At 45.8% G+C, this 57671-nt stretch carries 50 protein-coding genes and 1 pseudogene (1 of these 51 running past the window's edge); 6 read left to right on the top strand and 45 right to left on the bottom strand.

All coding sequences use genetic code 11. From position 1 onward, the window contains the following. The 19 genes from ACZLMD_RS04845 to loaP form a co-directional block, all read right to left on the bottom strand. A protein-coding gene (locus ACZLMD_RS04845) for a sugar phosphate nucleotidyltransferase (protein ID WP_489495222.1) crosses the window boundary here: on the bottom strand, positions 1-201 show its beginning. Its footprint begins 702 nt before the window's first position; the window shows 201 of its 903 coding nt (coding positions 1-201); the start codon lies at positions 199-201; its stop codon lies off the left edge, out of view. Between the two features lie 17 nt (positions 202-218). After that, a complete protein-coding gene (gene glf / locus ACZLMD_RS04840) occupies positions 219-1331 on the bottom strand; it encodes a UDP-galactopyranose mutase (RefSeq protein ID WP_489495221.1) in 1113 nt (370 codons plus the stop codon). Between the two features lie 26 nt (positions 1332-1357). Continuing rightward, entirely contained in the window at positions 1358-2812 is a 1455-nt protein-coding gene (locus tag ACZLMD_RS04835; protein ID WP_227200322.1) for a flippase, read from the bottom strand. A 10-nt stretch (positions 2813-2822) separates the two neighbouring features. Further along, positions 2823-3740: a glycosyltransferase gene (locus tag ACZLMD_RS04830; RefSeq protein WP_489495220.1), complete on the bottom strand. Its 918-nt coding sequence runs from the start codon at positions 3738-3740 to the stop codon at positions 2823-2825. After that, positions 3721-4914 (bottom strand): hypothetical protein, encoded by a 1194-nt coding sequence (locus ACZLMD_RS04825; protein WP_227200320.1) that lies wholly within the window; start codon positions 4912-4914, stop codon positions 3721-3723. The genes ACZLMD_RS04830 and ACZLMD_RS04825 overlap by 20 nt, the downstream gene beginning before the upstream one ends. A 71-nt stretch (positions 4915-4985) precedes the next feature. Then, positions 4986-5882 (bottom strand): ATP-grasp fold amidoligase family protein, encoded by an 897-nt coding sequence (locus ACZLMD_RS04820; protein WP_227200318.1) that lies wholly within the window; start codon positions 5880-5882, stop codon positions 4986-4988. A gap of 1 nt (position 5883) precedes the next feature. Then, complete coding sequence (locus tag ACZLMD_RS04815) at positions 5884-6966, bottom strand: glycosyltransferase (protein ID WP_227200316.1); 1083 nt, start codon at positions 6964-6966, stop codon at positions 5884-5886. Between the two features lie 31 nt (positions 6967-6997). Further along, on the bottom strand, positions 6998-8071 hold the full coding sequence (locus tag ACZLMD_RS04810; RefSeq protein ID WP_118496561.1) for a glycosyltransferase family 4 protein: 1074 nt from the start codon (positions 8069-8071) through the stop codon (positions 6998-7000). A 1-nt stretch (position 8072) separates the two neighbouring features. Beyond that, complete coding sequence (locus ACZLMD_RS04805) at positions 8073-9182, bottom strand: glycosyltransferase family 1 protein (RefSeq protein WP_227200314.1); 1110 nt, start codon at positions 9180-9182, stop codon at positions 8073-8075. A 21-nt stretch (positions 9183-9203) separates the two neighbouring features. Beyond that, on the bottom strand, positions 9204-10361 hold the full coding sequence (locus ACZLMD_RS04800) for a Coenzyme F420 hydrogenase/dehydrogenase, beta subunit C-terminal domain (RefSeq protein WP_489495219.1): 1158 nt from the start codon (positions 10359-10361) through the stop codon (positions 9204-9206). Between the two features lies 1 nt (position 10362). Continuing rightward, complete coding sequence (locus ACZLMD_RS04795; protein ID WP_227200305.1) at positions 10363-11487, bottom strand: polysaccharide pyruvyl transferase family protein; 1125 nt, start codon at positions 11485-11487, stop codon at positions 10363-10365. Positions 11488-11497: 10 nt separating this feature from the next. Beyond that, complete coding sequence (locus ACZLMD_RS04790) at positions 11498-11992, bottom strand: glycosyltransferase (protein WP_227200303.1); 495 nt, start codon at positions 11990-11992, stop codon at positions 11498-11500. A gap of 15 nt (positions 11993-12007) precedes the next feature. Continuing rightward, the gene (pssD, locus tag ACZLMD_RS04785) at positions 12008-12475 is read right to left on the bottom strand and encodes a PssD/Cps14F family polysaccharide biosynthesis glycosyltransferase (RefSeq protein ID WP_264466022.1); all 468 of its coding nucleotides are present in this window, start codon (positions 12473-12475) and stop codon (positions 12008-12010) included. A 33-nt stretch (positions 12476-12508) separates the two neighbouring features. Then, complete coding sequence (locus tag ACZLMD_RS04780) at positions 12509-13750, bottom strand: nucleotide sugar dehydrogenase (protein ID WP_227200301.1); 1242 nt, start codon at positions 13748-13750, stop codon at positions 12509-12511. A gap of 366 nt (positions 13751-14116) precedes the next feature. Then, a complete protein-coding gene (locus tag ACZLMD_RS04775; protein ID WP_177296692.1) occupies positions 14117-14623 on the bottom strand; it encodes a serine acetyltransferase in 507 nt (168 codons plus the stop codon). A 23-nt stretch (positions 14624-14646) separates the two neighbouring features. Next, positions 14647-15696: an NAD-dependent epimerase/dehydratase family protein gene (locus ACZLMD_RS04770; RefSeq protein ID WP_024344867.1), complete on the bottom strand. Its 1050-nt coding sequence runs from the start codon at positions 15694-15696 to the stop codon at positions 14647-14649. A gap of 722 nt (positions 15697-16418) precedes the next feature. Beyond that, positions 16419-16748: a family 4 glycosyl hydrolase gene (locus ACZLMD_RS04765; protein WP_489495217.1), complete on the bottom strand. Its 330-nt coding sequence runs from the start codon at positions 16746-16748 to the stop codon at positions 16419-16421. Between the two features lie 24 nt (positions 16749-16772). After that, entirely contained in the window at positions 16773-17819 is a 1047-nt protein-coding gene (locus ACZLMD_RS04760; RefSeq protein WP_022306939.1) for an NAD-dependent epimerase/dehydratase family protein, read from the bottom strand. 170 nt (positions 17820-17989) lie between these two features. Continuing rightward, positions 17990-18718, bottom strand: coding sequence for an antiterminator LoaP (loaP, locus tag ACZLMD_RS04755; protein WP_484107415.1), 729 nt, complete (start codon positions 18716-18718; stop codon positions 17990-17992). Positions 18719-19456: 738 nt separating this feature from the next. Between loaP and ACZLMD_RS04750 the strand changes: the two genes are divergently transcribed. Beyond that, positions 19457-20299, top strand: a complete 843-nt coding sequence (locus tag ACZLMD_RS04750; protein ID WP_489495215.1) for a hypothetical protein — start codon at positions 19457-19459, stop codon at positions 20297-20299. Beyond that, the gene (locus ACZLMD_RS04745) at positions 20296-20544 is read left to right on the top strand and encodes a hypothetical protein (protein ID WP_489495213.1); all 249 of its coding nucleotides are present in this window, start codon (positions 20296-20298) and stop codon (positions 20542-20544) included. Before ACZLMD_RS04750 ends, ACZLMD_RS04745 begins: the two co-directional genes overlap by 4 nt. A gap of 651 nt (positions 20545-21195) precedes the next feature. Here ACZLMD_RS04745 and ACZLMD_RS04740 read toward each other — a convergent pair. Then, positions 21196-21630 (bottom strand): dUTP diphosphatase, encoded by a 435-nt coding sequence (locus tag ACZLMD_RS04740; protein ID WP_484107417.1) that lies wholly within the window; start codon positions 21628-21630, stop codon positions 21196-21198. A gap of 158 nt (positions 21631-21788) precedes the next feature. On the opposite strand from ACZLMD_RS04740, the gene ACZLMD_RS04735 reads away from it, so the two are divergent. Beyond that, a complete protein-coding gene (locus ACZLMD_RS04735) occupies positions 21789-22295 on the top strand; it encodes a carboxypeptidase-like regulatory domain-containing protein (RefSeq protein ID WP_484107418.1) in 507 nt (168 codons plus the stop codon). On the opposite strand, the gene ACZLMD_RS04730 is transcribed toward ACZLMD_RS04735, so the two are convergent. The 6 genes from ACZLMD_RS04730 to ACZLMD_RS04705 form a co-directional block, all read right to left on the bottom strand. Next, a complete protein-coding gene (locus ACZLMD_RS04730) occupies positions 22263-23111 on the bottom strand; it encodes a recombinase family protein (protein WP_489495210.1) in 849 nt (282 codons plus the stop codon). The genes ACZLMD_RS04735 and ACZLMD_RS04730 overlap by 33 nt on opposite strands. 156 nt (positions 23112-23267) lie before the next feature. Next, a complete protein-coding gene (locus ACZLMD_RS04725; protein WP_482523703.1) occupies positions 23268-24416 on the bottom strand; it encodes a recombinase family protein in 1149 nt (382 codons plus the stop codon). Continuing rightward, entirely contained in the window at positions 24413-24595 is a 183-nt protein-coding gene (locus tag ACZLMD_RS04720) for a hypothetical protein (RefSeq protein ID WP_482523702.1), read from the bottom strand. Before ACZLMD_RS04720 ends, ACZLMD_RS04725 begins: the two co-directional genes overlap by 4 nt. A 194-nt stretch (positions 24596-24789) precedes the next feature. Continuing rightward, on the bottom strand, positions 24790-25677 hold the full coding sequence (locus ACZLMD_RS04715) for an alpha/beta hydrolase (protein ID WP_482523701.1): 888 nt from the start codon (positions 25675-25677) through the stop codon (positions 24790-24792). Positions 25678-25692: 15 nt separating this feature from the next. Beyond that, entirely contained in the window at positions 25693-26376 is a 684-nt protein-coding gene (locus tag ACZLMD_RS04710) for a DUF6320 domain-containing protein (RefSeq protein ID WP_482523700.1), read from the bottom strand. Positions 26377-26392: 16 nt separating this feature from the next. Further along, positions 26393-27667: a hypothetical protein gene (locus ACZLMD_RS04705; protein WP_487601275.1), complete on the bottom strand. Its 1275-nt coding sequence runs from the start codon at positions 27665-27667 to the stop codon at positions 26393-26395. Positions 27668-27678: 11 nt separating this feature from the next. Here ACZLMD_RS04705 and ACZLMD_RS04700 point away from each other — a divergent pair. Then, a pseudogene (locus ACZLMD_RS04700) lies at positions 27679-28473 on the top strand (peptidoglycan-binding protein); the annotation flags it as partial. A gap of 90 nt (positions 28474-28563) precedes the next feature. On the opposite strand, the gene ACZLMD_RS04695 reads toward ACZLMD_RS04700, so the two are convergent. After that, positions 28564-29532: a diacylglycerol/lipid kinase family protein gene (locus tag ACZLMD_RS04695; protein WP_022305958.1), complete on the bottom strand. Its 969-nt coding sequence runs from the start codon at positions 29530-29532 to the stop codon at positions 28564-28566. A 26-nt stretch (positions 29533-29558) separates the two neighbouring features. Next, on the bottom strand, positions 29559-30584 hold the full coding sequence (gene queA / locus ACZLMD_RS04690; RefSeq protein WP_022305957.1) for a tRNA preQ1(34) S-adenosylmethionine ribosyltransferase-isomerase QueA: 1026 nt from the start codon (positions 30582-30584) through the stop codon (positions 29559-29561). A 249-nt stretch (positions 30585-30833) separates the two neighbouring features. Here queA and ACZLMD_RS04685 point away from each other — a divergent pair, with 249 nt between their 5' ends. Further along, a complete protein-coding gene (locus ACZLMD_RS04685) occupies positions 30834-32456 on the top strand; it encodes a Ppx/GppA phosphatase family protein (protein WP_486818347.1) in 1623 nt (540 codons plus the stop codon). Then, on the top strand, positions 32449-34656 hold the full coding sequence (locus ACZLMD_RS04680) for an RNA degradosome polyphosphate kinase (protein WP_489495206.1): 2208 nt from the start codon (positions 32449-32451) through the stop codon (positions 34654-34656). The genes ACZLMD_RS04685 and ACZLMD_RS04680 overlap by 8 nt, the downstream gene beginning before the upstream one ends. A 192-nt stretch (positions 34657-34848) precedes the next feature. Here ACZLMD_RS04680 and ACZLMD_RS04675 read toward each other — a convergent pair whose 3' ends face one another. The 17 genes from ACZLMD_RS04675 to ACZLMD_RS04595 all read right to left on the bottom strand — a co-directional run bounded on the left by ACZLMD_RS04675 (position 34849) and on the right by ACZLMD_RS04595 (position 57474). Then, positions 34849-39426 carry a PolC-type DNA polymerase III gene (locus ACZLMD_RS04675; RefSeq protein WP_489495204.1) on the bottom strand — a complete coding sequence of 1526 codons (4578 nt, stop codon included), beginning with the start codon at positions 39424-39426 and terminating at the stop codon, positions 34849-34851. Between the two features lie 21 nt (positions 39427-39447). After that, entirely contained in the window at positions 39448-40503 is a 1056-nt protein-coding gene (gene ispG, locus ACZLMD_RS04670) for a flavodoxin-dependent (E)-4-hydroxy-3-methylbut-2-enyl-diphosphate synthase (protein WP_489495203.1), read from the bottom strand. Between the two features lie 18 nt (positions 40504-40521). Next, positions 40522-41874, bottom strand: a complete 1353-nt coding sequence (gene rseP / locus ACZLMD_RS04665) for an RIP metalloprotease RseP (RefSeq protein WP_118559324.1) — start codon at positions 41872-41874, stop codon at positions 40522-40524. A gap of 18 nt (positions 41875-41892) precedes the next feature. Continuing rightward, on the bottom strand, positions 41893-43032 hold the full coding sequence (locus tag ACZLMD_RS04660; RefSeq protein ID WP_489495202.1) for a 1-deoxy-D-xylulose-5-phosphate reductoisomerase: 1140 nt from the start codon (positions 43030-43032) through the stop codon (positions 41893-41895). 55 nt (positions 43033-43087) lie between these two features. Beyond that, positions 43088-43876, bottom strand: a complete 789-nt coding sequence (locus ACZLMD_RS04655) for a phosphatidate cytidylyltransferase (RefSeq protein ID WP_022305948.1) — start codon at positions 43874-43876, stop codon at positions 43088-43090. A 20-nt stretch (positions 43877-43896) separates the two neighbouring features. Then, on the bottom strand, positions 43897-44610 hold the full coding sequence (uppS, locus tag ACZLMD_RS04650; protein ID WP_489495201.1) for an undecaprenyl pyrophosphate synthase: 714 nt from the start codon (positions 44608-44610) through the stop codon (positions 43897-43899). Positions 44611-44682: 72 nt separating this feature from the next. Further along, the gene (frr, locus tag ACZLMD_RS04645) at positions 44683-45237 is read right to left on the bottom strand and encodes a ribosome recycling factor (protein WP_022305946.1); all 555 of its coding nucleotides are present in this window, start codon (positions 45235-45237) and stop codon (positions 44683-44685) included. A gap of 18 nt (positions 45238-45255) precedes the next feature. Then, positions 45256-45960, bottom strand: a complete 705-nt coding sequence (gene pyrH / locus ACZLMD_RS04640; protein ID WP_486818345.1) for a UMP kinase — start codon at positions 45958-45960, stop codon at positions 45256-45258. A gap of 22 nt (positions 45961-45982) precedes the next feature. Further along, positions 45983-46768, bottom strand: coding sequence for a polymer-forming cytoskeletal protein (locus ACZLMD_RS04635; RefSeq protein WP_118559321.1), 786 nt, complete (start codon positions 46766-46768; stop codon positions 45983-45985). A 32-nt stretch (positions 46769-46800) separates the two neighbouring features. Then, positions 46801-47742 carry a polysaccharide deacetylase family protein gene (locus ACZLMD_RS04630; protein ID WP_484104737.1) on the bottom strand — a complete coding sequence of 314 codons (942 nt, stop codon included), beginning with the start codon at positions 47740-47742 and terminating at the stop codon, positions 46801-46803. Between the two features lie 91 nt (positions 47743-47833). Beyond that, positions 47834-49324 (bottom strand): ATP-binding protein, encoded by a 1491-nt coding sequence (locus ACZLMD_RS04625; RefSeq protein ID WP_489495200.1) that lies wholly within the window; start codon positions 49322-49324, stop codon positions 47834-47836. Next, positions 49314-50672: a vWA domain-containing protein gene (locus ACZLMD_RS04620; protein WP_489495199.1), complete on the bottom strand. Its 1359-nt coding sequence runs from the start codon at positions 50670-50672 to the stop codon at positions 49314-49316. The genes ACZLMD_RS04625 and ACZLMD_RS04620 overlap by 11 nt, the downstream gene beginning before the upstream one ends. Further along, the gene (locus tag ACZLMD_RS04615) at positions 50653-51642 is read right to left on the bottom strand and encodes a leucine-rich repeat protein (RefSeq protein WP_489495198.1); all 990 of its coding nucleotides are present in this window, start codon (positions 51640-51642) and stop codon (positions 50653-50655) included. The genes ACZLMD_RS04620 and ACZLMD_RS04615 overlap by 20 nt, the downstream gene beginning before the upstream one ends. Beyond that, positions 51639-52082, bottom strand: coding sequence for a MarR family winged helix-turn-helix transcriptional regulator (locus tag ACZLMD_RS04610; RefSeq protein ID WP_022305939.1), 444 nt, complete (start codon positions 52080-52082; stop codon positions 51639-51641). The genes ACZLMD_RS04615 and ACZLMD_RS04610 overlap by 4 nt, the downstream gene beginning before the upstream one ends. 28 nt (positions 52083-52110) lie before the next feature. Then, on the bottom strand, positions 52111-52302 hold the full coding sequence (locus tag ACZLMD_RS04605) for a hypothetical protein (protein ID WP_022305938.1): 192 nt from the start codon (positions 52300-52302) through the stop codon (positions 52111-52113). A 16-nt stretch (positions 52303-52318) separates the two neighbouring features. Next, complete coding sequence (locus ACZLMD_RS04600; RefSeq protein ID WP_489495197.1) at positions 52319-53311, bottom strand: VanZ family protein; 993 nt, start codon at positions 53309-53311, stop codon at positions 52319-52321. Positions 53312-53511: 200 nt separating this feature from the next. Beyond that, complete coding sequence (locus ACZLMD_RS04595; RefSeq protein WP_489495196.1) at positions 53512-57474, bottom strand: glycoside hydrolase family 2 TIM barrel-domain containing protein; 3963 nt, start codon at positions 57472-57474, stop codon at positions 53512-53514. Positions 57475-57671: the final 197 nt, after the last annotated feature.

Below are 57671 nucleotides of genomic sequence, written 5' to 3'. Positions count from 1 at the left end.
ATCACCGATGACCTCTTTGAATTCTTTCTCAATATCTTTGCGGATGATAAATACTACATGGTTGAAACCTGCCTCAATCGCATCATGGATTGAGTAGTCCATAATGATATGTCCAGCATCATCCACTGGCTCCAACTGCTTAATTCCTGTTCCGAAACGGCTGCCGATACCGGCTGCCATGATAAGTAATGTTGTGTTCATATTCTCTTTTCTCTCTGTTAAAATTCTTTTTCGCATCTATCCAATACAGCTGCAATTACCTGATCCATGTCATAATACTTATACTCTCCTAGGCGACCGCCGAAAATCACATTATTTTCTGCATCTGCCAACTTCTTGTATTCAGAATAAAGTAAACCATTCTTAGCATCATTAACCGGATAATATGGCTCATCTCCCGGCTTCCACTCACTGCTGTACTCACGGCCAATGATAGTCTTCGGCAGATCATTGCCGTTCTCATCCTTACCGAACTCAAACCATTTGTGCTCAATGATACGGGTCCACGGAGTTTCTCGGTCGGTATAGTTCACTGCGGCATTGCCCTGGAAATTTGGCTTATCCAAAGTTTCCGTCTCAAATCTAACAGAACGGTATTCCAGCGTACCCAGCTTATAATCAAAGTATGCATCAATCGGTCCAGTGTATACAACCTTATCAGCCAATGCATCCAGCTCCGCTTTGTTTTCCAGATAGTCTGTGCTCAAACGAACTTCAATTTCATCCAGCAGATTGGCAATCATCTTGGTATAGCCGCCAACAGGAATGCCCTGATAAAGTGCATTGAAGTAGTTGTTATCAAAAGTCAGCCGAACCGGAAGACGCTTGATAATAAAGGACGGCAACTCCTTGCAGTCACGTCCCCACTGCTTCTCTGTATAGCCCTTGATGAGTTTCTCGTAGATATCGCGACCGACAAGAGAGATGGCCTGCTCTTCAAGATTCTGTGGCTCACTAGTAATCTCTTTGCGCTGTTCTTCAATCTTTGCGGCAGCCTCCTCCGGCGTTACAACTCCCCACATCTTGTTAAAGGTGTACATGTTGAACGGAAGGGAGAATAATTCTCCTTTATAATTAGCCACCGGTGAGTTGGTGAAACGATTAAACTCTGCAAACTGCGTGATGTAATTCCAAACCTTTTTGTTATTAGTATGGAAAATGTGAGCACCATATTTATGAACATTGATACCCTCAATATTCTTGGTATAAATATTTCCTGCAATATTCGGGCGCTTGTCTACTACCAAAACAGACTTGCCATGTGCTTTAGCTTCATGTGCAAAAATCGCCCCATACAGACCAGAACCTACTACTAAATAATCATATTTCATACTCTTTCCTCCCATTCAGTCAGTTATTATTTTTTCTTGATAATTCGTCCAAGCAACTGATTTTCTATTTCTATGACAAGAGATTCCTTTGCAATTGTTAAAATCAAAAAATATACTCCAAAAAATACAATTGCAGAAGCACATAAAGTCATAAAACTTCCCCACTGCATTCTCTTTATTAAAACCGCGAGAACCCCTCCAGCTAAAACAGAACTGCCAATTGCAACATAATGAACCTGTCTATATGCTTCCTTAATAATTCCTCTAAGCGCAACGTACTGAACAATAAAAACAGCGATTTCTGCTGCCAAGGTTCCAATCGCTGCACCTGTAGATGCCATTTTAGGAATCAGAAGCGCATTTAAGATAATATCCACAATCATTCCAGCAATTTCCGAATAAAGAACTACTTTTTCTTTTCCAAGCGGCACTAACATTTGTATTCCCATTATGTTTGTCAGACCAATAAAAAGTAAAGTTGGCATTATAACTTGCATCGGAATAATTGCACCGGCATAAGCATCGCCCGATAAGAAGAAAACGCCCTCCTTTGCAAAAAGCATAAAATAAATCATCATCGGTGTTGCAATCAAAAACACGAAATTGATTGCCTTTTTTGTAATACGGTAAAATTCATCCATCATACTATGTTCGACATAGTATGATGCTCTCGGCAGCAAAACCACACCTAAAGATGTAACGATACTCACGAGAATCGTTTTTATCTTTACTGCCGCATTATAATATCCAACATCTGCGTCTGTACGAATAAATCCAAGCATTACAGTATCCAGATGCGTATATATTGTTGTGGCACAGGACATTGCAAAGAAAATCACAATCGCTTTTAAGTGTTTCTTAAAATTATAGTGACCAACAGGCTTAATGTTGATATAACGGTGTATATGAAAGAAGTTAAAAATATTTGAGGCAGATGATGCCAAAATGGAAATTCCACCATAAATGACATAATCGCTTTGTTCATGCACCATGAGAAACATCGCAACAATTGCAATAAACTTAAAAATAATCGAGCGAACCGTAATATAAGTATATTGTTCAAGTGCTTTATACAGCCATTCCATTCCTATGGCATTAAAAAAGATTGTCAGGCCAACAATCAAGAACAGGTCTTTATCCTGCCGAAATCTTGGGACATAGTATATTGCTGCAAAATAAACCACATATGCCAGTGCGCTCATCATAAGGTTGATAATGAACAGCTCTTGAACCATTTTCGAGAGTTCTTCCCGATTATCACGCACCTTTGCACATGCCCGAATGCCGTATGTTGGAATTCCCAACTGTGCAAAGAGTGTAAAGTAAGATACGATCGAAGTTGCAAATGATACTTTTCCGGTACCAATGGGCAATAGAATGCGTGAAACATACGGAAATGTAATCAGTGGAAAAACGAACTGCGACATCGTAAGAATCGCGTTCATTACAAAATTTAATTTAAGAGACTTTTGTTTTCCCATTTCCTTTCTGTTATTCTCCTTTTCTATGTGCATATTCAATCTTCGGATTAAAGAAAAATCCAGAGATCGTTCCTTTGCACGTCACCCAAACTCTTTTTGCTTTGTGATCCGGTGCTTTTCTGAGAATATTCTTGATTCGCCCACCAATCACACGCAGCCGACGGCCTACTTTTCCATTTTTTCGCGCGATGTACATTCCGTTTCTTGCTTGATAAAAGAAGCGTTCTATTCTTGTCTCATCTGCCGAAACCACATCTGCGCCTTTATTGGATGGTGCTTTATGTACAATAACACTATCGAAATCCAAATAAGCTGGAGCCAATTTTCTCAATCTTGCCGTATACTCCTGATCATCTCCATAAATAAAGAACTCAGAAATCGGCAATCCTGCTGTCTCAGCATATTTTAAATTGATAAAGCAGCCAACAAAAGAACAAGTATCAATCAACAACAGCTTGTTTTTTCTAATTCTGTCCAAATCCAGCCCTAATCTGGAGTTGTACTGGAAATCCGGAACATTCATATCAAACAGTTTCCCATCCGTCCAATACACTAATGAGGCCAGATAGGAAAACTCACCATCTAATGCCTGTCCCTTATCCACAAGGCTTTGCAATGCCTCTTTTTCCGGGATAGAGTCATCATCCATGATCCACGCATATAAATAGCCGAGCTCTATGGCTTTTCTCAAGCCAAAAGCAAATCCACCTGCACCACCAAGGTTCTTTCCGGTATTATAATATTTGATTCTCTTGTCCTGAATCTCTGCAACCATTTCCTTTGTGCCATCATTGCTGTTGTTGTCAACAATCAGGATATCATGGTCCTTAAATGTCTGATTCAAGAGTGCTTCTATGTTTTCTTTTAATAATTTCTTTCGATTATACGTTACTATTACTTCTGCATACTTATTCATATTCTTTCTCATTTCGGTTCCTTTCAAAAAATTCTTTTTTGCTCTTTATCATTCCAACGCAGGCAACAGAAATTATAATAAAAGGATTATATCTAAAAGATAATAATTGCGGGTCTGTTATGCAATGAATAAGGAACAAAGAACATCCCATGCATAGATAAATATTCTTTGTCACAACACTATAGCATTGTACCGCCATCATTGCCAAACATAAAACCACAAGCATTATCACACCGTATCTTACTAACACCTGCAAATATGAAGAATCAACATAAAAATAATCCATACCGGATACTTTTGTGCCATCGGTTCCTGTCAGCCATGTAATGGGTTGACCAAACAATGAAACACCATACGTTTCTAAAGCAATTTTTCCAAAATACGGCCTATTTGAAAAAGCTGCATTTATAGCCACGAATGCAGGCTCATTATAGTGAGCAATATAAAAGTACTGTGCTACTATCGTTGCAATTGCTGAAAAGAATGGAAATATTTCTAATATTCTCCTTGGAAAATCTCTGTCAAACAGAAACTGTTTTATCTTTTCAATATTCAACAAGTAATATAGGATAATGCTTGCATTAATAACAACAAATACAGCTAATGTATCCGTCATCTTATAAAACCAAACATTTATGACTTCAATCAAAATCCAACTTCTAAACTTTATTTTGTTTTTTCTACTGGCAATATACGCCAAAACTGTGTGCAAGAAGAGATTCGGACCAAATGTGGCAAAATAAAATCCCAAGTACTCTCGTCCTGCACTAGTTTGAGACGGGAGAATTCCTATAAGCCATGCAAAAATCACTATCGCAATTGCAATGCCAGCACTAATACAATAAGTCTTCAGAACAGATTCCGGCTCTGCCTTTGAACAATACAATATGAATATAACAATATAGATCAAGTCACTGTCTGCCTGATTGAAGAATATATTTCCTATTATCAGGAGAGCGATTAGTCCCCATAAAAGCAAATTACGAATGCTGAACTTTGAGTGGCGTAAAAGTACCAATACCGGAACAGTTGCCGCAACAATCTTTAATCCTTGACACAGCGTTGCAAGAATTGCAGATGACGAAAGAAGATATGACTGCCCAATGACAAACAGGAAAATACAGATTCCATAACAAATATTTGTAATATCTTTAACTTTAATCTTTGCGCCTTTTGTAGTAATCATTCATCCAATCCATCGTCAAGTGCTGATTGACCCTGCACCCCACAAAATCCTTTCTTTGAATTATTTTCATATTAGCTAATTTTTTCTGGAAGTACCAGCCAATCTCCAATTTTTTTATCCCACTCTTTTGTTTCAAACGGCACAATCGCGCCGAAATGATAAAATGTCATTTCTCCAAAGTAAACTCGACCATTTGCTTCATAAAAATCCACTCGAACATGTGGGAATCCTTCACTGAGTTTTTTGGCAAGCTCAATCATTTTTTCAAAATGTTCTGGTTTTTTGATGGCGGATACAGAGTTCGGATAGTGCTGTGCAATGTTCATGTGGTTAAACTGCATATCATAAAAGTCAAACTTTGTGTTTTTGACGCCTCTTTCCGTTGCCACAAACATCAGTTTCGGCTCTCCATTGAAACAGAAGAATTTATAATCACGGAGTTCTCCGGTTTCCTGATCTTCCATATATTTTTCAGCAATAATTCTCGGCTTGACTCCTTTATATGACCATTCCCTCGTCCAAAGATAATAATTGTTTGCCAGAGACTTTTCGATTTTTTCCTTAGCCTTTTTCAAATCAAGTTTGGATTTATCCTTGCAGACAACCAATCCACCTGAATCATGTGTGCATTTCAGCACAAACTGATTTGGAAGCTCATTGAAGTTGATATCCTCAAATTTATCCCATACACCAAGCGTCGGGATAACATACTGTTCACCAATTTTATCTGCAATATATTTTTTCACTTCGTATTTGTCAACCAATGTAATAAGATCCGGCCTTCTATAATACAGTTTGAGCCAGTTCAATTTTTCGTTGAATGTCTTCGGATTCTTAAAATCAATAAACTTTCCAAACTCTGCATAATAAAAAATTTGCAGATATGGCTTGTCCGGCATCCAATTAAGCAGTCTGTGGTTCACAAAATAGCCAGCCACACGCCGCAAACCATGTTTTTTTTCACCCATCTTACTCACACTCCTTCACATAATCCAAAAGTATCTGCATTTTTTTCAAGGCTTTTTCAGACGAATATTCCTCCAATAAACATCGCCTTGCTTGTTTTCCGCATTCTGCCATCTGTCCAGGATTTGCAATGGCCCATTCCATTTTATCCTTTAAATCTTCAACATTGTTCGTCTGAAACAGAAGACCAGTTTCAAACGATTTGATCAAGCTTCTAGGACCTGTTTTACAATCGCTGGATATACATGGAACACCGAAAGCCATTGCTTCCATTAGTGCATTTGGCATTCCCTCGTAATCAGATGTCATCACAAACATATCCGCTACTTGTAGCTGTTTCTCGATGCTCTGGCTTCTCCCCCGTAGAAAAACATGATTAGCAAGTCCATATTCATCGACTAAACCTTCAAGGTATTTCTTTTGATTTCCCTCACCGAAAATATCCAGTGTAATTTCAGATTTTATCTTTGTAATATCAACCATAGCTTTCAGAAGAAGTGGATAATTTTTTTGTTCGTGAAGTCTGCCTACTGCAATTATTTTAGAAATTTTCCTACTATAAATTTCTTTATGATTATCAATAAACTTTGATGAAAGAGGATTGGGAACAACAAAGCACTTTTTTCTTAAATCGGCTGAGAAATATTCCGATTGCTCTTCATTTTGAATCAGAATGGCACAAGATTTCTTAGCCAGGTAATCGCGAAAATTTCTTAACAATCTTTTTTCTGGCATTGTCCACGGATTATTTCTGATGGTCAAAACAAACGGAATTTTCATTCCTGTGATTGCAAGCCAAGACACATACAGAACGGTTCCAACAAACGGAATAATTACATCAGGATGAATTTCTTTGATAATTTTTCTCATATCAAAGATTCTCATTCCTTTTGTTATTGTACTATCCTTTCGTTGTGGCATTTCATGTATCTGTACCTTTTCTGAAATAGAATAGTCTCTCTCTGACGTTTTATATGTAATAATATGAACGTCTTCGCCAACATCAGCCAATAAGCCAGATAAAACCGAAACAACTCTTTCGGCTCCACCTCCTGTAAGGCTCCTAATTGTAAATAATATTTTCATTCTATCTCCTGTTCCGCTTTTTTGATTCGCTTTACATATTTCTTAAGAGTTCAACCCACTGGTTTATAATTGCGGCTGTATTGAAACGATCCAAATCCTTTTTTGTTTTTGACGCAAATTGCTTTAGCAACGTTTCATTTTTCATCAGTTTTATCGCACAATCTGCGAACTGCTGAACATTTCCTTCTTCTACTAGGTATCCATTGATACCATTATCAATCGTTTCTTCAGGTCCTTCCTTACAGCGAAAGCTAACAGCCGGGAGTCCTGTTGCCATTGCTTCCATCAGAACTAGCACAAACCCCTCATAACGCGAAGATAAAAAAAACAAGGACGATTCCATATATTCTTTATGAATATCATCAGAAAATCCTTTTAGTTCTATATTCCTGAGCCCCAGTCCGTCAATCTGCCCCTGAAGTTCTTTTTGAAGCGGTCCTTGTCCATAAATATCTAATTTCCAGTCCGGGACTTCCTTTTCTATCAAGGCCCAAGCCTCAACCAGCATATCAAAGCCCTTTTGTCTACTTAAACGTCCAACTGCAATCGCACGTTTTTGTGTCAACGGCGTACTTTCGCTTGTATCAACTGCAATTGGGTTATAAATATATGTCACATTTTTGCAATGTTTGTATTGTGTCAAGTAGTTATTTAAATCATTCTTGCCTAATACCACAACGCAATCAGCATGTTCTGCCGCCAGTTTTCTGGCATATTTGACCAGTTTATTAGGGCTTATATAATAGTTAAAATGTTCCCATGCGATACATTTACATATTTTCTTTATCTGCAAAGGAATCAAATAAAGATATAACGCTACATCGACTGCTATCATGACGTCAATCTGTTCTTCCTTTACATATTTAATCAATTGCTTTTCGACATAGATTTTTCTCAAAGCTGAATTCTCGCATTTTTCTCCATTTAGTGAGTAAAGTTTAATGTTTTTATCTATTTCAAATTTGCAAGAGTTTCCATGCTGACAACTGATAATCCTCACATCAAAATTTTTTTTTACTAACTCATTTGCAATGACAGATGTAACTCTCTCAGTACCTCCGCCGCTTTCAAAATTCATTATTAAGAAACCTACTTTTTTATTCATCTCAGGCAGTTCTCCATCGGTTCAAATAATAACTTTCCATATATTTTGCAGTTGCGTCCATATCAAATCCTGCATCAATCACATACTGCTGCATATTGGTATGTGCTTTCAGATTCTGTGCCATTTCAAGTGCTGTATTCGCCCACTTTTCTTCCCCATCACTCAACAGCAGTTTCCGGTAGATTGGTGTAATATCCGTTTCCGGCGGCAATCCTTCAGAGCAGACAATAGGAACACCCGCCGCCTGCGCTTCGATTGCAACAATACCCAGACCTTCAAACAAAGATGGAAAAACAAACACATCCATCGCTTGATAAATTCTGTTCATATCCTTTCTATTTCCAAGAAAATGCACACAATCCGAAAGTCCTTTTTCTGCCACTTTGCTTTTTACTTTCTCTTCTAATGGCCCGGTGCCAACAAGAATCAATTCAGCGTTAGGCTTTTTCTTCTTGATTTCTGCAAAAACATCAATCAGGAAATCATGGTTTTTCTGAGGATGCAGGCGACCAACATGGCCGACAACAAATTTATCCTTTAACCCCAGTTCTTTCCTGATTGCATTTCTGGTATCCACATCCGCAATAAAGTTCTGCGAATCAATCGCATTTTTCAGCACTTGAAACGGCTTGTCTTTGAACAGATATTTTCCAGCTTCCTCAGAGCAGGCGAAAAGATCTGTTGCGTTTTTGGTAAACATTCGTTGCATGAACAGCTTCGGTAAATATTTTATATCGTGTACTGTCTCATTATTATGTGAATGAGCAATTCTGACGGGGATACCTGCTTTCTTTGCAGCTTTCAGGCAGAAATATCCAATCGTGTAGGCGTGACAATGAACAATTTTATATTCGTGATGCTGAGCAAAGAAAACTGCCAAATCTTTTTGAAATTTAGGAAGGTTCAAATCCTCCCGGAAAGACAGTTTGTAAACATGTCCACCCATTTTTTCAATTTCATCATCGTAAAACTGTTTTTCCTTATAAACGACCAAAAAATCAAACTGTACTTTCGTTCTGTCAATTTTCCGGTATATATTCATCAACAAAGCCTGCGTACCGCCAGCTTCCATTCGCTGCAAGATATGCAAAACTCTTATAGGCTCTCCCATGTATTCTTCCTCCACAAAATCTCAAAGAGATTTAATTTTTTGAATCAGTTTATTCGGCAGCACAGATTTCAACCGTGCTTTTGGCTGAAAGCCAACCTTTATATTCCCTATAAAGCCTGGTTCATCGATGCTCTTATAGAAAGTATCTCTAGTCACAGGCCTGTTGCTCGGCTGTACCAAATTATGCTGCTTCACCATTCCCTCTTCCAGTGTCGCTTCTTCCACTTCTGCAAGAGGGCGCATCATTTCAAAGAGTTTTTGGCCTTTCTCGGTATTGACAAATACACTGGATACGCCTTTTGGAGAATTAAAATCAGGGTGGCTCTTGGCAATTCCCCAGAAATCACCTACGGTCAAATCTCCCACTCGGCTCGCATTTGCATAGGCACACTGATAACAGCTCTCTCTGTAACAGTCGCCATCCATAAAATGTTTTCCATAGCGATCAAGAGAGAGTGTCTTTGTCTTTGTCTTTGTCTTTGTCTTTGTCTTTAGCAGATATTGTGTTCCCCAGCCCCGTTTATCTTTGGAGCGGAAATTGAAGTAAATCACTTTACCTGCCGTTTGCTTGTTCTGGTATTCCAAATACTTTTTAAAAAACTTCGGAGACGGAACGCCGTGACAAATCAGGTCAACCGTATATAAATTTTCAGGATTGCCACCCAAGAAAGCATACAAGCCAGCAATTTGGCAGGGTGTTCCTGTAAAAAGCACCGTTTTTCCCTCAACGAGTCGCTGTTTGGCCTTTGCATAGCTGTCTTTCGGATCGGACTGAACATACTTAGAAGATTGGAGTTTTTCTCTTTCAGCATCGGTCGTTACTTCAATGTGACTTACTGCCAGCTGTTCATCATAAGCAGCACCATAGACCACACCACCCGTTTGCAAAACAGTCTTTGCCGCGCTGTCTGCCGCGCCACCGGATGCGGAACGCATAATGTCCGTATCATTTTTGTTGCGCCACGCCCAGACTTTTTGGGGGTTGTTCCGATGAAATTCTGTATTCTCCACCGGACATTTTTTTAGGCACAATTTGCACTCGATACAGCTTTTTTCATCAACGGACGGATACCAAAAGCCCTCGTTACTTTCCACCATAGAGATGCAGTGTTTCGGGCAGCTTTGCGCACAGCTTTTGCATCCCACACATTTCTCTTTTATCCTTGCTACGTTCTCCATCTTATCCCTCTAAATTACTTCGCAGATACTCCTTCGCCACTTCTCGATGTGCTTTCAACAGCTCATCAACTTTTGCGTAATCAATCGTTTCTTCATTGATATTTTCTGCATCTTCAACTTTCGCTGTCATTCTGTCTGCCAAATCCAACCGTTCCAGCAAATCACTCAACTTTTCTTCATTACCATAGCTGTTACCTACACTCTTGCGAATTAATGTTGTAAACGGCCGATGTGTGATCACCGAGAAGATGCTGCCGTGGAAGGTATCGGTAATAACTTCTTCTGCATTTCTGAAATAGGCCAGAACCTCAAAGGGTGAGCAGTCTACGAATCGGTCTGCACATTTTTGGATACCACCAATTGCATATACCTTCAAATTCTTCTTCTTTGCATAAGCAGCAATCCAGTCTGCTTCTTCATTGGAAATACGGCCTGCATACGCATACAGAATCAGATACTTCTCGTCAACCCGCAGCTGTGGAATTTTATCGCAGCAGTTCATGTAATCATAGGTCAGAACCGGGTCCAAGTTATAAACCGGCTTTTTTTCTGTAAGCTGCTCCACAATGGCTCCAGAATTCGCATCTCGTACAGAAATCGCATCAAATTTCTTCAACAATACTCCAACTTCATCAGCCTTTTTATACTTTTCCAGCTTTTCTAATGTTGTATTACCAAAAGATGCCGCATAAGTGAGAAGTCTCTTCGCATGATTATCTTTTCCAAACAATTCCAGCGAATAACCCACATTGGAATTTTTCTGAATGCAGTTGAAAACCTCATCGCTGCCAATCACAAGGCAATCCAATGTCGGGTTATAGTTCATTTCATCCGTAATTCCTAAAAGTGGCATATACTTTTTTGAAAAAGTCTGCTTATAACGAATGAACGACAACTTATGCGCAAATGGAGCCTGATATTGAAAAGTTTCCAGACCTTTTTCGACCTTACGGACAAACTTGTTTTTGCTGTCAGCATTTTCCGTAATTACGGGTGCGCCTACATGGTAGTCTACAAACTCTACTTTGCAGCTCAATTCTTCAATCAGCTGCTTTAATGCATATGCCTGCAAAAACGATCCGTAGTTTGCAATACGCTGCATCGACATGATTCCAACTTTTCTCATCCATTCATCCTCAATACAATTCGTTTACCAGTTTCTCAAGTCCTTCATTAAACTTGGCATTATTACTACTCATACCATGTCCCATGCCGGCAACAATCTGATCATAGTTCGTTATGATATCTCCCAGTGTATTAATGTCCTCCACCGGAATAATCGTTCCCATTCTCTGCGCCACATTCCTTGCGAACTCAACTTGATGGTCGTTCACATGCTCATTGAACTGATGCTGACGCGGCACAACAATAGGAGTCTTACCTATCTGTAGTGGCATGATAAAACTTGCCGGGCCACCGTGAGTGATTACAATACGGGCGTCGGCCACATTTTTCACCATCTGCTGATATGGAATCAGCTTACTCCACTGACAGTATTTCGGCTCGTATGTACTAAAACCAGTCTGGATAATTACATCTTCGTTTATAATGCCGTCTTTCTTTAATTCATCTATTTTCTGAATCAGCCGATTAAATGGCTGCTCATGTGTTCCTACCGTCACAAAAATCATTTTCTCGTCCCCTACTTAGAATATGCTTCCAAGGTTAACCGCCTTTGGATAAACCTTTTTCTGCTCTTCCCACTGCACAACAAACTTGTCCACAATGGGGTAAACCATCTTTCCTGTCATTGTCGGTTTATCAATTCGATCAAAAACCTCGATGTAGACCAACTTTGCGCCCATCATTTTACCAATATAAAAAAACGGGACCGCAACTGCTGCACCGCAGGAAATAATCAAGTCTGGCTTTTCCTTATGTAACACATTCCATGCAATCTTGGTATTCTTAATAAGAGCCTTTAGACTCCGGTTTGTCGGATAATAACAAGGATACATTTTTTCACCTTCGAGCAGGCTTCTTGCATCCTCCTTATCAAACGTAACCCAAAAATGATCCTTGTTTTTCCAAAATGGCTTTAACATATAAAGGTGGGTTAAATGACCGCCAGATGAACCCACCAAGCATACCTTTATATTTTCTTTATTTTTCATCTGACTCTCTCCTCTAATTTTCCTTGATCTTGCTTAATCTCTCTGGAAAATATCTCTGGTATAGACTTTCTCTTTCACATCATCCAAGCACTTGTCATAGCGGTTCGCAATGATGGCCTGACTCTGCTTCTTGAACTCATCCAGGTCATTAACTACTTTACTACCAAAGAAAGTATCCCCGTCTTTCAGGGTCGGCTCATAGATGATGACAGTTGCGCCTTTTGCCTTGATACGCTTCATGACACCTTGAATGGAACTCTGACGGAAGTTGTCGCTGTTACTCTTCATAGTCAGACGATAAACGCCTACAACAACTTCTTTCTCCTTGCTCTCATCCCAGCTGTCATTTGCTTCATAAGCACCAGCAATCTCCAAAACACGGTCGGCAATGAAGTCTTTACGAGTTCTGTTGCTCTCAACAATAGCCTCGATCAGGTTTTCCGGTACATCGGCGTAGTTCGCTAGCAGCTGCTTGGTGTCTTTCGGCAGACAGTATCCACCGTAGCCAAAGGACGGGTTGTTATAATGAGTACCAATACGAGGATCCAGGCAAACACCGTTGATGATCTGCTGAGTGTTCAGCCCTTTCATCTCAGCATAGGTATCCAGTTCGTTGAAGTAGCTGACACGCAGTGCCAGGTAGGTGTTGGCGAACAGCTTAACTGCCTCTGCCTCAGTAAAGCCCATGAACAGAGTGTCAATGTTCTCCTTAATTGCACCTTCCTGCAGGAGTTCTGCAAAAGTGTGTGCAGCCTTCACCAGACGGGCATTGTCAACATCAGTACCGACGATGATACGAGAAGGATAAAGGTTGTCATACAGAGCTTTGCTTTCTCTTAAGAATTCCGGGCTAAAGATGATATTGTCACAGTGGAACTTTTCACGAACATTTGCAGTATATCCAACTGGAATGGTGCTCTTGATAACCATGATAGCTTCCGGATTGTACTCGATAACCAGCTTGATTACAGCTTCGACTGCACTGGTGTCAAAAAAGTTCTTCTTGCTATCGTAGTTGGTAGGTGCAGCAATTACGACAAAATCTGCATCACTGTATGCTTCCTTTGCATCCAGAGTTGCGGTCAAATCCAACTCTTTTTCTGCCAGATACTTTTCAATATATTCGTCCTGAATCGGAGATTTCTTGTTGTTGATCATATCGACCTTAGCCTGCACAATATCGACTGCAACTACCTGATGATGCTGGCTCAGAAGCACTCCCAGCGAAAGTCCGACGTATCCCGTGCCGGCCACAGCGATTTTATAATTTTTCATAGTTCTGTTCTCCCTCACTAATTTTTCATTTGATAAAACAGCAAACAAGCCCACGGCGGATCACTCAATGGCAATCCACCGTAGGCTCGATTCGTTCTCCTTAATTTTTTACTTGCTGCTCATTTTGTGGGTCAAAACAGAGCTGCACCAAAGCCTCCCACTTATAACCTCTGGATTTCAGCTTCTCCGCAGCCTGTCAGCAAATAAATACTTTTGTTGAACGAGTCGAGCCGTCAAAACCATTTAGTTATCGTAGTTTTTCTTGGTTGACCCTATTATATCTCCAGCCCCAGTGCCAGCCACAGCAATCTTTAAATCCTTAAACTCTCTCATTTTTTAACCCTCTAATTTTCTTTATCATAGAATTTACACTGCATGATTTATATAATCCTTCGTTGCATCATCCGCATGTTTTACAATGCATGGATTCCCAAAAACAATAGAATGGTCCGGAATATCGCAGTTAATATAGGTATTTGGAGCTATAAGTACATCATTGCCAATTACAACATTACCAACAATTGTTGCATTTACTCCAATCCAAACATTATTTCCAATACAAGGTGTTCCTTTTCTTTTTCCACGATTTTCCTGACCAATCGTAACTCCCTTGTGAATATTAACATTGTTACCAATTATTGCTTTCGCATTAATTGTGATCCCATATGGATGTCCAACATAAAACCCATAGCCAATTTCATTATCAACAGAAAACTCAATTCCCTTTTTCTTGGTAGAAATCTCAAACAATTTCTTGTATATTTTATGAAGAAAGGGATTTTTACTCATTTGTGCTTTACGATAAAACTGCAAAAAACGTGGTACCCCCCCCCCAGAATATCTCTGCTTATCAAGTTCCAAGATATTTTCCATAAATTCTAACCCTCTATTTTTCCTTATTTATAAAACTCAGCGTACCACTCAGCGAAGTTACGCAGACCAGTTCTCAAACTTGTGCTCGGCTTATATCCAAAGTCCCGCTCCAACGCACTGGTATCTGCATAGGTCACAGGCACATCACCCGGCTGCATCGGAACAAGTTCCTTGTGTGCTTCAAAGTCATAATCTTCCGGCAGCACCTTTGCACGAACCAGCTCCTCACTCAGAATCTGCACGAAGTCCAGCAGATTCTCCGGGTTCTGATTGCCAATGTTGTAAACTGCATACGGCGGAATCGGCAAACCATCCTCGCCATTCTTCTTGTCAGGTGCTTTCTTCATCACACGGACAACACCCTCAACGATGTCATCCACATAAGTAAAATCACGCTTGCAGTTGCCATAGTTGAAGATTTTGATAGTTTCGCCCTTCACCAGCTTGTTGGTGAATCCGAAGTAGGCCATGTCCGGACGACCTGCAGGACCATACACGGTGAAGAAGCGCAGACCAGTGGACGGGATGTTATAGAGCTTAGAGTAGGCGTGTGCCATCAACTCATTAGACTTCTTGGTTGCTGCGTACAGTGAAACAGGATTATCTACCTTGTCATCCGTGCTGTACGGAACCTTCTTGTTGGAACCGTAGACGGAGGAAGAAGAAGCATACACCAGGTGCTCTAGACTCTCGCAATGACGGCAGGCTTCGAGGATATTAAAGAAGCCGACCAAGTTAGATTCCACATAAGCATCCGGGTTGGTGATGGAGTAGCGCACACCAGCCTGTGCTGCAAGGTTGACGACCACAGACGGCTTGTACTTCTCGAACAGCTCCGTGATCAGCTCCTTGTCGGCGATGTTGCCTTTGACAAAAGTAAATGTGGGATACTTAGCCAGCTCGTTCAGGCGGAACTCTTTGAGTGCCACGTCGTAGTAAGCATTCATGTTGTCGATGCCGATGACCGTAGCAGAAGGAGCCTCCTGATAAATTCGTTTCACAAGGTTGGAGCCTATGAAACCGGCCGCACCTGTGACTAAAATTGTTTTATTATCTAAAGTAACTGTGCTCATATGTATTCCTCCATTTTTGTTAACTTCCTAATCTATGTACACATCTGCTCTTCACAGATAGTATTTCTCTCTAATTTCCACTGTGTGATAACCACACTCGGCTAAGTGTTTTCTTATACTGTCGTATCCAATTACCCCAGCAATCATATTTCCCTTGTTTTCTACTCCATAAAACATCCGTTGAGTACACTCGTTTCTATTTCTCTATAGCCGAAGTGTTGATTTGTACGGTCGAACCCCGTATACCCTGCAATGACGTTTTTCTAAGTGTTGGATTGTTGAATCGAACCCTGTCGGCGCATGAGTTTTGTTAAAACTGTATATATCATCCAGTCCAATTCTCACCATTCATTGTTCGTTATGAACAAATCATTCACTTCAACCACTCAAAACATGTAATTATCATCACCATACATGCTCTACTCAACAGCTGTTTTATGAAGTAGGAATCATCTGTTTTTCTCTATTTTTCATGACTCAACAAACCGTTATGATGTAGGTGTCATTAGCGGGTCAGATAGTGTACTCAACAGCAGTTTCAGACGTTAATGATAAACTCATGGATTTTTGTTGTTTTCTCCTGTTTTCCGCCATTTCTATGATTCTTCTGAAAAAGATGTGCCAATTTTGTGCCGCATGGGCCAAAAGTTCAGCGTTTTGTATAAGCATCTAGCATTTACAGCTCATATAGTTGTAAAATATAGCCAATTTCAGCAACTCAATTAGTGTACAAAACAGGTTCTTTTTGGCAATGCTACGTCAATACGGTTTGTTGAGTAGACATTTGTCGGTGCAGCGATAACTACAAAATCAGCATCACTGTATGCTTCCTTGGCATCCAGAGTTGCAAGCAAATCCAGCTCTTTCTCTGCCAGATACTTTTCTATGTATTCGTCCTGAATCGGAGACTTCTTATTGTTAATCAGTTCCACTTTCTCCGGAATAATGTCTACAGCAGTCACCTTGTGATGCTGACTAAGAAGTGTAGCAATGGACAAACCAACATAACCTGTACCTGCAACAGCAATCTTCAAATCCTTAAAATCTCTCATTTTGTCTTATTCCTCTAATTTCTCTTATTTATAAAAATCAGCGTACCACTCTGCAAATTTCCGTAGACCGGTTCTCAGATCGGTACTCGGTTTGTATCCAAAGTCACGCTCCAGCGCACTGGTATCTGCGTAGGTCACCGGCACATCACCCGGCTGCATTGGAACCAGCTCTTGGTGAGCTCCAAAGTCATAATCTTCCGGCAACACCTTAGCTCGAACCAGTTCTTCAGAAAGAATTTGCACGAAATCTAACAGATTTTCCGGATTCTGATTACCGATGTTATAAACTGCATATGGCGGAACTGGTAAACCATCTTCACCATTCTTCTTATCTGGAGCTTTCTTCATAACTCGGACAACACCCTCAACAATGTCATCCACATAAGTAAAGTCACGCTTACAATTTCCATAGTTGAATATTTTAATGGATTCACCCTTCACAAGCTTATTAGTAAAACCAAAATATGCCATATCCGGACGTCCTGCGGGACCATATACAGTAAAGAATCGAAGACCAGTTGACGGAATATTATATAGTTTCGAATACGCGTGTGCCATCAACTCATTAGATTTCTTTGTTGCTGCATAAAGCGAAACTGGATTATCCACCTTATCACTGGTACTGTATGGAACCTTCTTATTGGAACCATACACAGAGGATGATGAGGCATATACTAGATGTTCAACCGGGTTATGCCGACAAGCTTCTAGGATATTAAAAAAACCAACTAGATTTGATTCCACATAAGCATCCGGATTCGTGATCGAGTAGCGTACACCCGCCTGCGCTGCAAGATTCACAACCACCGATGGTCTATATTTTTCAAACACATCCGTGATTAGCGCCTTATCAGCAATATTTCCTTTAACAAAAATAAATGAAGAATACTTGGTTAATTCTTCCAAACGAAACTCTTTCAATGCCACATCGTAATAAGTATTCATGTTATCAATACCAATAACAGTCGCCGAAGATGTCTCCTGATAGATTCTTTTCACAAGATTGGAACCAATAAAACCAGCCGCACCGGTCACTAAAATAGTTTTGTTTTCCAAATTTACTGTGCTCATTATATTCCTCCGTCAATCAAACTTCTCATTTCTATTGCAATCAAAAAGAGCGTGCTCCGCCACTCACCAACCGCCCTCCGGCAGCCCGCAATTCCGGCTTCGCTTACGCTCTTTCTATCCACCGCCCGATGCAGCGCGACACTCGTCACTCCACCGATTGGCTTCTTAAATTACAGTATCTCAATCTCTTCCCGTGGGCAGATTACCTTCGTTGCCACGTCAAAGAGCTCCAGTTCGATCGTCCACTCATCCCGTTCCGGTTCTGCTGAAAGCAGCTTGCCGGTCATTTCTTCAAAAGCACCTTTCAGTACCTTAACCTGACCAGGCTCCTTTGGGGCGGCGGTTTGATGTTTCCGGATATTTTGTTGTTTCATCTGGTGAAATTCTTCCTGACTGACTCGCTTCACGGCACCGAATCCCACTTCTACCGGGGTCATGCCGCCAAAGACGGGTATCATGAGTTTGGCGATCCTTCGATGTCTGTCTACCGTCTTGATGCAGCCCTGATAATGCTTGAGCGGACCGGACGTGATGCAGACCTTCTCGCCAATGAGAAATCCTTCGGAATATCGCACGATGTGATGTTCGTCCATCATATTGGACAGAAACTCCTGTTCTTCCTTTGTGATCGGAGATACCACATCAGCATCCTTCAGAACTCGGGTGTATTGATGCACTTTTGTAAGACCTTCCATAACGGCTTCGATCCGGTCAGTGTCCACAAACAGGTAACCTGGGAATAATGTTTTCTCTACATCATGCCATTCTTTTTTGAAATGTTTTTTTGAAATATAGTGTGGAACGAACATCTCAACATAGTCCGATGCGTCTACATATTGCATACACTGCTGCATGCATTTCTGCTCTGTCCCGGACATTGTATGAATTACATACCACATATTCCCACTCCCTATTGCTGTGCTTTCCTTGATCCAACGCCACCTGATGACCGCAAATGTCTGGAATGAACCAAATGGCTCGAGCCAAGCTTCTCCTGATCGAATAGTCGCACGACTATCTCTGCCTCCTCTTGTGCCCTTCTTTATAGGAAAGAACACCGGCACATCATCACACCTGAAGTCTTCTCCAGATGTCACTATCTCTCGTTTTTAACATAATGCATATTATGTTGATTATCAAGATTAACGATACTACGATAACACACATTGCTCGAATTTGCAACATTATTTCGATAACTTCTTATTGGATGCATGAAGTATACGCAAGCAATAGGGCATGTTTACATACAACTGCTATGGGCAGCTTCCCCTGCGAAGTACCGTGGGACCCCAATATTTACTTGCAAATATTAGGAACCACTGGTATTTACAGAATTGTGGAAATTGCACAATAATGCGCTTGTAACATTCTTCCAAATTTGTGTGAGCTTTTTCTCTGATTTGACGAAAAATAAATTTCACCCGGCTGTTTTCTTGAACGTTTCCGTTATTATTTTCTTTTCATTTTGTGTATTTTAACAATAGTTTTCGCTCTTTCACCGTGCTATAATCACTTTCAATTTCAGATACTTCTTATCTGTCAATTGTTCGAGATCTTATATTCTCAGCTCGCGCCTGTTTCAGGCAGATTCAGCACTTTTAATCATTGACACCAACTGTTCGAAAGGAGTAAAATCTATGAAAAGAAACACTAAGAAAACCCAGAAATCACACCGGAAGCAGACGCAGGCGATGAAGCACATCATGCAGCAGCCGTCCTTAACGCCTCCGGCAAACCGGCTGTACAAGGATCGGCTGTTTCATATGCTTTTTTCAGACAAAGTGGCATTGTTGTCCTTATATAACGCGCTCAATGGAACGGATTATGACAATCCGGACGATCTTACCATTACCACTCTGGAGAATGCGATCTACATGGGCATGCACAACGATGTGTCCTGTATCCTGTTCTCCGAGATCAATCTTTATGAGCAGCAGGCAAGCTTGTGTCCGAACATTGCATTTCGTAGTCTGCTTTACATTGCCGATACGTTAAGAGGTCTGACCGTGGATAATGATATTTACAGCAGTACGATCATCCCACTTCCTACGCCACATTTCGTTACCTTCTACAACGGGGTGGATCCCATGAAGGAAGATGAAATGATACTGAAGCTGTCGGATGCCTATGAGTTTCCAACTGATCAGCCCGAACTGGAGCTGACGGTTCGTGTACTTAACATCAATCCCGGTCACAACGAAGTGCTGTTGGAAAGCTGCTCTATTTTGAAGCAGTATATGCAGTTTGTCACGAAGGTTCGGGAACGCATTGACAGCCTTACAGCCAAAACATCCGACACTCCTCTTCCGTACATGGATCGGCTTCGCGTTGCCATATCGGAAGCAGTCGATTACTGTATTACACAAGGTATTCTGGGTGATTTTCTCAAAAAGCATCGAAGTGAGGTGATTGCAGTGACTCTCTATGAATATAGCGAAGAAGACACCGCCGCATACAGGAACGGGATAAGAGCGAATTGAAGGAACAGCTTGCCGCGTCTGAAACAAAACTCGCGGAAGCAGAAACTAATCTGAAGCAGTCAGAATTCAAGCTTGCAGAAACCGAAACTAATCTGAAACAGTCCGAGTCCAAGCTTACGCAGGCTATCCAAAATACAATTGCCATGCTGCAGTCTATGGACTATGATGATTCTTTCATCCGCTCGAAACTTTGTGAAATTTACCAGCTATCCGAGGCGGATGCAATGAATTATCTCAAGAAGTAACGAATTTGCAGTTTTATTTTTCATAGCAAAAGGCGTACCAACGAATCAATCCGCTGGTACGCCTCTTGTTATTTACTAAGACTTTCCATACCAAGGATGGTAATTCGCCCATAATATTTCTTATGTCCGGTTATTTAGAAATCATATTTTGCCTGCCAATATATTAAAAATCCGTGAGCTATGACTAAAAAATTGTCTTGTCACTTACGGATTTCGAAAAATCAAATTGCTTTGCTGCTTTGATCTTCGATCAACGCATCCTGCCGTACTCGCCCCGAGGTGGGAATCAGATGTTTCGAAAGGCACTTGCACCCGCCGGTACTTACGCCCCGGATTTTGCAAATGATATAGATACTCCATCGAACATCCGGGGCGTTATGTACCGCTGCGTGGTGCAGTAGTAGCGGGAGCGTGCCGTCCGAAATAGCTGAGCCCACCTAGGGGGCTCAGTCGTGCGGATGCGTATTTATCAAAGCATTGCAAAGCAAAGATTTTTCGGAAATCCTACTGATCTGCGTCAATTTTTTAGTCATATTTCACGGATCAACTGATTTCTCAGGCAAAATTCATAATTTATTTTCCGGACATGAGAAATATTATGGGCATACATCAATTTGAGGTATGGGAAGTCTTAGTTATTTACATATTGTTTTACTGCTTTCCTGTACTTCCAAAGCCTCCTCTGTCCTTTCCGTTCAGCTTGTCCACCTCGTTAAATTGAATCTGAGGCTGATTTTTCATAATACGGAACTGACAGATCCTGTCATTTACATGAATCTCGGTGTCCCGCATAGCGATCACTGGCATTCTCCACATATCATTGTCACCGCAGTAAGAGCCATCGACAATGCCGCAGTGATTTGCCTGAATGACTCCGAAGTTCTTGTATGTGCTGCTGCGCGGTACGATATGTGCCTCGTATCCTTGCGGAAGCTCCATTGCCACTCCCAGAGGGATCAGAGCAAAATCTCCCGCCTTCAGTATCACGTCCTCCGACGCGCGCAGATCGATCCAGTCAGACTTTCCATCAATATACTCCAATTTGTCGATCTTGTCCGTAAAATATTTAATCTTTATTGTTTCCATTGGTATCAATTTTCCTTTCTCGCAACCTGCAAAATGATTACAGGCTTTCTTTTCTGCTATTTTAACCCGAACTTCGTGATATGTCAAAATCCCTCATTCACCTCTCTTTCTTTTCGCCATACTATAAAGAGTAGATTCTTTTTATATGGAGGAGTAGTATGTCTAAATTATATGCCATGCAGCAGGACCGCCCGGATACCGGAAGGCTGCTTGTAAATGTCAGTTCGATGATCAGCTCACGCGCCGTGTCGGGAGCCACGGTACAGATCACGGACAGCAATGAACCGGAGGATGTGATTGATGAGCTTTCCACGGATTCCAATGGTCAGACCGATACCATTGATCTGCCGGCACCGCCGCTCGAATACAGCCTTGAGCCGGAAGCCGCACAGCCTTATTCTGTATTTAACTTAAAGATTACCGCTCCCGGCTTTGAACCGACGGTGATTTCCGGAGCGGAAATCTTGTCAGGGCAAACGGCACTGCAGAATATTTCCCTGATTCCGCAGTTTGAGACGCCGAATGATAACAGCGTACTTTATGTGATTCCACCACACACCTTGTACGGCGATTACCCGCCGAAGATTCCGGAGAGTGAGGTCAAGGATGTCAGCGAAACGGGTGAGATCGTATTAAGTCGTGTGGTAATCCCCTCTGGTGTGTGATAAAAGAATACGGCGTACCCCGGATGCCTCCCAGGTCTGTCGCTGTTTCTCACCATATTCAAACCGATACACCTCACCGGTCCTCCGGTAATGTTCCGGTGTATTGACCCCGTTTTGCTCCAGCCACCCCGCGATCTGCCGATAACTCATCCCCTGCTGCCGCCTTTCTGCCATCTGCTTGATCACCTCATACGCCGCCGGATCCTTTTCAAGTCCCCTTCTTCCATCGCAGTAAATAATCTGCCAGCCATAAGGCGCTCTGCTCCCCAGATAACATCCCCGCTCTCTCTGCTGTTGTTTAACAAGACGTACCCTTCTTCCGATATCCTTTGCATACCATTCGTTCATAAGATTTTTCAGGTTACCGGCGAGGCTTCCCGGCATCTCACGCCCGCTGTCGTATCCATCGCTGACACAGATTACGCGCACTCCCATCAGCGGGAAAATTTTCTCAAGATATTCACCGGTTCGCAGATAATCTCTGCCAATCCGGGAAGCATCCTTACACACAATACAGTTGATCTTCCCCTCCTGTGCATCTTCAAGCATCCGCTGAAACTGCGGGCGGCGAAATGTGGTTCCACTGCAGCCGCTGTCCACATAAATATCCTGAAGTCTGCAACGATCCGCTACGCAAATTTCTTCTTCCTTTTGTTTTTCACTCAAGCTTTCGCACCGTATTTTTTTCTGAGCCAGCTTGGCGTTCTGCTCTTCCAGCCATTGCTTCGCCAGTCGGATCTGATTCTGTATGCTGTTGTCCTTGGCATTGCCATGCTCTACGGACAAGCGGGCGTAAATTCCAACCAGATACTCCATTCTCTCCCCACCTTTCTTATCACTCCGGATCTATTTGTTATTCTATCCTCAGCCCGTTCCGTCTGTCGGATCACATTTATTATTCTTTCATTTCCGATTAGTTCCATCTGTCAGATTGCACTTATTATTCTTTCATGTCCACCTGCTGGGTTGCATTTACTTTCCTTGCCTCTCCAGCCCTCCCCCCTGCCGAACCACATGAATTTCCTCTACAAGCAAAGCCACCCACAACCGTTTCAACCATGGCTCATGATAGGCAATTCCACCGGGAAACTGTGTCATCTTTTGCTGCAGCCATTTCTGTGCCGTTTCCTGCTCCTTTGCATTCAGACCATATCCGGCGAAGGAGGTACAGAACACATTCCCTTTCTGACAACGGATCCGTTTCGTCTGAAGCTTACGGATCCTCTCATAGACCCACTTCGGAATGATTACCGGGAGCACACCATCTACACAGATCCACTTCTCCTTCGGAAGTGCAACGCGTTTTTGAAGCTTGTAGCTGAGCTTCTGATCTTTTCCCTGAATCATTACACCTGTATACATAGAATTGGAAAGGATCCGGCGCACAGTCTGCGGTGTCCAGAGTTTTTCCTGCTGTCCGTTGTTTTCCGGAACAAACCCGGAGTGATAATGACTTCCCTGCATTTTTTTATATTCATATGGGCTTTTGATCTGTCCCATATTCAGGACACCGGCAATATTTTCTGCCGCCATACCGCCAAGCCGCAGCAGATAAATGATGCGGACAATTTCCGCCGCCTCCGGATCAATGACGAGCACATGCGCATCCTCGCTGCTTTTCTGATATCCATAGCAGGCAAATGCACCGATATATTCCCCCATCATCCGTTTTGTCCGCTGCTGCCACCGTACCTTTCTGGAAATATCTCTGCAATACGCATCATTCATCAGACTCATGACCGGCATCAACAGGGAATCCTCCATAAAACCGGCATCGTCACTGTCATAATGATCTGCCACGGCGATCAGGCGGATCCCCAGCCGTGGCAGGATCTCCCGCAGCAAATAGCCTGTCTGAATATATTCTCTTCCAAGACGCGACAAGTCCTTGCACAGGATACAGTCAAATTCTCTTCTCTGTGCAGCGCCCATCATTGCCTGAAAGCCGGGACGCTCGTAGTGGCTGCCGCTGATACCGTCATCGATCCACTCACCGACACACTCCATCTGTTCCTGCTCTTTCATATACTGTAATAACAGCATGCGCTGGCTCTGAATGCTGTTACTCTCTCCTTCGCCATCCTCTCTGGACAGGCGCAGGTATAAGGCGCACCGGATCATTCTTTCCCCTCCTGTGCCATCTGTGCAAGACTGCGATACAAAATGCTGTTGCATGCCTCCTGATACAACGCATAGGCTTCCTCCATATCGAGTCCGTCTGTGGCATAAGAGACATAGACGTCGTATCCCTCGAAATTGCCCTCAAAGACAGCATCCTTATATTGATTCTCTTCTTTCATTCCAATCCGATATCCTTTTACCAATATCATTATATTGTATCCATCAAAGATCAGGTGTAGAACCTAAGGGCAAAACCAGCGTTTTGCCCTTGGGTTCCACCACGTTACGAGCATTTTCCTACACCTGAACAAAGGTATGTCCCAAAATCAGGACATACCTCTTGATTGAAATTTCATATTATATATTTCTGTCATCATTTACCAAGGAATGCTGCCACCTCATCCCACGCCGCTCTCGACTCCGCCAGCTTATCCATGCTGAGCTGGAATACATGAAACATGTCCTGATACACAGTCAGTGTCACATCACAGCCTGCCTCCTTCGCCTTCTGCGCCGCAAGAACAGAATCGCTCAGAAGCATTTCCAGACTTCCCACCTGGAACAGCATTGGCGGAAGCCCGCGAAAATCTCCGAACAACGGAGAGATATACGGAAGCTTCGGATCCTGTTTGCCGGCGTATTCGCCGTTGTAGATCATGCTCTCCCTTGTATTGCCAAAAAGAGGATCATTCTCATAATTCTCCTGATAGGAAGGACCCGATGCGGTCAAATCCGTCCACGGCGACATCATCACAAGCTTCTTGGGAAGCGGCATGCTCTGATCGCGCAGATACATGGCAAGTGCCAATACGAGTCCGCCGCCCGCCGAATCTCCGGCAAGAATGATGCGATCCCCGCTAAAGCCTGAGTACAAAAGCCAGCGGTATGCCTCGATGGCATCCTGAAATGCCGCCGGATACGGATGCTGCGGTGCCACGCGGTAATCGACCGACAACACGCGGTACTGATCGATCTTACTGTAGCGGACAGCGAAATCCCGGTACGCATTCCGGATCTTTGCAATATAACCGCCGCCGTGAAGCTGCAGCACAACCTCTCCATTGTCGGCAGCCTTCGGCGTGAGAAGCTCCATTTCAAACTGTCGCATATGAATAGGCAGATTCAGGTACTCGTCCGGGCAGTGCCATGGCGGCTCGACCAGATTTTTGCGAAGTGTTCCGTCCTGAATCTTTGGTCCCAGCATTTTCTGGGAAGTAAAGAAACGAATCATATCAGTGACAATCTTTCCTTTTACGCTCATGCATCCTCCTTTGTATTATAAATGAAATTTGCGGCGGACCTCATTTTCCGCTTTCCGCCCGCCTAAGATCATCGTCATCACCCACAGTGTCAGATACGTTCCAAACACGATCCACGCAAGGATCCGGTTGCCGCCTCTGCCTACAACCGAATAGATCAGATATCCAAGACTGAAAAGCACCATAAATATCTGCATCGTCAGATAATTCTGCCAGTTGGCGAAATTCACGATCATGCAGACCAGAATGATCACAGCAAGCGCAAGCAGCACGCAGGGGAGTCCGTATCTGATCGACCAGCCCTGAAAGCCCAGAGAATAATCAATACCCGCCAGCAGAACAAATACAGCAGCAGCCTGAAAATAAATCTTTACAATATGTCCCTTGCGGCGGCTTAACATCTGCCACAGACTTGATAAAATATATGCGGCTGCCACTCCGGTGATCAAAGACCAGCGCACGCCCGGTGAAAAGAGCCGGTTCAGGAACAAAAACAATGCTTCCAGAATGACACAGACATATGTGGCGATCCAGAAAATCTGACGGCGCACTCTGTGCTTTGCCGCAATATCCGGAAAGCTGTCCTCCTCTGTATCACGCTCCCTGTTCTCAGGCTCTTCCCGATGAAGAACACTGTTACACAGAGGGCACACCTCCCGATTCCCCAGAACTTCAATGCCACATCGTTTACAACACTTCACAGTCTCACCCCTTTTCTTACAGATTGCTCTCTACTGCAGGCTGTATGCCATCCTCTGCCAATGTCCGGAAAAACCGTTTCTGTACAGAGACGTCTTTTAAAATTGAACTGAAAGTAATGACCATCTCTCCCCCGTAAGAGCAGATCGTCATCTTTGTATTCTGTCCCTGCGAAACGGACAGGATCGCCGAGAAATGCCGGATATACGGCTGATATTCCTCATCCACCTTCAGCACGCCCAGATTGGTCAGTGTCGTTGTCGTTGCTCTGGCGCTGACCTGATAAACCCACTGCATCACGATTTTTTTCAGAATAAGTGGTACGGCACGCAGCATGAGATTCTTCTGATTGGACACATTATATGAAAACAGCTTTTCCAGATTCTCCTTGTTGATCTGCGCCCGCAATGACTCCACAATTATATGCTCGATCTCATCTCTCGAATAGTCCTCATGATCCGGCTCGAAGGCTGCACCAACCATTCCGAAAAAGTTTCTCGTCGTGATCGATTCAAAATACGGTCTTAGATTTACCGGAACACACAGCACCAGCGGCTTGTCTGACACCGCGCCGTGAAGGCATTCCCTGTAGATACTGTAGGCATACACGCCTGCGAGATACTCGTTGATACTCACACTGCGCTCATGGGCTGCTCTTTTGACCTGATCAAGAGGAAGATATCCCTGGATCACCCCAAACGCTCCGTCCTTAAGCTTCTCACCATTCATATGAAATGCCGGCTTGGACTTGTAACCCTTTGGCTGCCCTTTCCGGAAGTTCTTCAGATAACTGTCCTCCGTGTTAAGCGATGTCTGCTCCGACAAATGATCGCCAACCCGGCTGCAAAGCTCCGGATGCGCCAGACGCAGATACTGACAGGCTAATTCCTTCAAAAATGTCACGCCGCCCATGCCATCTGCCAGCACATGAAACACCTCAAGATTGATACGTCTTTTATAGTAGCTGACACGGAACAGATACTGGTTATTTAACTGCGGCTCCATCTTGCGGCAGGGATACTCAGTTTCCTTTTCCACGCGCGGCGCCGGCTTGCGGTTCGTCTCAAAATAATACCAGAATGCCCCGGTTCGAAGCCGGACATTCATCAGATCAAACAGAGGCAGGATCTTGTCCAGTGCCTGCTGTAAAATCACCGGATCAACTTTCTCCTCCAAGGTCAGAGACAGACGATAGACATTGGTCATCCGCTCCGTTGCGATCACCGGAAACAGATTTGCCGTATTGTCAAGTCTCGACCATTTTAATTCCCTGCGGGATGATTGTTCCTTCATAATATTCCCCCGTTCTCTATCGCACTCCATCCCCCGAATATGTAATCGTGCATGACGGTCCGCCAAGCGACTCCGGAGCGCAGAACTATTATGTAAAATATAAGGATTACATCAAAAATGTTGCATCCAGCGAAATCTATGCCACCTGGCCGGAAGCAACGCTGCTTGCCAATATTCTGGCAATACAGTCCATAACATTAAACCGTGTTTATACGGAATGGTACCGCAATCGTGGATACGATTTCACGATCACCAGCTCAACCGCCTATGACCAGAAGTTTATACCCGGCCGCAATATCTTTGAAAGCATCTCTCAGGCTGTTGATACGATATTTTCCAATTATATATCGAGACCAAATATTACGCAACCTCTTTTCACGCAATATTGCGACGGAAAACGCGTTTCCTGTCCGCGCTGGATGCGCCAGTGGGAATCCAAAACACTGGGAGATCAGGGTTATTCGGCGATCGAGATCCTGCGGCGCTTCTATGGAGATTCGGTCTTTATCAATTCGTCCGAGGAAATTTCCGGAATTCCTGCCTCATGGCCGGGCTACGATCTGACGATCGGCTCAACCGGTGAGAAGGTGCGCCAGCTCCAGAATCAGTTAAACACCATTTCCAAAGGCTATCCGCTGATCCCGAAGATCGCTGCGGACGGTGTTTACGGCGAGGATACCGCCAATGCCGTAAAAGCCTTCCAGAAGGTCTTTCATCTGCCACAGACCGGTGTTGTCGACTATCCGACCTGGTACCGCATCAGCGATATCTATGTCGGTGTCTCCCGGATTGCGGAGCTGTCCTAGCCGGATAATTCCTGATATCATAATATATAAATTAACCCGGAGCTTCCTCCGGGTTATCTTATGTCGATCTCATATCCAATTTACACGCTGTTATACCGGTTCCTCTCCCATCTGGGAAGAAATATCCTCCAGTGCCTCATCTCCGCAGATGATCGGAAGTACCTGCTGGTGATTAAACAGATCTACCTCATCCCAGCTTCCGCCATCCTCGCCGTCAAGCGTCCACTGTACCTCATCATCACTGACAATGTGAAGATGCCGGCTGCTGCATCGAAACATCTTTGTCGCATCCAGATGCTTGGTAAGAAGGGCATTGAGCACCTCCTGCAGCTCCAGTGCATTTTTCAGATCGCGGATGAAAAGCACCTCAAACAGACCGTCATCCATCTTGATGTCTTCCTTCTGATATGCCTTGTATCCTGCCACGGACACGGAATTACTGACAAGTCCCAGCACAAAATCATCCTCCACCACACCGTCATCGTAAGTGATCCGCATATGATGTGGCTTGATCTCTGCCAGATGCTTCAGTCCCTCTATGAAATAAGCGGTTTTTCCAAGCATGTTCTTCCATTCCTGCGGCGTTGTGTAGGACACCTCTGTAAATGCGCCAAAGCCTGCCACATAAGTGAAAAACTTGTCATTAAAGGAACCCAGATCACAGCGGAATACCTTTCCCTGTGTCACCAGCTCTGCCGCATGACGCATGATCTTCGGTATCCTTAAGCTGGAGGCAAAATCATTGACCGTGCCTGCCGGAATATAACCGCAGATCGGCTTCTCATGAAGACGCATCATGCCATTTGCCACCTCATTCATTGTGCCGTCTCCCCCGGAACAGACAACATAATCATATCTGGAACCGTACTCGATCACTGCGTTTTTCGCATCATTCTGCCGGTTTGTTGCCATCAGTGTCACAATGAAATCTGCCTCACAGAACACCTGGATGATATCTGCCAGCTTATTCCTGATCTGCTCCTTACCTGCCATGGGATTGTAAATGAATAACAATGTTTTGCGCAGTCTTGGCTGCTCGCCATCATAATGCTTGTCCATATACTCACCATATCCTTTCTGTATCATTACTTTATGAACATGGCATCTCCAAAGGAAAAGAAGCGATATCTCATCTCTACGGCTTCCCTGTAAGCTGCCATTATATTTTCCTTGCCTGCCAGTGCGGAAACCAGCATCAGAAGCGTTGACTCCGGCAGATGAAAGTTCGTGATCAGACAGTCCAATACCTTAAACTGATATCCCGGATAAATGAAAATATCCGTATCCCCCTCTGTGGCATGCACGATTCCCTGATCATCCGCAGCTGACTCAATCGTACGGCAGCTTGTCGTGCCGACACAGATCACTCTGCCACCCTGCTTCTTCGTCTCATTAATGATGTCCGCCGCTTCCTCAGACACATGATAAAACTCCGTGTGCATATGATGCTCTGTCACATCCTCCACCTTGACCGGACGGAAAGTTCCAAGTCCCACATGAAGCGTGACTCTGGCAATCTTAACCCCCTTCGCCTGAATCTGCTCCAGCAGCTCCTCCGTAAAATGAAGTCCTGCCGTCGGTGCTGCCGCCGATCCCTCATACTTGGCATATACCGTCTGATAACGGTTCTTATCCTTGAGCTGATGCGTGATATACGGAGGCAGCGGCATCTGTCCGAGCTGATCGAGGATTTCCTCAAAAATGCCCTCATACTCAAACCGGATCAGGCGGTTGCCCTCGTCCACAACCTCCTGCACCTCGGCGTGCAAAAGTCCGCCGCCGAAGGATAAACGCATCCCCGGTCTTGCCTTCTTACCGGGCTTTACCAGTGTCTCCCAGACGTTGTCCGATCTGCGCTTCAAAAGCAGAACCTCGACCTTGCCGCCGGTCCCCTCACGCTCTCCGATCAGACGAGCCGGGATGACCTTAGTATTGTTGATCACAAGGCAGTCTCCCTCGTGAAGATAATCGATAATATCATGAAAGATCTTGTGTGTCCTCTCCCCGGTCTCCTTATCGAGGATCAGAAGTCTGGAGGAATCTCTCTGCTCCAGTGGATCCTGCGCGATCAGCTCCTGAGGGAGGTCATAATCAAAATCTGCTGTCTTCATATCTGTACTTCCTTTCCACCATCGTATATCTATAGATAATACTATTTCTGTCTCAAAAAATCCAGCCTTTTGTAAACATTGGGTAAATTCTTTTGAAGGTACTGTAAAATGTCGAATTATCCGCCAAAAACGCTAGTTATTTTCCCGAAAATAACGTACAATAATAACAGGTGGCATTTTACCCCGAATCTGCTTTTCAGGGACAATTCCATCATTATTACATTACGACCGGCAAGGAGGATTTCAGATATGGCAGTCACTACCTTTGCAGCGATCGACGTGGGTTCCCACGAGACATCCCTGCGTATCTATGAAGTATCCAAAAAGTTCGGGATCCGCGAACTGGACTATGTCCATCATACCGCCCGTCTTGGATATGAAACCTACTCAACGAAACATATCAGCTATCATTCCATTGATAAGCTTTGTACCATATTAAACGGCTTTAAGGAGAAGATGAAAGAATACGGCATCTCCGATTACATGATCGCCAGCACCAGTGCCCTTCGTGAGGCAGACAACAATCTGATCGTGCTGGATCAGGTGCGGCAGCGCACGGGCTTTCGGATCAAGATCCTAAGCAACTCCGAGCAGCGTTATCTTTGCTACAAATCCATCGCCTTTAAGGAGAATTCCTTTCATCGTCTGATCCAGAAGGGTACTCTTTTGGTCGATGTCGGCGGCGGCAGTATGCAGCTTTCCCTCTTTGACAAGAATAATCTGATCTGCACACAGAATATCCTGCTTGGCTCCCTTCGTATTCAGGAGTTTTTACAGGATATGCAGAAGCACACCGACAACTATCAGAATCTGGTGTACGAATATATTTCCAATGATCTTCATACATTTTCCGAGCTGTATCTGAAGGATCACAAGATCAAGAATATCATTGCGGTCGGCAATCAGCTCAGAACCTTTGTGAAATATCTCACTGTCCATAATTTCGGACACCTGCAGCCGACAGACAGCAAGGGCAAGAAGAAAGATTCTGTCAGCCGTCAGGAATATGATGAATTTTACGAAGCGATCTCGTCCCAGCACCCGGAGGATCTGGCAAAGGAATTAAATACCTCTGTCGATCAGGCATCTCTCCTTCTTCCGACAGCAATGATCTATCATAATATTTTTGAGGAGACCGGTGCGGAGCAGATGTGGCTGTCCGGTATCACTCTCTGTGAAGGCATGGCTGCCGACTTTGCGGAGCGTAAGGAACGTATCACTCCGGCACACAGCTTTCTGGAGGATATCATTCATACGGCACGAAGCACGGCAGCACGCTATGATTACAGCCGGAATCACTGCGAATATGTGGAAAATGCGGCACTGAAGATTTTCGATGCAGTCAAGCGCCAGCAGAACATGACAAAGCATGACCGTCTGCTTCTGCAGATTGCTGTCATCCTGCACAACTGCGGCAGCTTTATCAATCTGAACGAGGTCGGCGAAAACTCCTACAAGATCATTATGTCGACCGAGCTGATCGGCATTTCCCACAAGGAGCGTATGATCGTTGCCACGGCTGTCCGGTATCTGCGGGATTATTTTCCGGAATACAGCGAGCTGCAGGATGGCTTTGATAAGGAGGATTATGTGCGTATTGCGAAGCTCAACGCGATCCTGCGTCTTGCAGATGCCATGGATCGGAGCCACAAGCAGAAGTTTACAGCGATCACAACGTCCCTTCGCCGCCAGACACTAACGATTACCGGCTCGACCTTATATGACATCACACTGGAACAGGGAATTTTCCTGAATCACTCCGACTTTTTCGAGGAGGTATTCGGTATCCAGCCGATCCTCAAGCAGAAAAAGACAATGACACCGAAGCATACGGATTCCACCAAAGCAAAGAACGGAGGCAACCATGAATAAATCGATTTATTTAAAACCACAATATTTCTACAATAGAGAATTAAGCTGGCTCTCCTTTGATTATCGTATTCTGGGAGAGGCGCAGGATAAGACGATTCCTCTTCTGGACCGTTTGAAATTCTTGAGCATTACCGCATCCAATCTGGATGAATTTTATATGGTGCGTGTGGCATCCTTAAAAGATATGGTACACGCCGAGTACGACAAAAAGGACATTGCCGGTATGACTCCTTCCAAACAGTTAGAGGAGATCAGCAAGGTTACGCATGAATTTATGAGGGATCAGTATCGTACCTACAATAACAGTCTGATCCCAGCCCTCAAAAAAGAGGGCATTACCATCCTCTCCCATCATGAGGATCTGAGCCGCAAGCAGGCAAAATTCGTGGATGATTATTTTAAATCCGAGGTTTATCCGGTGCTGACGCCGATGGCAGTGGATTCTTCAAGACCTTTCCCTCTGATCCGCAACCGTTCCTTAAATATCGGTGCGATCCTTAAAATGAAAACAACAGATAGCGATCACTCCGGAAACGGTCATTTCCGGGAGCTTTACATCACCCACAACAACTCCAAAAAGGACGGCACTGCCGATACGGATTTTGCGACGGTTCAGGTTCCTTCCGGTCTGCCACGCGTGGTTGAGATCCCATCCGAGGAGGGCTTTGACCGCACTTATATCATGCTGGAACAGATCATTGAGCGCAATATCCACCGCCTTTTTATGAATTACGAGGTATTGTGCGCATTTCCATACCGTGTCATGAGAAATGCCGATCTGACGATCGAGGAGGATGAGGCTGCCGATCTCTTAATGGAGATTGAGAAACAGATCAAGCGCCGCCAGTGGGGCGAGGCGATCCGTCTGCAGGTTGAGGAAGGCATGGACAAAAAGCTGTTAAAGGTTCTCAAAAAGGAGCTCCATATTAAGGAAGACGATATCTTCCATATCAACGGACCACTCGACCTTACCTTCCTGATGAAGCTTTCCGGCATGGAGGGCTACGATGAGCTTAAAGTACCGAAATACACACCACAGCAGCCAAAATGGCTGAACAATGAGGAGAACCTTTTCACTCAGATCCGCAATCACGATGTGCTTTTGCATCACCCATATGAGAGCTTTGATCCGGTAGTCAATTTCGTCCGGGAAGCTGCGAAGGATCCGGATGTACTGGCGATCAAACAGACACTGTACCGTGTCAGCAGCCACTCTCCGATCATCGCTTCGCTTGCTGCAGCTGCCGAGAACGGCAAGCAGGTTACGGTTCTTGTCGAGTTGAAGGCACGTTTCGATGAGGAAAATAATATTATCTGGGCGAGAAAGCTGGAGCAGGCAGGCTGCCATGTTATCTATGGTCTTGTCGGCTTAAAGACACACAGCAAGATCACACTTGTTGTACGACGCGAGGAGGACGGTATCCGCCGTTATGTTCATCTCGGAACCGGAAACTATAACGATAGTACTGCAAAGCTTTATACCGATATGGGTCTTCTCACCTGCAACAAGGCGATCGGCGAGGATGCAACGGCTGTCTTTAACATGCTCTCCGGTTACTCTGAGCCTGCTGTCTGGAACAAGCTTGCCGTTGCACCGCTGTGGCTGCGCGACCGCTTCACAGAGATGATCGAACGTGAGACAGAGTTTGCCAAAGCCGGTAAGAAGGCATTTATCAAAGCGAAAATGAACTCCCTGTGTGATGCAAAGATCATCGCTTCTCTCTATGAGGCTTCCGCCGCCGGTGTTCAGATTGATCTGGTTGTCCGCGGTATCTGCTGTTTAAAGACCGGAATCCCTGGTGTCAGCGAGAATATCCATGTCCGCTCGATCGTCGGTGATTTTCTGGAGCACAGCCGTATCTTCTATTTCCATAATAACGGACATGAGGAGGTCTATATGGGAAGTGCCGACTGGATGCCTCGAAATCTGGATAAGCGTGTGGAGATCTTGTTCCCTGTGGAGGACGAGACACTGAAGGCTGAGGTGATCCATATCCTTACTATCCAGCTTCAGGATACATTGAAAGCACATATCATGCAGCCGGACGGCACCTACCGCAAGCAGGATCTGCGCGGCAAGAAAAAGCTCTGTGCGCAGGATTATTTCCGTCAGGAAGCCATGAAAAATGCAAGCCAGAGGAAGAAGGAACAGAATGCCCGCCGCACATTTGAACCGATGACGGCGGAAAGCGAAGAATAATTTATTATAGAAACATGGGACACTATGTACGGGGGACTCCCAACAGACCACAGACCGCCGCACAATCCGCGGACTTTCGTCTGAGGTTGTTGGAAGCCCCAGCCTATACGGCTGAGCCAATAAAAAAGAACGGATTTACAAGCAAGCTTGCATCCGCTCTTTTTTTATTGACTCCCGTACATAATTTCTTTACTACATGAAGTCGAGGAGTGACATCTGATTGGTGTGTGGCATATCGCCGAGCAGACCAAGCTCTGCCATGGCATCGACCGTGGTTGCACTGACTTTGCAGCGGTTTTTGAAGTCCTCCCTGGAGAGGAATTTTCCTTTCTGCGCTTCTGCTTCGATCATCTCCGCCGCCACGGTGCCAAGACCGTCGATGGAGGAGAAGGACGGCATAAGCTTATTATCGATGATCTGAAAACGGGTTGCCTTTGACTGATAGAGATCGATCTTGACAAACTGAAAGCCTCTCGCATACATCTCCTGCACGATCTTCATATCTTCCAAGGTGGACTTTTCTTTATCGGTCAGGCTGTCAGACCGTTTGTTGTAATCAGCCATGTAGTATTCCAGCCGCTCCTTACCAAGACACATTAACTCATAGTTAAAGGCGGTCGCGCGGATACTGAAATATGCCGCATAATAGGCAAGCGGGCGGTGTACCTTAAACCACGCCACGCGCATCGCCATCATAATATACGCAGCCGCATGTGCCTTCGGGAACATGTACTTAATACGCTGACAGGATTCAATATACCAGTCCGGCACATCGCACGCCTTCATATCGGCAATCATACTGTCGTCGAGACCCTTTCCCTTACGCACGCTCTCCATGATCTTGAAGGAACGCTCATTCTCGACACCCATACGGATCAGATATGTCATAATATCATCACGGGTACAGATTGCCGTAGACAGTGTACAATAGCCCTGCGAAATGAAATATTCCGCATTATCCTGCCATACATTCGTTCCATGCGACAGACCGGAAATACGCACCAGATCAGAGAAGCTCTTCGGCTTCGTCTGCTCAAGCATGTTCATTACGAAATGGGTGCCAAGCTCCGGAAGTCCGAGACTTCCCAGCTTACAGCCTCCAATGTCCTCCGGCGTAATGCCGAGAGCCCGCGGTGACTCAAACAGTGACAGCACATCCTGATCATCCATACGGATCGCTGCCGCATCCACATCGGTCAGATCCTCCAGCATTCGGATCATTGTCGGATCCTGATGTCCCAGAATATCAAGTTTCAAAAGGTTCGAATCAATCTTATGATAATCGAAATGGGTCGTGATGGTTCTTGTCTTCATATCATTGGCAGGATGCTGCACCGGCGTGAAGGTGTAAATCTCCTCTCCTACCGGCAGAACAACGATTCCACCCGGATGCTGTCCGGTCGAACGTCTGACACCGACACAGCCGCTGGCGATACGCTCGATCTCCGCTGTTCTCTTTGACTCTCCGTGCTCCTCGTAATACTTCTTGACATAGCCAAATGCAGTCTTCTCCGCCATCGTTCCGACGGTTCCGGCACGGAAGGTCTGACCGGCACCGAAAATAACCTCGGTATAATCATGTGCGTTACTCTGATACTCACTGGAGAAGTTCAGATCGATATCCGGCTCCTTATTGCCTTTAAATCCAAGGAAGGTCTCAAACGGAATGTCGTGTCCATCCTTGATCAGCATCTCCCCGCAGACCGGACATTTCTTATCCGGCATATCACAGGCGGAAGAACCGGCATATGCCCGCACCTCCTCGGAATCAAAATCATAATAATGACATTTGCCGCAGTAATAATGTGCCGGCAGCGGGTTGATCTCACTGATTCCCGCCATGGTCGCAACAAAGGAGGATCCAACGGAGCCTCGGGAACCTACCAGATATCCGTCCTCCACCGACTTCCACACAAGCTTCTGCGCAATAATATACATAACGGCGTATCCATTGCTGATAATGGAATTAAGCTCTCTTTCCAGACGCTCTGTTACGATCTCCGGCAGATCCTCTCCATACATGGAATGTGCCTTATTGTAACAGATATCACGCAGATCCTGATCGGAATTTTCGATCTCCGGCGGACATTTTCTCGGACTGCACGGATGAATATAATCGATCATGTCTGCGATCAGATTTGTGTTGGTGATCACAACCTCCTCTGCCTTTGCTGCGCCAAGATACTGAAATTCAGACAACATCTCCTCCGTTGTGCGGTAAAAGAGCGGGGCCTGCTGATCCGCATCGGAAAAGCCCTTTCCTGCCATAATGATGCGGCGGTATACCTCATCCTCCGGATTCAGAAAATGGACATCACAGGTTGCAACAACCGGCTTATGATACTCCTCTCCCAGAGCAACAATACGGCGGTTGATCTCCATCAGATCATTCTCATCCTGGATCTGTGGATATTTGTCGTTATCGCGCAGCATAAACTCATCATTGCCAAGCGGCTGGATCTCCAGATAATCATAGAAGCGCACCAGACGGTCGATCTCTTCGTCGGTCTTTCCCTCGAGAATACCACGGTACAGCTCTCCCGCCTCACAGGCAGAGCCCATGATAAGTCCTTCCTTATACTTCAAATACAGGCTCTTCGGAAGCTTTGGACGCCGGTTGAAATACTTCAGATGTGACTCTGACACAAGACGGTACAGGTTCACTCTGCCGATCTCATTTTTGGCAAGAATGATCGCATGATACGATGGCAGCTTACGGATGACCTCCTCGGTCGGTCTGCCAAACTCATTTAACTGAGTCAGCGTCGTGATCTGCTTCTCCTCCAGACGCTTGCAGAGGCGCAGGAATATCTCTGCCGTTGCCTCCGCGTCCTCGACTGCCCTGTGGTGGTTTTCCAGTGACACACCAAGCTCCTTTGCGACATGATCAAGGGTGTGCTTGCCAAGGTGCGGCAGCAGTGCTCTTGACATGGAAACGGTATCGACAACCGTAAAGTCCGTCTGAAGCCCCTGATCCTTCGCCTTCTGATGAATAAATCCCATATCAAAGGAGGCATTGTGTGCCACCATGACACAGCCCTCACAAAATGCAAGAAACTCCGGCAAAATCTCTGTGATCAGTTTTGCCCCCTTGACCATGCTGTCATTGATGCCGGTCAGCTGCTCGATCTTATAAGGAATCGGTCGCTGCGGATCAACAAAAACGCTGTAGCGGTCCACGATCGTCTGATCGACAACCTTCACGGCACCGATCTCGATGATCTCATTATTCTTTGCCCCGATACCGGTTGTCTCCAGATCGAATACAACGAAAGGATCACTGAGGCTTTGTCCTCTGTCATTGGATACTGTCTCGATCAGGTCATCGACCAGATATGCCTCCACACCATAGATCACCTTCAGATCATCATCCGGCTTTAAGGCATGATCTGCATCCGGGAAGGACTGAACCACACCGTGATCGGTGATCGCGATTGCCTTATGTCCCCATTTGAGTGCCGTCTTGACATATGCCTTAATGTCCATAACAGAGTCCATCTCACTCATCTGCGTATGCGCATGAAGCTCTACACGCTTCCTGCCCTCATAATTATCCATACGGTATACTCTCGTATCATGACCCGGCTTGATACCGCGCACGGAGCCGATGCTGATCTCATGGCTGAACTTATCGCGAAGCGGCATTCCCTTCACAATAACAAATTCATTCTTTTTAATCTTGCCGCTGTCCTCAATCTCCGCATACTGCTCCGGCTGCATAAAGATCTTGACAGAGATCGTATCGGTGAAGTCAGTGATATTAAACATCAAAAGAATCTTGCCGCTGCGAAGCTCCTTCTCCTCCACACCGGTGATCATACCCTCGATCACGACCTCATCCATCTCATCCTGGATATCCGTGATCTGTACATGATCTCCTTCACAGTTACGGCCATAGAAGCATTCTTCATCAATATTGCCTCTGGAAAAGCCTTTCTTTTTCCAGCCGCCGGATCTGCCGCCATAGCCACCGTTTCCGTAACCGCCTGCATTACTGCTGTTTCCACCGCTCTTGGCACCACTGTCTGCCTGTGCCTTTGGTGCGCTGTTCATGCCGGACTGCATAGCCGCACTTGCTGCCGCAGCAGCCGCAGCGGCCTCTTCATCCGCATGATTTGCTCCGGCTTCAGAAGCTTTCTTTCCCTCCGGAGCATCCCATGGAACCTCTGCATTATGCTCCGGTGCATTCCCTGAAGCCTGTGCTTTCGCCGATGCCGGACGGTTCTCCAGACGCACATATTCGTACTCTTTGGATGGTGCCTCTAAAGATGGCGGCTCCGTATACTCTACGACCACATCAATATCAAAGCCTGCTTTACGGGCAAAAATATCCTGCAGCTTGTGGATCAGCTTGTCCTGTCTTGCCCGGTACATAGAGTCATCCTCACAGCTTACCGACAATACAGATCCCTCCATCCGGATCTGACCACGATACAGGATATTGAAATCAAGAATATTATCCTCCTTCAGAATATCCAGCACACTGTCCTGATATTCCTTCCAGAAGTCCTCCGGACGATACTGCTCTGACAGATTATAATGATCGTCCACCTTTACATCAAAGCCCACCGGTCCCATCACCGCTTCAAGATTGTGACGGATCAGGCGGATCTCCCGATAAGGAATGATGTGGCTGCTTTTCAGCTCCACACACATCATCTTCTTGCCACGGAACAGCCGGACACGGTCCACTACCACATCCGCAAAAAGGTTCTTCTGACGATCCGTCATCTTGAGCCCTTCAAATGTATCCAATAATGTCTGTTCCATTCCTTATCACCTCATACTTCTTTACTTCTGCATTTTCATTAACTCATCCTGAAGTGCATTCAGAAGCTGATCCTCCGGCAGTTTTTTGATGACCTCCCCCTTCTTGATCAGAAGACCTTCACCCTTACCTCCGGCAATACCGATATCTGCTTCTCTTGCCTCTCCCGGTCCGTTGACAACACATCCCATCACGGCAACCTTAACATCCAGATCCATGTCACGCACCATATCCTCTACCTTACCGGCAAGTCCGATCAGATCGATCTGTGTTCTGCCGCAGGTCGGGCAGGATACCACGGTCACACCGCCCTTTCTGAGCCCAAGCGTGCGAAGGATCAGTCTTGCAGACCGGATCTCCTCACTCGGATCTCCGGTCAGGGAAACGCGGATCGTATCACCGATTCCCTGATACAGGATATTGCCCAGTCCGATCGCCGACTTGATATTGCCGGACATGACCGTTCCGGACTCTGTAATCCCCACATGCAGCGGATAATTCGTCTTCTGTGCGATCAGTTCATGTGCCTTGATGCACATCAGCACATCCGATGACTTAATGCTGATCACCAGATTATCATACCCCATATCCTCGATCAGCTTCACCTTTCCAAGAGCACTTCGTACAATGCCCTCCGCGGTCACACCACCGTATTCCTCAATATACTCCTTCTCCAGCGAACCGCTGTTGACACCGACACGAATTGGAATGTTACGCTCCTTTGCCACATCCACAACCGCACGCACCCGGTCATTATCACCGATATTGCCCGGATTGATGCGGATCTTATCAGCACCGTGCTCCATGGCTGCGATCGCCAGACGGTAATCAAAATGAATATCTGCAACCAGCGGAATATGAATCTGCTTTTTGATCTGCTCCAGCGCTTCAGCCGCCTGCATCGTCGGCACGGCGCACCGGATGATATCACAGCCCAGATCCTCCAAGGTATGAATCTGGGCTACGGTTGCTGCGACATCCTCTGTCTTAGTATTGGTCATGGACTGGATCGCCACCGGATTTCCTCCTCCGATGGCACAGTCTCCAATATGAACTACTTTTGTATGATCTCTGTACATTTCACACACCCTCCCTGATTAGTGAATTATCTTCCATATATCGTTAAACATGATCAGAACCATCAGTATCATCAGCAGGAAGAAACCGATCACATGTACGAAGCCTTCCTTCTCACGGTCTATCGGCTTGCCGCGCACTGCCTCGATCAGAATAAATACAAGTCTTCCACCATCTAATGCCGGCAATGGCAACAGGTTCATAACACCAAGGTTGGCACTTAAAAGCACTGACATGTAAAGCATATTAATGATAACTGCCTTCACACCGTACTCCACACTCTGGTCGATCACGCCACCCACGGCATCGACAATACCTACGACACCGGATACGTCGTTGCGGGATACCTTACCTCGTACCAGCTGACCAAGGCTGGCAACCGTTGTCTCGATCCAGTATTTCACCTCGATCACGCTGTATTTAAGAACCGCTCCCGGTCCCTTCATCTCGTCTTTTCCGGCAACAAAGCCAAGCGTCTTGCCCTCATATGGCGTTGGTGTCACCTTGAAGGTCATTTCCTTCCCCTTTCGGTCAACCTCAAAGGTAACCTCTTTGCCGGTCTTGGCAGTTTCCATTGCCTTGGTCAGTTCTTCACAGTTGGAAACCCTGGTACCGTTGACAGACAGGATCACATCATTTGCCTTGATCCCTGCCTTCTGGAAGGCACCCTTATCGGTCACATCGGAAACCGTCGGTTTAACCTTTTCATCGGAAGAATAGCCGAAGCCAAAAAGATAAGTCTTATAATCCGGATCAATATTGATCGTCTGCTCCTTACCGTCACGCTCCACCTTTACCGCAACGGTATCACCGCTTAACGGATGAAGCTGCAGATATGTGGTGATCTCACGCCCGATGGAGATCTTGTGTCCATCGATGCTCTTGACCATATCGCCCTCCTTGATACCGGCTGCAGCTCCCGGCTGTCCTGCTGAAACCTGCACAACCTCCGGCATATCGATTCCGGCATTGCCAAGGATAATGATCGAGAATACAAACGCCAGCACAAAGTTAAAGAACGGTCCCGCAAAGATAACGGAAAATCTCGCCCAGACACCCTTGCTGTTAAAGGAGTTCTCGGAATCATCCTCCATGTCCTCACCAACCATGGCACAGGAGCCACCGATTGGAAACAGCTTCCAGGAATACTTCGTAATATGCTGCCAGTCCTCTCTCTCCTCAAACAGCTTCTGACTGCAAAAGAGCTTGCACACCATGCCGTTATTCGTCTTGCACAACGTAATGAGTCTCGGTCCCATTCCCACGGAAAACTCGGTAACCTCAATTCCGTTTTTCTTTGCCAGCAGAAAATGCCCAAACTCATGGATCACTACGATAACGGTAAATATCAATAATGCCGCAACTATATTCATTCCAACAACCAGCCTTTCTTATCTCTTCTCTATTTTTGCATATACTTCGGCTTCGACCGCAAGGATCTCCTCCAGCGATGGATCTGCGATCTTACAATGATCCATCATCGCCTCCTCGATGATCCGCGGAATGTCCAGATATCCGATCTCACGGTTCAAAAACATTGCCACAGCCTTCTCATTGGCTGCGTTAAAGACAGTCGGCATGCTGCCTCCCTCGCGTCCCGCCTGATAAGCAAGCGAAAGACCATGAAATGTATCCGGATCCGGTTTTTCAAAGGTGATATCGGTCAGCTTCGAAAAATCAAGACGCTCTCCCGGCAGATTTCTTCTCTGCGGATATGTCAACGCATACTGGATCGGCAGCTTCATATCCGGCGTGCCAAGCTGTGCCATAACAGCTCCATCCACGAACTCTACCATCGAATGGATCACACTCTGTGGCTGGATCACTACCTGTATATGGTCATAATCCACATCAAACAGCCAGCGTGCCTCCATAACCTCAAGTCCTTTATTGACCATTGTAGAGGAATCAATCGTTATCTTTCTCCCCATAGTCCAGTTCGGATGTCTCAGTGCATCCTCGACCGTTACACCGGCAAGTTCCTCCTTCTTCCTGCCACGGAACGGTCCACCGGAGGCGGTCAGCAGGATCTTTGCGATCTCACCATGATGTTCCCCGTTCAGGCACTGGAATATCGCTGCATGCTCACTGTCCACCGGTGTCAGAAGCACCTGATACTTCCGTATCATCGGCATAATGATATGACCCGCCGTCACTAACGTCTCCTTATTGGCAAACGCAATATCCTTGCCGCAGCGGATTGCCTCGATGACCGGACGGATTCCGATCATGCCGACAACAGCCGCAACAACCACGTCCGCCGAAGCTGCAGTAGCACACGCGATCAGTCCGTCCATTCCATAAAGCACAGAAACAGTTTCATCTGTTACTCTGCGCGCAAGCTCTCTTGCCTTATCCTCCTGATAGATGCATACAACCTCCGGATGATACTTGCGGATCTGCTGCTCTACCAGATCAATATTACTTCCGGCAGCTAAAGAGACTACCTTCATATCTTCATTATTATCTACAACCTCAAGCGTCTGTGTCCCGATCGAACCGGTAGACCCAAGAATCGCCAAATGTCTCATAACTATTTACATTCCTTTCCCCGCCCGCAGGATTTTCGCCACAGGCACACTGTTACTATAAAAGAATTGCCAGCAGATATACCAGCGGTGCCGTAAAGATAATGCTGTCAAAACGATCCAGAATACCACCGTGACCCGGAATCAGCTTACCATAATCCTTAATATTATAATTTCTCTTGATCGCAGATGCGGTGAGATCTCCGATCTGTGAGATCACGGATCCCACTCCACCGATCAATGCAAACTGCCACCAGTATTCGGTCTCCTGACGATAAAACGCCAGCGCAAACAAAAATCCGATCAACGCTGCACCGATAATGCCTCCAAGACATCCCTCGATCGTCTTGTTCGGACTGAGCTTTGACGGAAGCTTATGCTTTCCGAATAACTTGCCTGCACAGTACGCACAGGTATCAGATCCCCACGATGCCACAAAGATCAGCCATACCGTAAGGATACCTCCCTCCAGATAACGCACCTTGAAAATAAACGACATCATGATCGTCACATAAACCAGACCGAAAAACAACAATGTCATCTGATCCGTATGATACTTTGGATATGCGATCACATAACATGCCATCATAACCATCAGCGTCAGGATCAGCCATAATATTAAATATTCATAATAACCGTCTAATATGAGGATATCAAGAACCACGCTTGATATATAACCGATCACTGCCGGTGGTGTCTTGTGAAGATCTGCCACACGGTACAGTTCAAACAGTCCGATCAGCGAAATCGCTGTCACTACCCAGAATAATGGCCATCCGCCATTCACCATCAATGCAATCGTCACTGCTACAAGAACAATTCCACTTGCTAATCTTGTCCAAAACATAGTAATCTCCAATTCTTTGATCAGACGCCGCCAAAACGTCTGTCTCTTGTCTGATAAAATTCCACTGCCTTCTCCAGCTCTTTCTTATTGAAGTCCGGCCAGAGTGTGTCTGTAAAGTAAAACTCCGCGTAAGCTAACTGCCACAAAAGATAATTGGACAGTCTCTGCTCCCCACTGGTGCGGATCATCAGATCCGGATCCGGAATATCCTTTGTATCAAGATAATCCGCAATCTTATCCTCTGTCACTTCAGAAGCTTTCAAATTGCCATCCTCAGCATCCTGTACCATTTTCTGGACAGCTCTGCGGATCTCATCTCTGCCGCCGTAATTAAGAGCCACCTGAAAATGAAGTCCCGTATTCTGTGCGGAAACCTCCTCCAGTTCTCGGATCTTATCCTGCAGCTCCGGCTCCAGACGGCTGATATCGCCGATTACGCGTACCTGCATGTTGTTCTTTTTGCTGGTCTTAATGCAGTCCTTTAAGTAGCTGTGAAGAAGCTTCATCAACGCATCGACTTCTTCCTGTGGTCTGGACCAGTTCTCCGTTGAAAAGGCATACATCGTAACATACTCAATTCCCATGTTCCATGCTGCCTCACAGATCTTCTCTACGTTCTTGCTGCCGGCTGCATGTCCGGCATTGCGCGGAAGCATACGCTTCTTCGCCCATCTTCCATTGCCATCCAGAATAATTGCGACATGCCGCGGCACTGCTTTTGTATTCTCACCCATAATTTGTTCCTTTCATAATCTGTCCATATAAGGAAACACAGGGACAGACATATGCCTATCCCTGCCGGTATCTTATACTGTCATGATCTCTTTTGATTTATCCTCTACCATGCCGTCAACCTTCTTGATATAGGTATCTGTCATCTTCTGGATATCATCCTGCAATGTCTTCTCCTCATCCTCAGAGATCTCATTGGCTTTCTGTTCCTTCTTGATCGCGTCGTTAGCATCACGGCGGATGTTACGGATCGCAACCTTGGCATTCTCACCCTTCTTACGGACATCCTTTACCAGATCCTTACGGCGTTCCTCGGTAAGCTCCGGGAATGTCAGACGGATCGCCTTACCGTCGTTGTTCGGTGTCAGACCAAGATCAGAAGTAAGGATCGCTTTCTCGATCTCCTTGATCAGGCTTGCCTCCCATGGCTGAATAACCAGGGTGCGTGCCTCCGATACGGAAATGTTAGCGACTGCCTGCAGATTAGACTGTGTTCCGTAATAATCAACGGTAATCTTGTCCAACACATGCGGATTGGCACGTCCTGCACGGATCGTTGTATACTCTCCTGAAAGGCTGTCGAGTGTCTTGTTCATCTTCTCTTCATACTGTTTTAATTCCACGCTCATTGTAATCCTCCATTATAATTATGCTGTCACAAGGGTTCCGTGAGTGGTTCCCCGGACGGTATTTACGATACTGTTTTCTTCGTTGAGTCCGAAGATCATCATCGGCATATGATTCTCCATACACAATACGGCTGCTGCCAGGTCGATCACGCCAAGGCGCTGATTGATGACCTCATTGATATCGATCTCATCGAACTTCTTCGCATCCGGATTGACTGCCGGATCAGAGTCATACACACCATCGATCGACTTGCCGGACAGAATGATGTCTGCCTCCATCTCCACTGCTCTGAGAACAAGAGCCGTATCTGTGGAGAAGTACGGATGTCCTGTGCCTCCCGCAAAGAAGGTTACAACCCCCTGCTCCATATAATGAACGGCAAGATCCTTCGAGAAAAGCTCTGTAAAGGAGCTGCACGCAAATGGTGTCAGAACCGCTGTCTTAATACCGACAGAGCGGAAGATCTCTGATACATAAATACAGTTCATGACTGTAGCGAGTGTACCGATCTGATCTGCCTTTGTACGGTCAATGTTCTTGCTGGTACGACCTCTCCAGAAGTTACCTCCTCCGGTTACAACACCGATCTGGATCCCCTGATCGACCAACTGCTTCACCTGTCTCGCAATGCCAAGGCAGGTTTCCTCATCAAAGCCTGTCTTATTCGAACCGGCAAGTGCCTCACCGCTTAATTTTAATAATACTCTCTTATACTTTGCCATAATCTTTGTCCATCCCCATATCTTATTTATCTTCAAAAAACTCTTCCAGATTTACACCTGCATAGTTTAATGAACAGTATCCATCGACAACAGCTCCTGTGTTGACCTGAATTGATTTCGCCTTGATGCTTCCCTGTACAACTGCTGTGGAATCCACAATAACAGGACCATTCACATCAATGTTACCCTTAACAGCTCCGGCTACGGTTGCTGAGGTTGCCTCGATATCACCCAGAATGATCGTTCCCTCTGCCACCTCGACATTGCCGTCACTCTTGATATTACCCTCCAGACGTTTTGTCTGAACCAGCACATCGGATGCCGATACATTACCGGAGATCGTGCCATATACGGCAACTCTGCCAAGACAGTCAACATCTCCTGTGATTGTACCCATCACCTCTAAAGAGCCCTCGGAAGAAATGCCACCGTTGATTGTGGTTCCCTTAGTGATCACCGTCACATCATCGTCATCAACATCAATCTGTGCAGTCTTAACCGGTGCCTTTGTCTCCTCAACCGGCTTCTGCGCTCTGGCAGTCTCCAGAACCTCCTCAACTGAAAGCTCTTCCTCAACCGGCTCCGGTTCTTCCTCCTCGGTTGCATCCTTTAAGATATCCTCTGCTGATACTTCCTCTTCTGTCTCAGAAACAGCTTCTGCCGTCTCCTCGTCTTCATTATCTCCGGCAGAGCTGTCAGCGAAAAGACTGTCATCCTTCTTCTCATCGTCCTTGTCATCGGCAATATCGTCACCGAAGATCTGGCTGAGTATATCCTTATCTACATTTGCATCTTCAAATTCACTCATGTTATGTCCTCCTTATTGATTGATCCCGGCTGTCAGCTCACGGAGTCTTTTGACACATGCTGTACCAAAGGTGTCTTATCCGTGATTGGCAATATATCATAACCGGCATTTTTCAGCCTCTTGATCAGCGTCGGCAATGCCTCGGCTGTTGCAGTCTTTGTCTGCTCATCATGCATTAAAAGCACCACATTGTCCCCCGCCGTTTTGACATTCTTCATGGCATGCTCCACCAGCTGCGATGCAGTGTAGGACTTACCGGTTGCATCATCATTCTGTGCGTTCCAGTCAAAATACGTCAGACCACTCTGGTTCAGATACCGGATACATTCCTTCATCGGCACCTTGCTGACCGTGTTACTGCTTCCTCCCGGGAAACGGTAATATTTCGGTCGGACGCCTGTCATCTGAAAAATATAATCACTGATCTGCGTCACATCCTGCTCAAAGGATTCCAGACTGGCATAAACGGTTCCATACTCATGAGTGTAGGAATGCATACCGATCGTATGACCTTCATTTACGATCCTCTGATACCGCTTCTCATTCGCCTCCCCCTTCTGCGCAATACAGAAAAAGGTGGCACGGATGTTGTTCGCCGCCAGTGTATCTAATATCGTATCGGTATTGGAGCTTGGTCCATCATCAAAGGTCATATAGACATTTGGCTTATTCGGATCATCATAAAGGGCTGCCTCCTTCTTATCGAGCTCCTGCTGCTTCTGCTCCAGCTCCTTCTGCAGCTCATCCAACTGCTTCTTCAGATCATTGCTGTCCGACTTGCTTTTCTTAAGCTGCTGTTCCAGCCGGTCGATCTTACTCTGCAGCGACAGTACCCGCTTATGATTGTGGTGTCCGTAAATACACAGGATCAGGATGATAAACAGACATACTCCAAAAACAACGCGGCGCACCATTCTCGCCTGTCTGCGTCTCTGACGCCGTCTTGCACGGATGCGTTCCTCCTGTCGTGTCATTTTGTCCCCCTCTCTCCTTATGGAAACAAGACCCATATATTGCAAAAGTATAACATATCTTTCCTGTTTCGTCCAGTAGACGACCAGACATCTATTGATTTAATTCGTCTAAAAGTTCCCGTCTTCTGGTTCCGATCAAAAGCTCCTGATTATACTGAAGATAACGTTCACACGGATGCTGTGCCAGAAACTGCACTGCCTCGGACATCAGTGTCAATTCCGTGACGAACAGTATCATCTCCTGTCCGTTTCCAAAGGCATTTTCCATAAAATCAAATGCTGCTTCCATTGCCTGCTCTCCTGCCTGCTCCTGTGCGGCAAGAATGCTCCTGCAGTTATCAAAGCCCTGTTTTGCCTGTGCAAAGGCTTCCCTGGGTTCTGCCGCAGACGGTGCATTTTCTGCCATCTGCTGCCTGAGTATCTCTCTCCTGCTAAGCTCCTTCCTGTCGACAAGCCCTGTCTTTTCAAGCTGCGCATTCTCCTCTGCAATCGTCTCCAGCATCTGCCGGTAATCCTCTGCCGGCGTTTTATCCGTTCCCTCTTTCAGCGTATGCTGATACTGTCTCAGATAGTCATACCACTGATCGGTTTTGTTCTTTTGCAGGATGACCTTCTCAAGGATACCACGCAGTCCGTCCGCAAGCAGACCGACCACACTGAGCCGCTCATCGAAGCCAGCCTGAAACAGTCTCGCATAAACCTCTGTCCGCACATTTCCCGCAAGAATCTCCGGAATCCCGTAATCATCCTGATATTTGTGGTAAAGTGCCAGATACGCCTCCACATCCTCCGCAACATCCCTGTGATGTAAGAACTCATAAATGACCTCCTCCGTCACCGGAATCGAAAGTTCTTCGTACGCATAAATAAGCTGGCTTAAATCCTCCCAGCCTCTCGCCGTCACATACTGCAAACCGTCAACATCCGCCTCCACGCGGTAGAAATTGTTGGGACGAAGTTCAAGATAACTTAACAGAGCTCCATGCAGCTTACGCTCTCTGGCGTATTCCTTCCAGACACCGTAATCAGCCTCCACATCAATTCTGCGGACACGGTCCAGGGTTACCATATCAAACTCTCTGACCGATTTGTTGTACTCAGGCGGGTTTCCGGCTGCCACAATGATCCAGCCTTCCGGGATCTTCTGATTACCAAACATTTTCCCTTGCAGAAACTGCAGCATGGTCGGCGCCAATGTCTCAGACACACAGTTGATCTCATCGACAAAAAGGATTCCCTCGTCAAGCCCGGTCTCCTCCATCCGGCGGTATATGCTGGCAATGATCTCACTCATCGTGTATTCGGTGACGGAATATGTCTCTCCTCCATACGAGGTTTCCCGGATAAACGGCAGTCCAACCGCACTCTGTCTGGTATGATGAGTAATATTATAGGAAACCAGAGCGATCTTACACTCTCTGGCAATCTGCTCCATGATCTGCGTTTTACCGATTCCGGGCGGTCCGATCAGAAGGATCGGTCTCTGGCGAAGCGGCGGAATACGATAATCCCCCAGATTATCCTTATTCAAATATGCCTGTACGGTATGTTTAATTTCATTTTTTGCTTCTTTAATGTTCATCGTTATTCTCCATTCTGTCTGCATGTCTCTGCCACTGCCCTTCATCCACCTTCAGGCGCATCGCCCACACCGGCACCTTTTCTTCCTCGTAATCATTCAGAAACAAAAATGCCGTTTTATAAGGTGGCTTCCCAGTCGGATAAATGCCTTTGCCGTCCGTAAAATATAACAAACCGCACAGCCGTTCAAACGCCCCCTGTTCAATCAGTTCCTGTACCCGTTCAAACGCCGGTCGAAAGTCCGTACCGCCACCACCGTAGATCTCAAAATCCGTAAACAACCGGTCAAGCTCCTCCTTTGAACAGATCACATCCTCCTTCTGCACGGTCTCATCGCACTGCAGCACCCAGATCCTGGCCTTCCGAAAAAAGCTGTCCTTCCCGGTCAGGATCTGAAAGGTTTCCTGCAAAAATCCCTGCACAAGCACTCCGCTCGTAGAATAGCTGGTGTCAACCACCACCACAAAATCAAGGATCTTACATACCTCACTGCTCTCGACCGGCTCCACCAGAGGCAGATTGCCGTAAAGACGCAGTCCATAGGTATAGAAATTCAGATCAAATTCATCCGGATCCAGCGCAAGCTCCTCCTGATAGACCGCAAACTTCTTCAGAAAGTCCCGGTAAGACCGCCTGCTCTGTCCCTCCTTCATCTGCTGCGTGAGCAGACGCTGTCCCTTCTGCGGATCGTCTCCCTGTCTCTTCTGTTCCAGCGAGATCTGCCTTGCCGCCTGCTGCCATTTATTCTGCACCGGAGACGGCACTGCACGCCTCTGCTCCTGCTTTGGCCAGTAACGGTGATCATCCGTGAAAAATTCCTGCCTGAGACCTGCGATCTGCTCCATATCCTTCTCTTCAAGCCATCGGTAAACAACCGCAGCCGATATCCCGTCTCCGTATTCCGACAGCTCCCGGTATGTCTTCTCCCGGAGCCATCCGATGATCCGGTGTACCGATGGCTGCTTAAGCTGATCGATCACATATTCCACCGCAATATCACAGGCAATGTGCCAGCGCATTCTATCTCTTGTTCCGCCGATCCACAGATGCTGGAACAGGCAATGTAACAGTGCATGCAGATACAGTCTGTTCAGATACTTCTCATTGCTCCTAAAGACCCGTATCAACTGCTCTGCAGAGTAATGAAGCTTTGCTCCGTCCACTGCCAGCGTCGTGATCTGTCCGTCCGGAACCGCCTGCAGGATCTGAAACGCACTTCCCATATAACGAAAATCCACCAGAAGTGCATCGGTCGTGTAAGCAAGCACCTTACGTGCCATCATCTCTTTCCACTCGGTCTGTGTCATAATATGTGAGGGTGTGACATTCTCACCATTCTTCGAAGGCATATTGATCCTCCCCGTTCTTTTGCTCTGCCTGTTCCTTTTCCAATGTAAGGAGTTCTGCCGCTCCCTGCACCCATTCTGTCTCCGCCGCCAGGCGGGCAGCGGCCATCATCCCGTCTCCGGTAAGGATCTCTCCACGTACAAACTCCCTGATCCCTGTGATATCCTGCTGCTTAACAAGAAGCTCTGCCAGTGTACTCTGCTGTCCGGCAAGAAATCTGCGGTATCGCTCCCCCGCCTGTCCGGAAAGTACTACCGGATACGCCAGACGATCTGCCGCCAGACGACACAGCGTCTCTTCACTTTCCTCAGCACACGCCTGCTCAAAGATCTCGTCATACGCAGCCAGCGAAAGTCTTCCGTTCTGAAAGCATTGTCTTGCCCGAAATCCCTCGCCATGAATACTCATCGCAAAGATATGTGCCGGACCAATCTCATCGTGATCCTCCTCATACTCAGGATAAAACAGCTTTCCTACAATACTGTTTCTCTTAACAAAGGTTACCTCCACATCGGTCATTCTCTGGGCAAGCAGCTGCTTCAGCCCCGTCTCCTGCTGCATCCCCGCCGATATCTGAAACGCCTGAAGATTGCGGCAGTTCATAAAGGCATCGCTGCCCACCTCTGTCAGTGCCGCTCCAAATCCGAGTGTATGCAGATGCTTGCAGTTATAACACGCCAGACTTCCAAGCTTTCTGACCGTATCCGGCAGAAAGATTTCTTGCAGATAATCTCCGTAAAGCTCCCTGTAAGTTCCTTCGGAAGCTTCATCACAGCGTTGCGCTCTCGCCGAGTCCGCAAAGCAGTAATCTCCGATCTGCGTCAGCGCAGCACCATCCACCATATCCGGCAGTGTGACAACCGGACTGTCCCCATAGCACCGGAGAAGCGTGACACCCTCTTCGTTCTTTTCAATATATAACAACAGTTCTCCCTGTCTGACGAGCTGTCTTTTGTCATTTCCCCGTATCACTCGCGTTTTGTCTCCTTTGCATCCGGATAGGACAGAACAATCTTCAGAAGCCGGATCAGCTCCTCCGTATCCTTCTGTCCCAGGATCCGGAACATCCCTTCATATTCCCGGCTGATCATCTGCCGCATCTGGACCGCCTGCTTCTTTCCTTCCTCCGTGATGCATACATTTACATGACGTCTGTCCTCTTCCCCGCGGATCCGCGTGATCAATCCCTTTGCTTCCAGACTGTTTAAAATGTCGGTCATTCTTCCCGGCACAACACGAAGATGCTCGGTCAGCTTACCGGCATGCACATGATCCTCAATATAACAAAGATAGCGCAAAACCCCGTATTCTCCACGAATACTGTCCATAACCGTCCGGTTCATCTTGCTGTTTAGCAGTTCCGCCAGAAGATTATATAACTCCTCCCCTAAATTCTGTTCCTTTAATTCCATCTCTACCGTACTCCTTTTGTATCTGTTATCACCGGATATATCTTCGGATCTCCAGCCCTTCCTTTTTCGCCATGGCAACAAGACTCTGCTCATCTGCCATCTCTGCGGTATATATTTTGTTGCGCACATTCGGTGACTTCTGATTCGAAATGCTGCGAAGCTGTCTGATCAGATCTCTGCGCAGCCTTTTGGCATCTACACTTCCAACCATCAAATCCATTGGAAACGCCCCCTTCTTAGTGTTGTTTCTCTCTGTTACTGTAAATTCTTATCAGCCCCCATGCGATCAATACGCCAATCGCAGCACCACAGGAATCGATAAGCACATCCCGCACCTGACCGCTTCGTCCCGGCACAAACAGCTGATGAAACTCATCGGTCGATGCGTAAAGAGCCGTCAGGGCAATGGCAATGACTGCCCGTTTCCTTGTGATCTCTTCTCCGGCAAGCACACCAAGCCACAACATGGCAAGCACTCCATATTCCGTCATATGAGCACCCTTTCGCACCGGAAACTCAATACGCTCAGCCCAGGCAGTTTGCTGCTCCTGCGTCATCTGCGCATAATCCGGCACGATCACCGCACAGACAGCCCTGCCAACCCGCAGGCTCGTCTGCGTCGACTCATCTGCCGGCTGTGCGGAAAAGGAAAATATCACAAGCATCCACAAAAGAGCCAATACGCCAAACAGCCCTCTTCGCCTGCCCTGCCTGTCGCAAAACCGAAGAATACCCCGAAGCAGCCCCCGTCCTGCCATCCACAGAAGATATCCCGCCAATGCCCCCAGCGTATTCATCACAATATCGTCAAGCTGACAAAAACCCCTTCCGGTGCGAAGCTGCACAAACTCAATACAGATGCTGCCAAAAAGTCCCGCCGGAACCGTGATCGGATGCCATCGTTTCGGAAGCAATAAAGGAAACAGCAGTCCAAACGGAATAAACAACAGGACATTTTCAAGCACCCATGCATGATCCTGCATCGTCGTTCCCCAGGTACCAAACAACCGCATATCCGTCCCCCACCGGCTTCCCGGCTCCCGGCAGAAAAACACGGTCTGCAGAAGTACCACAGCATAGATCACAAACAATACACTGCCGGTCCACTGCCGTCCTCTAACATGGCAAAGCCGCAGCACGATCCCCACAAGGATCCCAATCAGCACGGCTTTTGGCAAAAACGCCGCCACATCACTGATATCTGCCAACATACACTGATAAACACTCATTGATCCACCCTCATTATCACATTTCCCTTGCTTTTATTTTACTTATGTATCTTACCATATATTTTCAAAAAAACAACCGCCGCACAAACAGACTTTTCGTATAACAGACCTCCTGTTTCATCCCGAAAACAGGGTTCCTGTCACTTTTCGCCCATTCGATGCGACGGTCTTTATTTTATCTATTTTTCAGAAATAGACTTTTATTTTGTCTTAACCGATATGATATCCGACCATTTTCCTGCTTTTTTGCTCTTTTTGTCAACAGCACATACCCGGATATAATACTTTTTCGCTGCCTTCAGATTCGAAAGCTTCTTGCCGGCAGTTTTTACCGTAATGACTTTAACACCTTTTGCTCCCTTACTGCTTCCTTTTTTAAGTGCAGCAAGTTTTTTGCGGCTTGTGCCGTATGCAACACGGTAAGCAACACCTGTCTGTGCCTTCCAGCTAAGCTTTGCCCCTTTGCCAAGTGCCTTTGCCTTCACCTTCGTCACTTTACCCGGTGTCTTTGCGGCTGCCGCGGTTCCATTTCCGTTGTCGGACGCCGGCTGCAGATTCGGCACCGGTGAAGGTGTCACAGATGCACTTCCATTTCCCGGATCCGGTGTCACTGTCGGTACCGGTGTCGGCTCCGCCGGAGTCACATCCTTGATCTCGGCTTGCTTTGTGGCTTCAAAATGATACGTCTGCTCTCTGTAATCGACTGCCTTTTCCATACAATCGGTCTCTTTTGCCACCGGAATCAGAGAAAAACTGTAATCATACATTTTCTTCTCAAGTTGATACTTCTTTAAAGTCTCATATCCACAGGAAGCATTTCCGGTTCCTCTCACTGCCGCATCCACGGTCACATAGGTTTCCTTGGAAGGCGTCAGTTCACTGACATGCTTTGCCGCCTGCAGCATGGACGGCGTAAAGTGAAGTGCCGATGCATTGACCTCCTGATTGCCACTGATCAGCATGCCGACAGCGTCCTTGTCCTCTCCTGTCACACTGATCCAGTGTACGCCGGTAAGATTACCGCAATCCTGCGGCATCGCAAACGGATAATACATATTATTGACAGTTGACCGGTAAACGCCTTTTCTGGTATAACTTTGACGGTCATTATAGCTTTCTCCGTCACCGTTTCCGTACCAGCTTACCTGTTCCATGCCATCTGCCAGTGTCAGGATTGTTCCCGCCTTGGTGATACGTTTCATACCGGTATGCGTCAGATCCATCTGAACATTTACGGTAACGGTTCCATCACTCTCGACCAGATAATGCATCACGATTGCAGAAGGCTCGACTGCCGTCGAATCAAGCTGGAAATCAGAAAGCCATTTCACAGTGATCACATAACAGCCATCTGCGTTCCATGCCACCTCCGGTGAAGCAGCCAGTGTCAGATTCTTCATGATATCAGCATAGCTTGTGTTATCATTATCCAGTTTTGCACGTCCGATGTTCGGCTGCGGTCCCTGCTTCATCAGCAGCTTCTCCTGATAGTAATAATCCTCCAGAAGACCGGTCTGAAGATTCACATTAAACTTAAAATCCTTTCCGGATACATTATAATAATTACCGTTCTTTACAATGCTTACGTTTTCGCTGCTAAACTTATGTGCCTTTGCAGCCTTCTTTGCATCCACTGCAAACTGTGCATAGGAAATTTCCTGTCCCTTTTCCAAAAGACCGTCTGCTGCCTTTGTTCTGACCGAAATATTCAGATAATAATCTGCACCCTCCTTCAACGACTCCGGCAATGTATATGGGATCACGATATCCTTTTCCTGCTGCGCTTCCAGTTCTTCTGTAATCTGCCCCTGTCCGATCACGGTATCGTTTTCCTTCAGTTCCCATATCACATCATATTCGGACAGATCCTTGGAAACGCTCTCGTTTTTGACATGAATGGTCTGCCCGGTCAGCTTATCTTTCTCCGAGGTAAACCAGAAATCCTGATACTGATATCGAACTTCCTTAAGCTCCGGCTGTGGATCTCTGTCTGCAGAAATAAGACCGTTCTGACAGAAATTCTTGTCTCCGGTTTTATCTCCCCAATCACCTCCATATCCGAGAAAATATCCACTCAGATCATAAAGTCCGCTTGTATGCGCATCCTTTGTTCCGTAATAATTCCAGGCACCATCCTTAATCGCAATCTTTCTCGACTGATCCACCCAGTCCCAGATAAAGCCGCCAAGCATGTTATCATACTCCCTGATAATATCCCAATATTCCTTCAGATTTCCTACCGCATTTCCCATGGCATGATCATATTCGCAGAGAATAAATGGCATGCGGCTTTCATCCTTTGCATAGGATAAAATACTGTCCGGATCATAGTACATATGACTGACCATATCAATTGCCGTAGAACCCTTTCTTCCACCGCTCATGCCCTCATAATGCACCATTCTGCTGCTGTCACGATCCTTGAAAAACTGTACAAGATGTGCAAACATGCCATTGGCATAATTGCCGTCACGCTCAGACCAGCCCTGAGAGGATTCATTGCCGATCGACCAGAACAGATTGCTTGTCGTATTCTTGAAACGCTCGTAGGATGCCGACTGCCTTGTCATTGCTGCCGTCTCAAGCTTACTTAATTTCTCCTCATCAGAATAGATCGCATGCGATTCGTTATTACTCTCACACATCACATAAAGACCGTATTTATCGCAGAGATAATACAGATAGTCATCATTTGGATAATGAGAGGTCCTGATTGCGTTGATATTGTTCTGCTTCATCAGACGCACATCCTCCTCATAAACACGGTGAGAAACATACTTTCCGGTATCCACATCCGTATCGTGGCGGTTGACACCCTTAATCAAAAGACGCTTGCCATTAAGCTTTACCATGTCATAACGCTTGGTTGCATTATTATATTTTCCATCGGTCGTGACCTTCGTCGATGTAAATGTCAGCTTCCGAAATCCCACATTCTGGCTGACACTCTCATAATGAAGCCCTGTTTTCTGATCATACAATGAAACAACCATCGTATACAGATTCGGATGATCCGCATCCCACAGCTTTGGATCGGTTACTGTCATGGAAATTTCCTTTTCACCGGTCTTTCCGGCTGCGATCGTACCAAGAACAGCATTTGTCTTTGCAACCTCATTTCCCTGTGCATCATACAGTGCCACCTTTGCCGCCATATCTGCCGCATCCGTGACCGCATCGTTGACTGTATTCAGGGACAGCTTCATATCTGCCGCCGTGTAATCTTCGTTCAGATCATAGTTCAGATCATAATCCTGCACATGCACCGCCGGCGTACTTGTCAGATAAACATCTCGGAAAATACCGCCGTCATAGATCATGTCCTGATCCTCAAGCCAGGTTCCGTCGCAGAATTTAAACACCTTAACCGCAAGTGTATTCTTCTCTCCCTTTGCGTGAAGCAGATCGGTAATATCGAAGGTATGCGGATCATAGCTGTCCTCACTGTAACCGACCTCTACCCCATTCACATACAGATAATAGGCAGACTCCACGCCGCCCAGCGTGATATAAACCTTACCGTTATCCTGAAGCATCGAATCCTTCACGGTAAACTGCTTTCGGTAAAGTCCTACCGGATTCTTTTCCGTCGGTGCCATCGGAAATTCTGCGTCACTCTCAAACGGCATAACCGTATTCGTATAGATTGAATGGTCAAAACCGTAGCTGGTCCAGCTTGCCGGCAATGTCACCGTCTTCCAGCCATCCCCATCCTGTTCCTGATAATCCTCCTTTTCAAATGAGCCAAGTCCCTCTGCCCTTTCCGGATTATTAAGAACCGCCAGATCCCAGCTTTCATCCTTTCCGGTCAGAAGCTGATAATAGTCTGAGTCCTCTCTGTCGTAATCTCTTGCTCCAAGAAATGCCGTCTCTACTGTACCGTACGGAATCAGATTGGAGCTATCCTCCATCGTATTTACCGAAGTAATATCCAAATTGTTCCCTGTACCGGTCCACTCCTTACCACTGCACTTCTCTCTTGTCACTGCAGATACTGTCTGCACCGGAAGCGTTCCGTAGGTAAATTCCGTGTCAATATATGCTTCCTCCTTTTTGGCTGCGTTTGTTTCCGCAGTCACGGTTATATCCGGTGCCGCCGAAATAACCATTGCCACCGCTAACACCCCTGCCATGGCACATCGTTTCATTTTGCCTGATCTCATTTTCCTTCCTCCATTCTATTCTATTTGCTGCATTTCCCTGTAAACCGTATCGCGATATCATTATCTTAGCATTGCCGTTTCTAAAATACAACGGTTCACAGAAATTGTATGTTCATTTTGTTATAATTCGTTCATATTGTAGATCATATTGTTATTTTCTGTATTTATAGCCATTTTCCGTCTTGCAAAATATATCG

The sequence above is a fragment of the Jutongia sp. genome (genome assembly GCF_057878315.1).
Note: the sequence above shows the minus strand (reverse complement) of the source record. Positions and strands in the feature narration are given on the sequence as shown.

What these genes read in the sequence shown, in the direction of transcription:
- glf (WP_489495221.1), bottom strand. Translation starts at nt 1,331, where the DNA reads ATGAAATATGATTATTTAGTAGTAGGTTCTGGTCTGTATGGGGCGATT.
- ACZLMD_RS04835 (WP_227200322.1), bottom strand. Translation starts at nt 2,812, where the DNA reads ATGGGAAAACAAAAGTCTCTTAAATTAAATTTTGTAATGAACGCGATT.
- ACZLMD_RS04830 (WP_489495220.1), bottom strand. Translation starts at nt 3,740, where the DNA reads ATGAGAAAGAATATGAATAAGTATGCAGAAGTAATAGTAACGTATAAT.
- ACZLMD_RS04825 (WP_227200320.1), bottom strand. Translation starts at nt 4,914, where the DNA reads ATGATTACTACAAAAGGCGCAAAGATTAAAGTTAAAGATATTACAAAT.
- ACZLMD_RS04820 (WP_227200318.1), bottom strand. Translation starts at nt 5,882, where the DNA reads ATGGGTGAAAAAAAACATGGTTTGCGGCGTGTGGCTGGCTATTTTGTG.
- ACZLMD_RS04815 (WP_227200316.1), bottom strand. Translation starts at nt 6,966, where the DNA reads ATGAAAATATTATTTACAATTAGGAGCCTTACAGGAGGTGGAGCCGAA.
- ACZLMD_RS04810 (WP_118496561.1), bottom strand. Translation starts at nt 8,071, where the DNA reads ATGAATAAAAAAGTAGGTTTCTTAATAATGAATTTTGAAAGCGGCGGA.
- ACZLMD_RS04805 (WP_227200314.1), bottom strand. Translation starts at nt 9,182, where the DNA reads ATGGGAGAGCCTATAAGAGTTTTGCATATCTTGCAGCGAATGGAAGCT.
- ACZLMD_RS04800 (WP_489495219.1), bottom strand. Translation starts at nt 10,361, where the DNA reads ATGGAGAACGTAGCAAGGATAAAAGAGAAATGTGTGGGATGCAAAAGC.
- ACZLMD_RS04795 (WP_227200305.1), bottom strand. Translation starts at nt 11,487, where the DNA reads ATGAGAAAAGTTGGAATCATGTCGATGCAGCGTATTGCAAACTACGGA.
- ACZLMD_RS04790 (WP_227200303.1), bottom strand. Translation starts at nt 11,992, where the DNA reads ATGATTTTTGTGACGGTAGGAACACATGAGCAGCCATTTAATCGGCTG.
- pssD (WP_264466022.1), bottom strand. Translation starts at nt 12,475, where the DNA reads ATGAAAAATAAAGAAAATATAAAGGTATGCTTGGTGGGTTCATCTGGC.
- ACZLMD_RS04780 (WP_227200301.1), bottom strand. Translation starts at nt 13,750, where the DNA reads ATGAAAAATTATAAAATCGCTGTGGCCGGCACGGGATACGTCGGACTT.
- ACZLMD_RS04775 (WP_177296692.1), bottom strand. Translation starts at nt 14,623, where the DNA reads ATGGAAAATATCTTGGAACTTGATAAGCAGAGATATTCTGGGGGGGGG.
- ACZLMD_RS04770 (WP_024344867.1), bottom strand. Translation starts at nt 15,696, where the DNA reads ATGAGCACAGTTACTTTAGATAATAAAACAATTTTAGTCACAGGTGCG.
- ACZLMD_RS04765 (WP_489495217.1), bottom strand. Translation starts at nt 16,748, where the DNA reads ATGAGAGATTTTAAGGATTTGAAGATTGCTGTTGCAGGTACAGGTTAT.
- ACZLMD_RS04760 (WP_022306939.1), bottom strand. Translation starts at nt 17,819, where the DNA reads ATGAGCACAGTAAATTTGGAAAACAAAACTATTTTAGTGACCGGTGCG.
- loaP (WP_484107415.1), bottom strand. Translation starts at nt 18,718, where the DNA reads ATGTGGTATGTAATTCATACAATGTCCGGGACAGAGCAGAAATGCATG.
- ACZLMD_RS04750 (WP_489495215.1), top strand. Translation starts at nt 19,457, where the DNA reads ATGAAAAGAAACACTAAGAAAACCCAGAAATCACACCGGAAGCAGACG.
- ACZLMD_RS04740 (WP_484107417.1), bottom strand. Translation starts at nt 21,630, where the DNA reads ATGGAAACAATAAAGATTAAATATTTTACGGACAAGATCGACAAATTG.
- ACZLMD_RS04735 (WP_484107418.1), top strand. Translation starts at nt 21,789, where the DNA reads ATGTCTAAATTATATGCCATGCAGCAGGACCGCCCGGATACCGGAAGG.
- ACZLMD_RS04730 (WP_489495210.1), bottom strand. Translation starts at nt 23,111, where the DNA reads ATGGAGTATCTGGTTGGAATTTACGCCCGCTTGTCCGTAGAGCATGGC.
- ACZLMD_RS04725 (WP_482523703.1), bottom strand. Translation starts at nt 24,416, where the DNA reads ATGATCCGGTGCGCCTTATACCTGCGCCTGTCCAGAGAGGATGGCGAA.
- ACZLMD_RS04720 (WP_482523702.1), bottom strand. Translation starts at nt 24,595, where the DNA reads ATGAAAGAAGAGAATCAATATAAGGATGCTGTCTTTGAGGGCAATTTC.
- ACZLMD_RS04715 (WP_482523701.1), bottom strand. Translation starts at nt 25,677, where the DNA reads ATGAGCGTAAAAGGAAAGATTGTCACTGATATGATTCGTTTCTTTACT.
- ACZLMD_RS04705 (WP_487601275.1), bottom strand. Translation starts at nt 27,667, where the DNA reads ATGAAGGAACAATCATCCCGCAGGGAATTAAAATGGTCGAGACTTGAC.
- ACZLMD_RS04695 (WP_022305958.1), bottom strand. Translation starts at nt 29,532, where the DNA reads ATGGACAAGCATTATGATGGCGAGCAGCCAAGACTGCGCAAAACATTG.
- queA (WP_022305957.1), bottom strand. Translation starts at nt 30,584, where the DNA reads ATGAAGACAGCAGATTTTGATTATGACCTCCCTCAGGAGCTGATCGCG.
- ACZLMD_RS04685 (WP_486818347.1), top strand. Translation starts at nt 30,834, where the DNA reads ATGGCAGTCACTACCTTTGCAGCGATCGACGTGGGTTCCCACGAGACA.
- ACZLMD_RS04680 (WP_489495206.1), top strand. Translation starts at nt 32,449, where the DNA reads ATGAATAAATCGATTTATTTAAAACCACAATATTTCTACAATAGAGAA.
- ACZLMD_RS04675 (WP_489495204.1), bottom strand. Translation starts at nt 39,426, where the DNA reads ATGGAACAGACATTATTGGATACATTTGAAGGGCTCAAGATGACGGAT.
- ispG (WP_489495203.1), bottom strand. Translation starts at nt 40,503, where the DNA reads ATGTACAGAGATCATACAAAAGTAGTTCATATTGGAGACTGTGCCATC.
- rseP (WP_118559324.1), bottom strand. Translation starts at nt 41,874, where the DNA reads ATGAATATAGTTGCGGCATTATTGATATTTACCGTTATCGTAGTGATC.
- ACZLMD_RS04660 (WP_489495202.1), bottom strand. Translation starts at nt 43,032, where the DNA reads ATGAGACATTTGGCGATTCTTGGGTCTACCGGTTCGATCGGGACACAG.
- ACZLMD_RS04655 (WP_022305948.1), bottom strand. Translation starts at nt 43,876, where the DNA reads ATGTTTTGGACAAGATTAGCAAGTGGAATTGTTCTTGTAGCAGTGACG.
- uppS (WP_489495201.1), bottom strand. Translation starts at nt 44,610, where the DNA reads ATGGGTGAGAATACAAAAGCAGTGCCGCGGCATGTCGCAATTATTCTG.
- frr (WP_022305946.1), bottom strand. Translation starts at nt 45,237, where the DNA reads ATGAGCGTGGAATTAAAACAGTATGAAGAGAAGATGAACAAGACACTC.
- pyrH (WP_486818345.1), bottom strand. Translation starts at nt 45,960, where the DNA reads ATGGCAAAGTATAAGAGAGTATTATTAAAATTAAGCGGTGAGGCACTT.
- ACZLMD_RS04635 (WP_118559321.1), bottom strand. Translation starts at nt 46,768, where the DNA reads ATGAGTGAATTTGAAGATGCAAATGTAGATAAGGATATACTCAGCCAG.
- ACZLMD_RS04630 (WP_484104737.1), bottom strand. Translation starts at nt 47,742, where the DNA reads ATGACACGACAGGAGGAACGCATCCGTGCAAGACGGCGTCAGAGACGC.
- ACZLMD_RS04625 (WP_489495200.1), bottom strand. Translation starts at nt 49,324, where the DNA reads ATGAACATTAAAGAAGCAAAAAATGAAATTAAACATACCGTACAGGCA.
- ACZLMD_RS04620 (WP_489495199.1), bottom strand. Translation starts at nt 50,672, where the DNA reads ATGCCTTCGAAGAATGGTGAGAATGTCACACCCTCACATATTATGACA.
- ACZLMD_RS04610 (WP_022305939.1), bottom strand. Translation starts at nt 52,082, where the DNA reads ATGGAATTAAAGGAACAGAATTTAGGGGAGGAGTTATATAATCTTCTG.
- ACZLMD_RS04605 (WP_022305938.1), bottom strand. Translation starts at nt 52,302, where the DNA reads ATGGATTTGATGGTTGGAAGTGTAGATGCCAAAAGGCTGCGCAGAGAT.
- ACZLMD_RS04600 (WP_489495197.1), bottom strand. Translation starts at nt 53,311, where the DNA reads ATGAGTGTTTATCAGTGTATGTTGGCAGATATCAGTGATGTGGCGGCG.
- ACZLMD_RS04595 (WP_489495196.1), bottom strand. Translation starts at nt 57,474, where the DNA reads ATGAGATCAGGCAAAATGAAACGATGTGCCATGGCAGGGGTGTTAGCG.